Below are 57,671 nucleotides of genomic sequence, written 5' to 3'. Positions count from 1 at the left end.
CGTCGGCGCCGGATCACCGCATCCGCGTCCTCCTGGTGGAGGATGACCGTCCGATCCGCGAGCGCATGAGCGCGATCCTGCGTGCCGCCGACCGCATCGATCTGGTCGCCGCTGCCGCCACCCTGGCGCAGGCCCGCGCGCTCTGTGCCGCCCATGTGCCGGCGGTCCTGGTCACCGACCTGAAGCTGCCCGACGGCAGCGGACTGGACCTGATCCACGAAAACCGGCGGCTCTACCCCGCCATGGAAATCATGGTGGTGTCGGTCCTGGGGGATGAGCGCAGCGTGCTGACCGCCATCGAGGCGGGGGCCGCAGGCTATATCCTGAAGGATTCAACGGCGATCGATCTGGTGGGCTCCGTGCTCGACCTTGTGGCCGGACGGTCACCGATTTCGACCTCCATCGCCCGCACCATCGTCCGACGCGTCCAGAGCCGGCAGGACGCCCCGTCGACCCTGCCGGCAGCCGAACCGGTGCCGTCGCTGACCGAGCGGGAAACAGACATTCTGTGGGGGGTCGCCAAGGGCCTGACCTATGGCGACATCGCGGAGCGGTTGGGCATCTCCCGCAACACGGTGCTGACCCATATCAAGAATATCTATCGCAAGCTGGAGGTGAATTCCCGCGGCGAGGCGGTGTTCGCCGCGATCAATCACAATATCATCAACCTGAAGGGCTGAGGGGCCGCCATGCCGTCGACGAGTGCCGATACGGGCATGAGCCTTGGCGCGTCCGCCCCTCTGTCCCGGCGGGGCTGGGCGTGGCGGTCTGCCCTGTGTCTGACGCTGCTGATCGCAGTTGTCACCTCACTCGCCTACATCGCCAATCCGACCCTGTCGGACGATGCGGCGGCCCTGTTTATCGATGAGGCGTGGCGGGCCGTGCCCAGCGATCAGGCCGGCGGCCCGGCAGCATGGACGCCCGTGGCTTTGCCCTATCGCTGCCCGACCACTGAGGCCGCCGAAGGCTGCGCGGCCACCTTTCGCATCGAGTATGCGTATGATCCGGTCGCCCGGCCCGCAGACGCGCAGGGCGTGTCGTTCTATGCGCCGTCTTTTCAGGGGGTGCTCACTATTTCCCTGAACGGCGTCTTCCTCGCCACCAGTGCATGGGAACGGGCGGAGGCCGATATTGCCGGCAATGTCCCGTTCCTGGTGCCGGCACCGCTTCTGCGCCCTGGCATCAACGAGTTCGAGATCGTCCTGTCCAAGCGTGGCGTCGTCAGTGCCTTCCTGGATCGTGTCGCCATTGGGCCCGACGCCCTGCTGCGCCCCAACCATGACCAGCGGCGGTTCCTGTTCTCGACCATGCAACGGATTATCGACGGCTGGCACATCACCATGGGCCTTTCGCTGTTCGTCATCTGGCTCGCCCGCCGTCGTGATCAGGTCTTCCTGGTGACCAGCAGCGTCATCCTGTCCCACGCTGCCGTGTCGATACCGGCGATCCTGGGTGAAGGGATGCTGAGCGACAGCTCTCTCCAGCTCATCAACCATGCCCGGTTTCTGGCCACCTGCCTCACGCTGCCCATGGCGCTGCTGTTCGCCCGCCTTCCGCTGCCGGTCCCCCTGGGCGCCTTCCTGGTGCCGCCGCTCCTCATTGTCGTCAGTTTTCTCACTCTTCCGGTCGATCTGCACCGGTGGCTGCTCACAAGCATCTACTTTCCATTCATGTCCGCCAGCGCGCTATGGGTGCTGGTGCTGGTGGTGCGCGCGGCTTTCCGTGAGCGGGATGTCGCGGCCACTGCGCTTGCCAGCGCCTTCCTGCTCAATCTGGTCATTGCAGTACATGACATCCTGCTCACCCGCGACTCTCTGGAGCCTAACCGGGTCCTGCTCGGTCGCTTCGCCTGGCCCGTCATCATGGCGGTCGTCTCGGCGGTGCTGGTGTGGCGCTTTGCCCGGACCATGAATGTGCTGGACCAGTTCAGCCAGCGCTTGCGGCGCGAGGTGGCGGCAGCCGAAGACGCCCTGCGCCGCAGCTTCGCCCGTGAGCAGAAGCAGGCCAAGGCAGCCGTGCTGGAGGCCGAACGCGTGCGCCTGATGAGTGACCTGCATGACGGCATCGCCGGCCAGCTCGTCTCGATCCTGGCCCTGTGCGAGCTGCAGGGGGAGGCATCGGGCGAGGTCGCGGTCTCGGTTGGTGGGGCGCTGGCCGATCTCCGGCTGGTGGTGGCATCGCTGGAAAGTTCGGGTGATGATCTCGGTGTGATGCTGGCCCTGTTCCGCGAACGGATAGAGCCCCAGCTCATGGCCCAGGGCGTGACGCTGGTGTGGCGCGCATCCACCCTGCCGGAGGTGAAGGGCCTGCACCCTGGCGCCACCCTCAACATCTTCCGCATCCTGCAGGAAGCGTCGGTCAACGCCGCCCGTCATAGCGGCTCGCCCACCCTGACCATCGAAGCTGGTCCCTCTCCGCAGCCGGGCCATGGCGTGCGCTTGTGCCTGATCGACCAGGGACGCGGCGGGGTGGTCAGCCGTCCGGGCAGCTATGGTTTGGGCAACATGCGCCGGCGGGCGGATGCCCTGGGCGGGATGCTCGACATCCAATCCGGCTCCGGCGGGACCACCGTCACCCTGGATTTGCCAGCCGAGATACGCGGACCGGCCTGAAGGCGCGCTCGACAAGACGGGCTCCGCCCTTGCATCTCGCAATCACCTCGGAGCGCTTGGTGGCCGTAGGTTCCAGCCCGTCGGAACAGGAATGACCATTTTTCCGATTTGAACAAGATTCAATCCTCTGTGATGGAGAGCACGGCGGACAGGCCGGGATGCCCTTAATTCCTTGCCCCAACTTGCAGCGATCAATGCGCGCGCCATATTGCGGCGCACCAAACAGGGGGTTTGGTGCGCCTGTTTGTCTATGGGGGGTTAGGGAATGAATCGTCGGTCCGTCATCATCGCGGCCGTGATCTTGGCTGTATCCGTGCTTTGGGTGCTGTCGGGTGTGGTATTTGGGGACCGCAAGGCCCCCGAACAGACAGCACAGGCACCGGGCAGCAAGCCCCCCACCCCCCAGGCCACGCCCAAGGCCAGCGTGCAGGTGCGCCGCCAGTCGGCGGAAATGATGCAGGCCGCCCTGTCCATTCCGGGCCGCACGGAGGCCTTCCGTAAAGTCTCCCTGCGGGCCGAGGTGGCGGGACCGGTGGAAACCATCCTGGCCGAACGCGGCGCCACCCTGCGCGCCGGTCAGCCCGTGCTGCGCATCGCCGCCAAGGCACGGCGCGAACGGCTGGACGAGGCGACGGCCCGGCTGGCGCAGCGCCGGATCGAGTTTGAGGCGGCCAGCAGCCTGCAGGCCAAGGGCTTCCAGTCGCAGATCCGGCTGGCCGAAACCAAGTCCCTGTTCGAGGCGGCGGAGGCTGAACAGCGTCAGGCCGCCTTGGATGTGGCGCATCTGGAGGTGAAGTCCCCCATCGACGGCGTTCTGGAAACGCGCGAGGCGGAGGTGGGCAGCTTCATGGAGGTGAACGGCGTGGTCGGCACCATCGTGGATCTGGACCCGATCCGCGTGGTCGCCAATGCCACCGAACGCGACGTGACCCAGCTGCGCCCCGGCATGAAGGGTAGTGCCCGGCTGCTGGACGGCACGGCGCTGGACGGCACCATCACCTATGTCGCGGCCAGTGCGGAACCCAACACCCGCACCTTCCGCGTCGAGCTGGAGGTGCCCAATCCGGGCAACCGCATCCGCGACGGCCTGACCGCCTCCCTGTCCCTGCCGGTGGCAGAGACCAAGGCGCATCGCGTCTCGCCCGGCATCCTGACCCTGGCCGATAATGGCACTGTGGGCGTGAAGCTGGTGGAGGCCGATGGTACCGCCCGGTTCGCGCCGGTGCAGCTGCTGGGCACTGCGCCCGACGGCGGCATCTGGCTGGGCGGCCTGCCCGACATCATCACGTTGGTCACCGTGGGCCAGGACTTCATCACCCATGGCCAGAAGGTCATTACGGTCATGGAGAAGGCGCCATGAACGGCATCATCAACTGGGCCCTGGCCCATGCCCGTACCGTGATGCTGACCCTGTGCTTCCTGCTGGTGGCCGGTACCATCAGCTTTGTCAGCATACCGAAGGAAAGCTCCCCCGATATCAACATCCCGCTGATCTATGTCTCCATGTCCTATACCGGCATCAGCCCGGAGGACAGCGAACGGCTGCTGCTGCGCCCGGTCGAGCTGGAGGTGCGGACCATCGAGGGGATCAAGGAGATGCGATCCACCGCCTATCAGGGTGGCGGCAACATCGTGCTTGAATTCTCCGCCGGGTTCGATGCCGACCAGGCCCTGGCAGACGTGCGGGAAAAGGTCGATATTGCGCGCGCCGAACTGCCCGACGGGGTGGAGGAGCCGCGCATATCGGAGGTCAATTTCTCCCTGTTCCCCGTCGTGTCCGTCGTCCTGTCGGGCGATGTGCCCGAACGCACCTTGATGCATCTGGCCCGTGAGCTGCGCGACCGGGTGGAAGGCATCGACAGCGTCCTGTCGGCCACCATCCGCGGCAACCGCGAGGAGCTGGTGGAGATCATCGTCGATCCGGTGAAGGTGGAAAGCTACGGCCTGGACGCCACCCAGATCGCCCAGCTTTTCTCCCGCTCCAACCGGCTGGTGGCGGCGGGCAGCCTGGATACCGGCCAGGGCCGGTTCGCGGTGAAGGTGCCGGGCCTGTTCGAGACGGTGGAAGACATCTGGAACATGCCCATCAAGGTGCAGGGCGATGCCGTGGTCCGGTTCCGCGACATCGCGGAAATCCGCCGCACCTTCAAGGATGCCGAAAGCTATGCCCGCCTGGATGGCGACCGCGCGGTCGCGCTGGACGTGTCCAAGCGCACGGGCGAGAACGTGATCGACACGATTGAGCGGGTGCGCGCCGTTGTGGCCGCCGAACAGGCCTATTGGCCCGCCAATGTCGTGGTCAGTTATACGGGCGACCAGTCGGGCGACATCAAGATGATGTTGAACGATCTGGGCAATAATCTGGCCATCACGGTGCTGCTGGTCATGGTGATTGTCGTCGCCTCGCTGGGGGTTCGTACCTCCGTTCTGGTCGGCATTGCCGTGCCGGGATCGTTCCTGACGGCCATCCTGGTCCTGCATGGCATGGGCTATTCCATCAATATCGTCGTGCTGTTCGGGTTGATCCTGGCGGCGGGCAATGTCGTCGATGGCTCAATCGTCGTCACCGAATATGCCGACCGCAAGATGGCGGACGGCATGTCGCCCAAACGCGCCTATGGGCTGGCGGCCCGCCGCATGGCCTGGCCCATCATCGCCAGTACCGCCACACAGCTGGCGGTCTTCGCGCCCCTGCTGCTGTGGCCCGGCGTGGTGGGCGAGTTTATGAAGTTCCTGCCGATCAGCCAGTTCGCCACCCTGATGGCGGCGCTGGCCATGGCGCTGATCTTCATTCCCGTGCTGGGCGCACGGTTCGGGCGGGCGCATGGGCCGGTGCTGCCCTACGCCCCCGCCAACCAACTGGCCGATGAGGATGAAAGCGATCCCGTCGACCCGCCGGCCAGGCTGGAGGGGCCGTATGTTGCCCTGCTGCGCTGGGCACTGGCCCGGCCCGGCATGGTCATCCTGGCCACCATCGGCCTGCTGATCGGGGTGCAGGCCTGGTACGCCACCCATGGCAATGGCGTGGAGTTCTTCACCGATGTGGAGCCGGACAATGCCGCCGTGCTGGTACATGCGCGTGGCAACATGTCCATCGATGAACGCGATGTGCTGGTCCGACAGGTCGAAGCGCGCATCCTGCAACTGAACGAATTTGACAGCGTCTATGCCCGCACCAGCGGCGATGGCAATGGCGGCGGGGGCGGCGATGATGCCGCGCTCGACGTGATCGGCCAGATCCAGCTGGATTTCAAGGACTGGCAGCAGCGGCGCAAGGCCGATGTCATCCTGGAGGATATCCGCCGGCGCACCGCCGACCTGCCCGGCATTCAGATTGAGCTGCGGGAGCAGGAAAGCGGCCCCCCCACGGGCAAGGCCCTGCAGGTCGAACTCTCCTCCCGCTTCCCCGACCTGCTGCCGGCGGCGGCAGCGCATGTGCGGCGCGGGCTGGAAAGCCTGGGCGGCGTCATCGATATCGAGGATAGCCGCCCCCTGCCCGGCATCGAATGGCAGGTGGATGTGGACCGGGCGCAGGCGGCCAAGTTCGGGCTGGATACCTCGGCCGTGGGTGATGCCGTCCGCATGGTGACCAACGGCCTGATCCTGTCCACCTATCGCCCCGATGATACGGATGACGAGATTGACGTGGTTGTCCGCTATCCGGAGCAATACCGCTCCATCGACCGGATCGATGCGGTCCGCGTCGTCACCTCCGCCGGATCGGTGCCGATCAGCAACTTTGTCACCGTCACCCCGGCGCAGAAGGTCAGTCAGGTGGACCGCGTGGATGGTGAACGGGTGATGCGGGTGAAGGCCGCCGTCACCTCCGGCACCCTGCCCGATACCAAGCTGACGGAGCTGAAAGCCTGGCTGGTCAAGAACCCGGTCGATCCGCGCGTGGACGTGAATTTCAAGGGCCAGGATGAAGAACAGCAGGAAAGCCAGACCTTCCTGACCAACGCCTTCCTGGCCGGCATGGTCATCATGGCCATCATCCTGGTGACGCAGTTCAACAGCCTGTACAGCGCCTTCCTGATCCTGTCCTCGGTCATCATGTCGACCATCGGGGTGACGCTTGGCCTGATCATTACCGGTCAGCCGTTCAGCATCGTGATGACGGGCCTGGGCATCATCTCCCTAGCCGGGATCGTCGTGCAGAATAATATCGTGCTGATCGACACTTATGATCAGTACCGCAAGACAGAGGCCAGCGCCTATGACGCCATCCTGCGCACCGGTGCCGAACGCTTGCGGCCCGTGCTGCTGACGGCGCTGAACACCGTGCTGGGCCTGCTGCCCCTATGCCTGGGCGTCAATATCGACGTGCTGGAACGGGCGGTGACGGTGGATGCGCCGGCGACGCAATGGTGGACGTCGATTGCCAACGCCATCGTCTTCGGCCTGACCTTCGCCACCCTGCTGACCCTGGTGGTCACGCCGTGCGCCCTGATGCTGCGCGCCCGTCTGCAGGAGTGGTGGGTGGGGCGCAAGGGGGGCCGAGTGGCACCGGTGCCGGACCACGCGGCGGAATAATACCAAGGGTCATGGAAGATGACCCTTTAGAGCGAACGTCTTCTGACCGGAAACATGTTTACTTCCTCATCCCGGCGGAAGCCGGGACCCAGCGTAAAGCGGCGTCTGCCGCGACATGGGTTATATCGGCGCTAACCGCGCCTCACGCTGGGTCCCGGCTTCCGCCGGGATGACGATATGGAGTGATTCCAGTCGACGTAAACCCGATCCAAGGCCCGCGGGCACATGCCCGCGTACGCCCAAGCTGCCGGATGGCAGCGCCCGGCGCCTGAGGGAAAATGCATCATCAGGCCGGCGGCGTAGGCCCGCCGCCGCGCACCCGCAGCCGTTCCTCCTCCACGATCAGGACCGCCAGCGCCGGCACCCATTTGCGCAGATTATCCTTGGCGGAGGCGGCGGGCGGCAGGGTCATGCCCAGTTCTTCGGCCCGCTTGGCCCATTGCAGCCGTTTGGCGACATCGGCCCCGTCCAGGAAGCGCAGGGCCGCCTCCGTCCGGGCCGCCAACATGCCATCCTCGGCGGCGGCGGCCCGTTCGCCGCGCCGCTGCGCCTTGGGCTTGGCCAGCTCGCGGGCGGCCTGTTCGGCGGCTTGCTTGTCCTTGCGGTGGATGCGGAAGACGCAGCCGACCACGCGCCCGCCCCCCCTGCCCCCGCCCTGGCGGATCTCATGCAGGGTGGCAGAGAAATCGCCCAGCCGTCCGATCTCCTCCAGCGCCGGGTCGAGCGCGTATTTGCGCAGGTCTTTCCAATCCTTCAGCTTGTCGACACAGCCCAGGACGGCGCGCAGCTCCTCCACCTTGGCCTGCCAGTACGGCTCCTCGGCATTGCGGTCGGCATAGCGTTTCAGCACCTCATACATGGTGAGCGCATATTTGCTCTCAAACTCATAGATGATGCGCAGCGACAAATAGGAATATAAGGCTGGTTCGCGCAGCCGTTCCGACACCCAGGAATGGAACGTATAGGTCAGCGTCCCCCCCTCGATCCGGCAGGGACCCATCAGCTGCGCCGACTCCCACCCCGGCGTGCCGTCGGAACGCAGGTAGTTGAACTGGCACAGCACCTTCTGCAATGTCTCGATACTGGATTTCAGGCGGGTATTGTTCACATCCGCCGTGCCGTCCCGCACCTCCGCCGCGAAACGGCGGATGGAGGCCAGCTCGATCGAATGGCTTTCCACCTTGCCCAGGTTCTCGTAAGCATGGGCCAGCAGATGGTTGAACAGCCGCCGGTCGGCCAGCGACAGGTCGGCATCGGCCTTGATCTCCACGGCCCCCGTGGCTTTCACGAGGGTCAGCGGCGTCTTGCGGGCCTGCGGGGCGGGGCTGGTGGGCTTGGCAACCATGGGCACAGTGTAGGTCGGAGGTAGGGTCCCGGCAACTCCGAATGCCGCCCCCTCCCCCTGGCCATTCCTCCCCTTCACCCCTGGCAATCCCTCCCGTTCGACCCTGGCAAAACCTCCCCCTGACCCTGGCAAAACCTCCCCGGAATGGGTCGTAAGCCCTTGATCCGATGGGGCGATTTCGCCTCTAGGAATCAGAAAAGGAAGTAAAGGAACTTCAGGAAAGGCCGGATTTTGAGGTTGTTCGGAGATATTGCCAGGGCCAGAAATCTGCGTACGCAGCCCACGCCAGCGTCTGAATTCGGAGATTATGCCAGGGTTTACAGGGGCTTGGCCCGCCTGACGGGGGCGAACGGGCGGACGGCAGGCCCCGGTCAGGGCGAATCGCAGCAGGACCGCCAGCCGCCAATCGGAGATTTTGCCAGGGTTCTCAGGCACAAACGGCGCCACCAGAACCTCTGAAAGGGGCATGGACAACAGGTCCATTCGGAGGTTCAGCCAGTCCGCCGGCAACCCCTTGGAATCCAAGGCCTTCAACAGCACCGATTCGGAGATTTGGCCAGGGTGCCAGCGGCGAACGGAGTTTTTGCCAGGGCCAGAATTCGGAGATTTCGCCAGGACAACCCGCCCCCGTGCAACCGGGTGAACCACAAAATCATCTGTGTTGCATGAGGACAGGGTCACGGCTTTTGATCCTTTTTTGAAGGATCATTATCCTATAGCGGAGAATGGGGTCTGTGAAGGGAAAAGGTGGGCGTGTCTCTAGGAGATGTCCTGCCCGGCCCGTCGCCGGGCGATGATCTGTTGGGCGGCGTGCGGGGCATTCCGTATCAGCCTCACCTCTGGATGCGCCAAGGCTAGTGCTGATAGTTCGTTAAGAACGGCGGTGTCGTTTCCAAACCCCTTGTGGAATGTCATGACCAGACCATTGACCCTTTGCAGGGCGATATCAGCGTTGCCCTGGTGTGCCGTAGAGAGTTCGTACAACTGATCTAGCAAGGTATTGACCCTGGCCCCGTTCGTCCCGGCATTGTCACAAGCGTTGAACAGTCCCTTAGCAAGGAGCAAGGCGACATCAGCGGTGTCGTTGTGCGCAGTGGCGATGTCACGCAACTGCTTCAATAGTTTGTCCGCCCGTGCTGTGTCCATCCTGGTCTTGTTGAGTGCGTTGAATAGTCCTCTCGCCAACGCCAGAGCGATGTCCGTATTGCCGTTGTACGTGGCGGCGATATGTTGCAACTGCTTCAACAGTTTATCTGCCCGTACGGCGCCCGCTCTAACACCTGGCAGCGCGTTGGCAAGTCCCATGGCCAGGGCCAGAGCGATGTCCTTATTGCCGTTGTGCGCAGTGGCGATGTCCTGCAACTGCTTCAACAGTTTTTCCCTCCGTCCTGCGTCCTGGTTGGCAATTGCCAACGCATTGGCAATTGCTTTGGCAAGTTTCAGGGCGATATCAGGGTTTGCATGATAAACGCTGGCTATTTCGTACAACTGTCTTAACAAGGTATTAGTTCTTCTAATGTCCGGCCCGCCATTATTGAAGGCGTTGTAAAGTCCCGTGGCCAGTTGCAAGGCGATGTCAGCATTACCGTCATACGCCCTGGCAATGTCGCGCAGTTCGCTTAACAAGGTATTGACCCTTGCGACGTCGGCCCCGGCCTTGTTGACGGCGTTGAATAGTCCCACGGCCAAGGTCAAGGCGATGTCAGCATTGCCATCGTACATGGTATTAATATCGCGCAACTCTGCTAGAAAGGTGTCAGCCATTGCGACGTCTGTTCCGGCATTGACTGAGGCGTTGACGAGTCCGTTAGCCAATTCTAGGGCTACATCGGAAATGCCGTCATACGCAGTGGCGAGATCGCGCAACCGCGTCAATAGTCTATCGGCCGTTGCCGCGTCTAGCCCGGGGCGCGCCAACGCGTTGACCAGTCCCTTGGCAAGTTCAAGGGCGACGAGCGTGAGGGTCGGATTGTCGTCGGCCAGTCGACTTAGACGGTCCAGCCGCTCATCCGTCTTTGGATGGTTGCCGAAGTCCGCCGCTAGGCCACTTTTGAAACAAGCCCTAGCAAGCAGAACCTTGTCTTGCCGACTGCTGCCCTCTCCAATGGCGTCCAGCAGCCGGTCAACTTGGTCATCAGCCCCGCGCTGTGTCATGGCGCAGGCGAGGTCAGGGAGCAGGAAAGCCCACCCCCAACCTTTTTTGCTAGGTGGTCTGTATAAGGCGAGTTCGGTCACCAGCCCCACCCATTCCGCAGCACCCGCGAAATTGCGGGCGAGGTTGATCAGCGGTTCGCGCGGGTCGCCATGTTTCCAGGCCAGGGTGATCAGGCGTTTGACCTCTGCTGCCACCTCATCCGGTTGGCGGGGGTCGCCGGGGGCGGCCTGTTTCAGATGACGTAGCAGATAGAGGCCGCCGACATAATCGGGTTCCAGCTTGGTCAGGTGGGTGTCGGGCAACGGCTTTCCCGCCATCAATGACCAATGCTGGCGCAGGGTCGGGCGGTGAGGCTTTCCGGTCGCCGGCAGCAAATCCGCCAGCAAGGGGTCGGTCAGCACATCCACCAACGGCACCGACCCGCCCAAAGTGGCCAGGGCCAGCAGGGTGCGGTCCAGCGGCGTGATCTTGTCCCGCTCCATCCAATGTTTTTCCTGCCGGTTCAGGAAATGGCTGGTGACGCCGGCCAATGTCAGCGGCGTGTCGGTGCAGTGACGCAGGGCCAGACCCATCAGGGCGGCGAACAGGGGGCGGCCCAGTTCCGCATCGGCCCTTACCGCCGCCGTCACCTTCCCCACCTCCACGTCTGTCAGGACCGCCTCGCGGTAGATTGCGGTGATGGTGAACAGGTCGGCATCGGACAGGGGGCGCAGGTCCAGGGCCGCGCGCGCCGCGTCCGACCATTCCATGTCGGCGGCCCGCCGGCCCTTTTCCGTGCTGTCCTTGATCCGGTTGGGCAGGGCAAATTCGCCCTGGTTGGGTTGGGTATCCAGCAGCAGCAGGCGCACGGGTGCGCGCAGGGCCTGGGCGTCCGTCCGGCAGGCCAGATTGTCGATCAGATCACGGACCAGTTCCGGTGACACGCCGGCATAGTCGATGACCAGAACCGTGGGTTCGGGTGCGCGCCAATTCTCATAGCGTTTGCTGGCAAGCCAGCCGGCCGAGGGCGGCAGGAATGTGGCGACCACCCCGCCCGTCAGACGGCGCAGCGACAGCGCCTCCAGCACCAGACGGCTTTTCCCCACACCGGCGCCGCCGGTGATGCTGGTCCAAAGCACGGGGGCCGGATCGTCGATGAACTGGTTCAGCGCCGCAAGCGCGTCATCGCGCCCCACGAAGGGGGCCTTGCGGTCGTAATAAAGCAGGCTGAGTTCCTGGCCCGTCTGCTGCGTTGGTTTCGGCCAGGTCAGCGGCGGGGCGCGGTCATTGTCAAATTCCACCTGTATGGCGGATTGCAGCGCCGACAATTGCGTCGTTATCGCCGTGCGGAAATCCGCCAGGTCTACTTGGCACTGGTTCTGGTCGAGCTGCGCCGTCAACGCGGCCTGCAAGTCCCGCAGTTGCTCACCCTGCGCCTGCACCGCTGCCAGCACATCCTGGCCTGTTTGCACCAGGGCGCTTTGCCGGGTAAGGGTGACGGCACGGAAGAAGCGCTCGTCGGTCTTCAACGCCTCTGCCACATAGGCGGACAGCAGGTCCGGCAGGCGGGCGGAAAGCCGGTTGGCCAGTCGCCGCCATGCCGCCATATATCCGGCGTCGGTGGTATGGCGCATGTCGGGTGCTATGGCGTCGGCCAGCAGCAGGTTCAGCGCCTGTGCCGGGTCCGGATCGGACAGGCGGGCCAGGGCCGTGGTGATGGCGTCTTTCACCTCCGCCACCGGCACGCGGCGGGTGTGGCTGTCGGCCTGCTGCTGCCATTGTTCCAGACAGGCGCGCAGGTCATTGCCGGCCTTGCCACCTTGGGTGAATTCCTGCCCCAATTCCTTCAGCAGGGTCTTCAGGGCGCAGGACAGGGCCAGATCGGCCACGCGCACCATGTCGTCATGTTTGGGCAGTGACAGGGGGCCGGCGAGAAGCGATGCAAGCTTGTCGGGGCCGTATCGGTCGATCCAATTGGCCAAAAGGTTGCCGCCAAGACCGCCGCCCGCCGTCATCAGCGCCGTGGTGGCGGCACCAGCGGCACCGGCAGGGGCCAGAACGGGAAACAGGAATGCGCCCACGCAGGCACCCGCCAGCATGGAGCAGGTCACAACCGCCGCTCCGCGCACCGTTATCGCCCCCGCCAAGGCCCCCTCCCCACCGTTACCAGCCGATGGTATCAGCGGGAAAGACGGGGCGGCAAAGCAATTGTCGATTGCATAAATATGTATGGGGTGGAGACCCCCCTCCCCTACCCTTTCAGCAGCCGGTCGATCTCCCGCCGCAGGGCCTGAAGGGTGCGGCGGTGGGTGTCGTCGAGTGCGGTCGGAGTTTTGGCCAGGGCCTTGACGCCGCGTTCCACTTGGGTCAGGGCGGTGCGCACGGGGTCGGGCCGGTCCTTGGGCGCTGGTGTCCGTGCCCCCTGCCCTTCCGCCTTTGGCGCGCGGGCCTCGCGCAGGGCCTTGACCGACGCCCCCTGGCGCAGCAGGTCCAGAAGCCGGGCGCGCTCGGCCCCGTCGCTGGCCAGCGCCAGTTCCACCATGGCATTGCGCGACAGGTGCAACGTTGCACATTCGGCCAGAATGTCGTCGGGCAGGGACAGCAGTTTCAGCACGCGGTTGACCTGTGTCCGGCTCCAGCCCAGGGCGCCGGCGGCGGCCTCCTGCGTATAGGCGTGGCGTTCCATCAGGGCCTGGATGCCGTGCGCCTCCTCCAGCGGTGACAGGTCCACGCGCTGGAGATTTTCCACCAGGGCGATTTCCTCGGCATTGCCCGTCGTGACAATGGCGTGCAGGGTGGGGCGGGACAGAAGCCCCAGCGCGCGCCACCGGCGTTCGCCGGCCACAATCTCATATTCCCCGCGCGTATCGGCCAGGGGGCGGACCAGGATGGGCTGCAATAGGCCCTGGCGTTCGATGCTGTCGGCCAGCTGGCGCAGCGCATCCTCGTCAAAATGGCGGCGCGGCTGATCGCTGCGCGGGTGGACGCGGGCGTGCTCCACCTCGATCAGGCGCGGAAAATCGCGGGAGATCAGGGAGCCGTCGCCGCGCGCGGCGACATCATCCATGGCCCGGCCAAAGGCCGTCTTACCCTTCTGCAACTTCACCGGCAATCTCCCTGGCCAGATGGAAATAGGCCTGAACCGGATGATCCGGGGGCAGGGCCTCCACCGCGATGACATTGTTATAGGCGGCCTGATTGATGCCCGTGCTCATCCGGATCGGGTCGAACACGCGGCCAAGGTCGCTGTCGCCCGTGAACCGGGCGCGCAGATCGGCCAGAACCTCGCGGTCCACGGTCTGGCGTTCGGCATACATGGTGGGCAGCACGCCCAGCACCGTCAGGTCATGGTTGGTGAAGCGGCGCACGCGGCCAATGGTCTTCAACAGCAGCGGAATGCCCAGCAGATCGACGGGCCTTGTTGCCACGGGGATCAACACATGATCGGCGGCGTTCAGCGCGTTGATGGTCATGGAACCCAGGTTGGGCGGCGTGTCGATCAGGATGAAATCATAATCGCCCAGCAGCTCGGCCAGCGCCGCCTTCAACCGCGTCTCACGGCCCACCAGACCGGCGGCACTGTCAAACTCCGCCAGCGCCAGACCCGACGGCAACACATCAAAGGTCCGCAGCTTGATGATGGTGTCGGCCACGGGCCGGTCATCGACCAGCACCGCATGCAGGGTGGCGCCCTTATCCTCCAGCTCGATAATATCGCAACCGACCATGGCGGTGGCACTGGCCTGCGGGTCGGCATCGACCAGCAGCACGCGGAAGCCCAGCCGCGCGAAACTGGCGGCCAGATTGACGGAGGTTGCCGACTTGCCCACCCCGCCCTTCTGGTTGGAACAGGCGATGATGCGTGCGCGCCCCGGCTGTCCACCGCCGCCGATCAGACGCAGAACGGCATCGGGCACCGGCTCCTTGCCGCTTTCCCACCGGCTGATCCGCGCCTTGTCATAGGACCGCCCCAGCGCCTCGTTCAGGTGCCGGGCGCAGCCCTCCTGCGTCAACCCCTTGCGCTTGCGAAACGCCTTCAACACCTCTCCCGCCATCACCAGACCCTTCACCGGATGTGCCGGGCGCAGAGTGGGCGAGGGCAGGGGGGATTGTCAATCAGGTTGACGGTGGGGTGTCAACTGGTTGGGGGGGAGACTTATTCTGAGGCGAGTGTGCAACGTTGCACATGGGGGTGGGGCTTAGTCAGCGAAGCCATGTTCCAATATCTGCGCCCAGGTGCGGGGTTGGATGTGGTTGGCCAGTGTGGCCAGGATTTCGCCGACATCGGTGGAGAAGCGCCGCATATTGCGCAGGGCCTCGCGGTCAGTGGGGCCCAGAATGTCTTCCCCCTGTTCCTGCACGATGGCGTTCAGCTTGTTATACTGGTCGCGCCAATGCACGGCATAGGCTGCTCGGTCGGCAGGGGTCCAGATTTTGGCGTCCGGCATGGTCCATAGACAGATGCGGGGCAGGAACTTTCCAGGGTCCTTTCTGCTTCTGTCCCATATCTCCGCCAGCTCATACATGCAGTTGGGGGAGCGTAGGTACTTGTCGCTTAACACCACAAACACCCGCTCCCCATCGCGCAGCCTGTTCATGAAATTGGGGATGCTGCCACCCATGCCGATCACATTCTTGTCCCGCAGAATCTCAATCTTGTGGATCTTGGCCGCATCGCACAGGCAATCGACAAAAAACTCGTGCTGATCCCAGGCATAGGATACGAACCAATTCCGGCCTTGCGGTGTCATCGCCACCAGGGCCAGGGGTGCGTTGTCCGTTTCCCCATCTTTGGCACGGGGTGACCATTTGATACCATTGTCCAGTTCGGCCCCTTTCAGACCGATCCGGTCAATCGTTGCGTAGGTCAGCGACAGCAGACGCGACAGAAGGCCCCTCGCGTCACCACCCTGGGTGCGGATGCTGATCTTGCCGCGCCAATCCCGCTCGTCCGGTTGTTCCACCTGTTCAAGGCGGAAACGGCTTTGGGACGCCGCGTCCAGCCCCAGGATGCCCCCGTTCCAGTACAGCGCATGGTGGCCACCCTTCATGCCGCCAATGGCGGATAGGATGGTACGGATCAGGCCACCATGCAGAATGGGGAAGGACAGGGTGGCCTCATCACCCTTTTCCTTATCCTGCCAATGGCGGGCAATATCGTCCGCGACATTGGAATGGTCGGGCAGGAGGTCGGGGGCGATATATTCCGCCACCTCCATCCCCATTTCCCGTACTGTCCGGGTTCTAAAGCAGATGCCGCAAGACACCATCATGGACAGGAACAGTTCCTGTTCTTCCCGGCTATAGTCCTGCCAGACCAGCCGGGCCAGCATATCCCGCGTGAACCGCCCACGTCCTTGGCGCAGCGTTTTCAACGCCCCGTTCTGCCGGTCAAACAGGGCGTAGATAGCGTCCAATGCCCATTGCGGGTTTAACACGATCTGATTGTCGAACAAGCCGTCGCGGTGGAACACGGTTCCATCGCCGTTCAGCCAGGATAAAAGCGTGGTGGGGTCGGAGTCCAGGCCCGTTGTTTTGCACAGATACCTGAACGCCTCCATCGACATCAGATGCTCGGTCTCCGGCCTGGAACGCAGGTCCGCGCGCACCTGTTCCCATCCCTCGCCGATCAGCGCGGTATGTCCATTCTGTGGGTCACGCATCCAGGCGGCGGCGGCCCGCAGCCGATCCATAAAGCCAGGCCAGCCATGGTCGGTTTTGGTTGAAAGGGATTGGGGACGCCAAGGGAAGGGCAGACCCCTTATATCCTCCTCGCTTACATGCGGCGGGTCAGTTTCTGCGGTGACGCTGTCGCATTTGCTTTGCACGGCGATGATGGGGCTGTTTGCCGGCCCCTGAAGCCGTACCAATGACAGCCAATAGGACAGGGGATAATCACGGAACCATTGGTCGTCGCTGCCATGACGGGGGCGTTTCTCGGTTTCCTTGTCCCAGACCAGAAGCTGAATCGCCGGGCTGTTCAGGAAAAGGGAATGGGTGCCATGATAGATATCCTGTCCCCCGAAATCCCAGACCGACAGGGTGACGGGGACGCTGTCAATGGCGGGCAATTTGGCGCTGTTGATCCGAATGCCATGGGTGCTGTCCCAATCGGGATTGAAAGTGAATTTCGCGTCGCAGAGACGGTTGGTGATCTGGGTCTTGCCAACACCACCATTGCCCAGGATCAGCAGCTTGATATGAGCATCGGTTGCCGCCTTGCCTTTCTCCAAGTCGGCGAAGTAGGCGCGCAGGCGGTCAAGGCAGTTGTCATCCTTCCTTTCCGACAGCACACCGGTCGCCGGAATGCCTCGGATGAGTGCCCCGCCGAGGCTGAGGAACCTCATGTTGGACAAAGCTGCCAGAAGTGCTGGCACGGAAGAAGTGACAGGGCACTCGTAGCAACTGAGGTTTCGCAGGTTTGTGAGGTTCTGGATGGGGGACAGGTCGCTGACCTGCGTGTTGTTGCAATCGAGATTTTCCAGGTTTGTGAGTTTCTGGATGGGGGATAGGTCGCTGACCTGTGTGTAACTGCAATCGAGGTATTCCAGGTTTGTGAGTTTCTGGATGGGGGATAGGTCGCCGACCGGCGTGTTCCAGCAACGGAGGTCTTGCAGGTTTATGAGTTTCTGGATGGGGGATAGGTCGCCGACCGGCGTGTTGCTGCAATAGAGGCTTTTTATATGGGTTAGCGCAGAGATTTCCGCAGGCAGGCGGGCCAAATCCAGATCATCCAGATCCAACCTCCCCGTCTTCACCCTGGCTTCCTTCTCAATCCGCGCCAGTGCCTCTTGATAATCGTCCATGCCGCCCCAATCCCCGCCTGAAGGTCCGCTGTCTGTTGCACGTGACAGGTTAGCTTAAGGGGACATGGACAATCAATTCAGGTAGTGGGAAAGGGGGCGGAGTGGGCGGTGTTGGGCCATTGGTTTGGTGTGGTGATGTCGGTTTCGGCGCCCCCCTCCGTCATCCCGGCGACAAGCCGGAACCCAGGGGCCACCAGGAACATCATCTCGGCGCTTTTGGCCCCTGGACCCCCGCTTTCGCGGGGGAGGCAACAATGTGCGAGTGGCTAACTTAGCGCCTATGGGCTTGCGCCGGGATGACGGTGGGGAGGGGCGGCTCCCGGTCAAAAGAAGGCCGCTCTAACTGCTGATTTCCCCCGCCCTTCATGCCATAGTATCCGCCGCATCCCCTGCCCCGTGCCCGCATCCCCTTTCGGAGTTGACAGCTTTCGGAGTGGGAAAGGTGTACCCTCTGAAAAGGGGATGCTGAAACAGGGTATGATTTTCTGTTTCATTTGGTTGCACGGGCGGCGGCGTTGGTGGCGGCCCCCTCACCCCACCCGCACCCGCCGCATCACCACGGCCCGGTCGGCGGCGCTGACGCCGTAATGGCTCAGCCATTCCGGCAGGCGGGTGGCGGCGGTTTGGATGCGGTCGAAGCTTTCGGCGGCGTCGGTGGCGCTTAGGCCGAAGCGGTCGAAGGTGGTGCGGGCCTGGGCGGGGTCGGCTTCTGCGGTGCAGCCGCGGGCGGGGCGCAGGACCAGGGCGCGGGCGGCCTGGGGGACGATGTCGAAAACGGGGGAGAGGCGCCAGCCGTTTCCGTCATCGATGAAGGCGTGGTTGTGCAGATGGTCGTCGGTATTGTTGAGGAAACAGTTCAGCAGCATGCGTTCATAAAGCGCGCGGGCGCAATCCTTGATGCCCGACCGGCGGGCGATGATGGCGAGGTCGGCATAGGACGCGCCGTCGGGCCGGTAGGTGCCGGGGGGATAGCCCAGGATGGTGGCGGCGCTGGAATAGGGCAGGCGGCGGGGGCCGTTGCGGTCAAAACGCCGGACCAGCAGGACGGAGCGGCCCGCCACTTCCGTCAACCGATGGTCGGGCGTGTCGATCCCGGCGTCGCGCGCCACCGACAGACAGGCAGCCTCCACCCGTTGATGGTCAAAGGCGTCGTCGCGGGCCCGCATCTTGGCGATCCAGGCCTCACCCTCCACCCGGATGCGGGCCTTGGGCCGGGCCCCGCCAATGTCGGCGGCACTGTCCAGCAGGCGGGCCAGATGCGAGGCGGTGGCCATCCCGGCCTCCACCGCGTCCGCCGCATCGGCCAGGGACGCCAGATCATCCTGTTCGCTGGGCAGGTCCAGCAGGGCAGGCGAGGGGGTCCAGAGGGCGGGGCCGCTGGCGTCGGGTCCGAATTGCAGATGCCCGACCCGGTCGCCACCCGCCGCCGCGATATATTCGGGTGCGGCCAGGGGCACGTCGGGATAGGCCATGGCCAGGATGGCCTTGCCCCAGCCATCGGGGCTGGCATCATAGAAGGGCAGGGGCAGTTCGTGCGGCGGCACCGATTGACAGGCCCGTGTGCGCAGCGGCAGGCCGGAGGCGGCCAGGGGCGCTGCGTCGGGCCGGGCCAGCCAGTCGCGGTCATAGCGGAAGGTGCCCAGCCGGCCGCGCGCCCCTTCAAACCGGATCAATCCGGCCAGGATGGGGCCATCGGCTGTATCGGCAAAGACATGCATGCCGGCCAGGCGGCCCGAGGCATCAACCGGCCAGGCGGCCGCCGCGCTGTCGCCCATGGATTTCCTCCATCTCTTCGCCCAGGGGATCGGCGGCCAGCAGGTCGGGCAGTCGTTCCAGATAGCCGAGTGCGGCCATCACCTTGACCAGCAGGCCGATATTCACCGTCTCCCGCCCCTGTTCCAGGGCGATGTAGGTCTTGCGGGTCACGCCGGCGCGGTCGGCCAACTCCGCCTGGGACAGGTTGCGCCGCAGCCGCGCCAGCCGCACGCGGCGGCCCAGAAGGTCCAACGCGTCGGCCTCCGGCGCGCTGAGCAGGACGGGGCGTTTCATCAATGTACCCTTTAAGGATCAAAAAACCTGATTTTGTGTCTTAAAGGGGATGATAGGGGGATCGGGGCCGTGGGTCAACGGCCCCTGCCGTCAGGCCCCGCAATGCTGCCGGATGAACGCCCGATGCGTCGGCATGTAATCGGCGGAATTGCTGATCGCGTCCTTGATATGGGCCAGCCGCGCCTTGGTTTCCTCCAGGCTCATGATATTGGCGACGGGGTCGTAACCGCGCGGCACTATCAATTGGCCCAGCATGACGGCAAACCAACTGGTGTCGTTGAACAGTTCCTCATTCTCGCGGAAGGTCCGGCCATGGGCCAGGAAGACATCCATCTTTTCCTGCAACCGGTCGGGCACCGGCATGGTGCGGCAATAGTTCCAGAAGGGGCTGTCGTCGCGTTCGGTGGCCTTGTAATGCAGGATCAGGAAGTCGCGGATTTCGGCATATTCGGTGGTCAGGATGCGGTTATAGCGGTCGCGTGTGACGGGATCGAAATCCAGATCCGGGAACATGGCCATCAGGCGCGACAGGCCCGACTGGATCAGCCAGATCGAGGTTGATTCCAGCGGTTCCAGGAAGCCGGACGACAGGCCGATGGCCACCACATTCTTGTCCCACATCTTCCGCCGGTGCCCCGTCTGGAACGGCACGAAGCGCGGGTCGGCCAGCGGCTTGCCATCCAGGTTGGAGAGCAGGACCGACACCGCCTCATCATCGCTCATATAGTCTGAACAGAAGACATGACCGTTGCCGATCCGGTGCTGCAACGGGATGCGCCATTGCCAGCCGGCCTTGCGGGCCGTGGAGCGGGTATAGGGCGTCATGGCCTCTGTCCCCTCGCACGGGACGGCGACGGCGCGGTTACAGGGCAGATGGTGGGACCAGTCGACATAGCCGGCCTTTAAGGTGCCCTCGATCAAGAGGCCCCGGAAGCCGGAACAGTCGATGAAAAGGTCGCCCTCCACCTTCGTGCCGTCGGCCAGCTCGACCGACTGCACGAAGCCGGTTTCGGGATGCTGATGCACGCGGACGATCTTCCCCTCCCGCCGGACCACGCCGCGCGCCTCGGCAAAGCCGCGCAGGTAGCGGGCGTAGAGCCCGGCATCGAAATGGAAGGCATAGGCGATTTCCGAGAGGGGAGAGCGACCGGCATTGATGGCGCGCATGAACTTGCCGCGCGTGCTGGCCACGGCCTGCAAGGACCAATCCTCGATCCGGTCGACCAGCCCCGCCTGTTTCAGGCGCAGCCAGTAGGCATGGAAGGACACGCCCTCCATATGCAGGCCGATATGGCCGAACGGGTGGAAATAGGTGTGGCCCTGGCGGCCCCAATCCACGAACTGGATGCCCAGCTTGAAGCTGCCCTTGGTGGCGCGCAGGAACTCATCCTCATCGATGCCCAGCATGCGGTTGAAGGTCGCCATCTGCGGGATCGTCGCCTCGCCCACGCCGACGATCCCGATCTCATCGCTTTCGACCAGCGTGATCTCGGCATAATCCGTGCCCAGGATGCGGGCGAAGGTCGCGGCACTCATCCAGCCGGCGGTGCCCCCGCCGACGATGGTGATGCGCCGGATACGGCGGTCGCTGCTCATGGTTTCCTCGCAGGACAGGTACGGGCCAGGAAGTCGCCATGGGCGGGCATGGCATCGGCGGCGCGGGCAAAGACGGCGCGCAGCCGGTCCAGATTGTGGCGGACAAGGCCGGGGTCAATGGTATCGACCAGCGGGTCCCAGCGTTCGGGGATCACCCCCTGGCCCAGAAGGACGGCGATCCAGCTATTCTCGCTGAACAGCTCATCCTCGAACCGGAACAGGCGGCCACAGGCGCGGAACAGGTCGATCTTCTGGCGCAGGCTGTCGGGGATATCCATGGATGCTGCGCGTTGCCAGAAAGGTTCGGGCCGGTCATTGGCGACATAGTGCAGGATGATGAAATCGCGCACCTGTTCGAACTGCATCGCGGACAGCCGGTTATAGGCTTCCTCGTTGGCGGGGTTGAAGGACCGGTCGGGGAACAGGGCCAGCAGCTTGGAGATGCCGGCCTGGATCAGGTGGATGGAGGTACTTTCCAGCGGTTCCAGGAAGCCCGACGCCAGACCCAGCGCCACGCAATTGCGGTTCCACATTCGCCTACGCCGGCCCGTGGTGAAGCGCAGCGGGCGGGGATCGGCCAAAGCCGGGCCTTCCAGATTGGACAGCAGCGTGTCGGCGGCCTGTTCGTCGCTGATGAACTGGCTGCAATAGACATAGCCATTGCCGGTGCGGTGCTGCAACGGGATGCGCCATTGCCAGCCGCCCTCGCGTGCGATGGCGCGGGTATAGGGTTTGGGCGGCCCCACATTGGCCGACGGCACCGCCAGTGCCCGGTCACAGGGCAGCCAATGCGTCCAATCCTCATACCCGCTATTCAGGGCCCCTTCGATCAGCAGGCCCCGGAAGCCGGAGCAATCGATAAACAGGTCGCCCTCCAGCCGCCGGCCATCGGCCAGCACCACCGCCTCGATGAACCCATCCGTGGGACGCAGCGGCACCGATGCCACCTTGCCCTCCACCCGCCGCACGCCCCGCGCCTCGGCATAACGGCGCAGATAGGCGGCGTAGAGGCCGGCATCGAAATGATAGGCGTAGGTGATCTGCGACAGGGCCGACGAAGGGTCCGGCACGGGCCGGGCGAATTTCTCCTTGTTCGCCATGGTGGCGCAGAGATTGTAATCGTCGATGCCGCTGGCCAGGCCCTGGGATTGCAGCTTCAGCCAGAATTGGTGGAACTTCACCGCCTCCATATCGAAGCCGAAGGCCCCGAACGGGTGCAGATAGCGGGGGCGCGCCGTCGTCCAGCCGTCGAACGCGATGCCCAGTTTCATGCTACCCTGGGTCTGGGACACGAAGTCGTTTTCGTCCAGGCCCAGCAGGGCATTGAATTGCCGGATGGGCGGGATCGTCGCCTCCCCCACGCCGACGGTGCCGATCTCGTCAGACTCCACCAGGGTGATGCGGGTGGCGCCATTGGCCGACAGGCGCGACAGGGCGGCGGCGGCCATCCAGCCGGCAGTACCACCGCCGACAATGACGATCTGGCGGATCGGATCGGGGCTGCGTGTCATGCGGCGTCTCCCAGCACCTGTGCCAGGGCGTGGGCATGGGGTGGCATTTCCCTTGCGGCATGCAGCAGCACACCGCGCAGCTTTTCCAGATGCCCGATAATATCCGCATCCGACAGGGCATTGGCCTGCACATCGCCGCGCCGTGCCCGGATGCCGGCATTGTCCATCAGGTTGATCCAGTCGGGCCGGTCAAACATCTCGCCATCATAAAGCGGGATGCGTCCCCGGCTTTCATACATTGACAGCTTATGGGACAGCGGGTCCGGCAGGTCCATGGCGCGGGCCGCGTCCCAGAAAGGGGCGTCCGTCCTGCCATTGGCCTTGAACCGCAGGATCAGGAAATCGCGCGCCCGCTCCGCCTCCTCCGCCGCTTGCCGGTTGAAGGAGGGGGCCTCCGGTCCGCTGCCGGGGGATACCGGATAATGCGACAGCAGGCGGTTGATGGCGGAGGTCAGCAGCGACAGCGCCACGCCGCCGACCGGGTCCAGCAGACAGGCGGATGCACCAAGGAGGATAATATTCCCATCCCAGGCGCGGTCCCGCCGCCCGCTGATGAAGCGGCCCGGCCCGCTGCCCAGCCGCGTCACAAAGGCACCCCGGCGCAGGGGGATGCGGCGGGTCCAGCCGGCGGCATCGGCGCTGTGCAGGGCATAGGGCGGAGGTGGGCCGTCGGTTGCCACCTGCTCCACCGCGAACCGGTCACAGGGCAGCCAATGCCGCCAATCGTGCCAGCCATTGCCGGGGTCGGCCAGCAGGGCACGCGGTCCCGTGGCGTCAATGAACAGATCGCCCGTCACCTCGGTATCGTCGGCCAGGACCAGGGCCACCACCTTTCCCCCGTCATCCCGCCGCACATGCGACAGCGGGGCAGGGGACAGGCGCGCGCCGGCGGCCAGCGCCTGGGCCTTGGCCAGTTCCGTCAGACCGCGCAGATCGGCAAAGCCGCCGGGGGCCAGGGTGGACAGGACCGAACGCGGATCGGGGGAGGGCAGGGCGAACCGTTCGGCCTGTGCCGCCAGGGTGGCCAGCGAATAATCCGTCATCCGCACCTGGGCACCCGTCACGCGCGCCCGCCAGATCAGGTGATGGAAGGCGACACCCTTCAGGTCCGCCCCCGTCTGCCCAAAGGGCAGGAAGCTGACGGCGCCCGGCCCGTCCCAGCCCTGGAAGGCGGTGCCCAGGCTGAACCCGCCGCCACCGGCGCGCAGGATGTCTGCCGGATTGACGCCCAGCAGGGCCGCCAGCCCCTCCACCCCGCCGGGCAGAAGGGGGGTGGCAGGGCCGAACGGGTCCAGGCTGTCATCGGCGCCGGGCACGGGGACAAGCGTCACCGACCCGCCGCGCCCCGAATGATTGCGGGCGATGGCAGCCGCCGCCAGCCAGCCGGCAATGCCGGCCCCGGCGATGGTGATATCGTGCAGCGGCCTCATGCCGGCACCTGCGCCTTGTAGCGGGACAGGATCTCGCCATGACCGGGCATGCTGGACGCCGCACGGCGGCAATTTTCCGCCTCCATCGCGATCAACCGGTCAATCTCCGCATCGGGTACCAGGGCGGCGCGCGGGTCCACATGGGTTGGCAGGATATTCTGGCCCAGATAGACGGCGATCCAGCTGGGTTCCAGGAACATGCCGTCGCGGTACAGGGTCACGATGCCGCGTTCCTTGAACAGATCCATCTTGGTGGCCAGGCTGTCGGGAATGGCCATGGTGCGGCAATGGTTCCAGAACGGGGTATCGTCGCGCTGGGTCGCCACATAATGCAGGATGATGAAATCCCGCACCCGTTCATATTCCAGATCCATCAGCCGGTTGAACTCCACCGCGTCCAGCGGGTCCATGTCCCGGCTGGTGGGGAACAGGTCCAGCAGCCGGCCGATGCCCAGCTGGATCAGGTGGATCGACGTACTTTCCAGCGGTTCCAGGAACCCCGCCGACAGGCCGATGGCCACGACATTGCCCACCCATTGCCGTTTGCGCTTGCCTGTGGTGAAGCGCAGGCGGCGGGGGGCGGCCTGCGGCGGATGGTCCAATTGGGCCAGCAGCGCCTGTTCGGCGGCGTCATCATCGATGAAGCCGCTGCAATAGACATGGCCGTTGCCGGCCCGGTGCTGCAACGGGATGCGCCACATCCAGCCGGCATCGCGTGCGGTCGCGCGGGTATAGGGGGCAGGGGGGCCGTCATTGGCGCAAGGGACCGCCACCGCCCGGTCGCAGGGCAGGAAATGCGTCCAATCCTCGTACCCCGTCTTCAAGGCCCCTTCGATGATCAGGCCGCGAAAGCCCGAGCAGTCGATGAACAGGTCGGCCTCGATTCGTTCCCCGTTTTCCATGGTCACGGCCTGAACATGACCGTCGGTACCCACGGAAACCTCGCGCACCTTGCCCTCCGTCCGCACCACGCCCCGCGCCTGCGCGTATGACCGCAGATAGGCGGCGTAAAGCCCGGCATCGAACTGATAGGCATAGGAGAAGGTGGAGAAGAAGCTGGACGGGTCGGGCGACGGGTGACCGAAACGGCCCAGGCGGGCCGCCTGGATGGGCAGCGACATGGCATCCAGCCCGCCCGCCGGCACGCGACCGGCGCGGCGCGCGCGGGTCCAGTGATGATGGAAGGGCACGCCGCCAATGTCGCGGCCAAAGGCGGCGAAGGGGTGAATATAGGCATCGCCCTTGCGGCCCCAATCCCGGAACTCGATCCCAAGCTTGAATGTGGCCTCGGTGCGCGACATGAAGTCGGCCTCGTCAAAGCCCAGACTGGCGTTGAAATGCCGGATATGGGGCACCGTCGCCTCGCCCACACCCACGGTCCCGATCTCCGCGGATTCGACAAGCCGGATGGAAACACCGGTCCCCGCCAGCTTCGCTGACAGCGCTGCCGCTGTCATCCAGCCCGCCGTGCCGCCCCCCACGATGAGGGCGGATACCGGAGATTGCATATTAATAATATTTGTTTTCATTATTCCCCCCGTTACTCGGAATGTTAACGCTCACGTCTGTGGACCGTCAATGTGTGTGCACCGCGACGGGCATTTTGCTGCAACGCAATAACAGTAAATGCTTTTTTGTTAGCCTTAACATAACAACACTTGACGTTAGGGCAGGTCCTGACTACCAATTATTCTTGTTCAAAGCGCAAATCTAAAAATGCTAGCGCTAACATGGGAGGAATGGGGATGGGTGTAATGGTACGCCCCCGTAAGGGGTTGCGGCAGCGTCACGTCTTTGGCCGGACGCTGCAAGGCGGGGTTTCCATCGCAGCACTGTGCGCCATTGCGACGGTCCTGCCGGCACAAGCTCAACAAAATCAGAATGATACGCCCGTGGGTGGGCAGGCCCCGGCACCGGTGGCTTCTTCTGTTACCGGAAATGACAGCGCTGTTCTGGTTGCCCAGGCGGCCACGCCGGCTGCCGACGGCGCGCTGGAAGAGATCATTGTCACGGGTTTCCGCAAGTCCTTGCAGAGCGCGCAGGAGATCAAGAAGAACGCCGACAGCATCGTCGACAGCGTGACCGCCGAAGATATCGGCGCGTTGCCCGACCGTTCGGTGACGGAGGCGTTGCAGCGTATCCCCGGCGTATCCATCAACCGTTTCGCCGCCGGTATCGACCCTGACCATTTCTCGGTCGAAGGGTCGGGCGTGGTGGTGCGCGGCCTGACCTATGTCCGGTCCGAGTTCAACGGGCGTGAGGCGTTCAGCGCCAATAACGGCCGTGCGCTTGGCTTTGCCGACGTGCCGTCCGAACTGATGGGCGGCGTGGACGTGTTCAAGTCGCCGACCGCCGACCGCATCGAAGGTGGTATCGCCGGCGTCGTCAACCTGCGCACCCGCAAGCCGTTCGACAGTGCCGAGCGCATGCTGGCCGCGTCCGCCGAAATGTCCTATGGCGATTTCGTGAAGAAGACGGCGCCCACCGGCTCCATCCTCTATTCCGACCGCTGGGATACCAAGATCGGTGAAATCGGCATTCTGGGCAGTGCCGTCGGCTCGCAGCTGAAGACCCGCGCTGACCGTTTCCAGCTGTCCAGCTTCCGCGTCCGCAATCTCTATTCCAATGGCGATGTGGTTCAGAACCCGGATGGACAGCCGGCGGCCACCATCACCGATCAGGTCCTGTTCCCGCGCGGCGCGGTGGTCGGCACGCAGGAATTCGACCGCCGCCGTTACGGCTATGCCGGTGCCGCGCAGTGGCGCAGCCCCGACAATTCGATGGAGGCGGTGTTCACCTTCCTGCGGTCCGACAGCCGTCAGGCCTGGACCGAACATGCCGTCGAAATCGCCACCGACAACGTTGCCAACAATGGCGACAGCCGCCGCGTGCCCGGCACCACGCTGGAATTCGACAGCTCCGGCATGTTTGAAAGCGGCGTGATCACCGGCCCCAATGGCTGGCGCGCCGATCAGAATACCGGTTCGGCCCGCGTGCCGATCAGCGGCCTGCAGAGCAACAATATCCGCCGTGACCATGATGAAAAGCTGGTCACCGACGATTACGGCTTCAATTTCCGTTGGGACGCGACGGAAAATCTGGGCGTCAATTTCGACTATCAGCATGTGAAGTCGAAGACCTGGATCATGGATAATGGTCTGTGGACGTCGAGCTATCAGGATGTCGCTATCGACATGAATGGTGGCAAGGGCTATCCCACGGTCGAATTCCGGGCGCCGCAGGTCTGCTCCGGTCCCGCCCAGAATTATACGACGGGCTGCTCCGGTGCCATCGGCACCGCCAATAATCCCAGCTATTTCGGGCCGGGCCATACCACCTTCGCCGACCCGTACAACGCCTTCTACCGCTCGGCGATGGACCATATCGAAGACAGCGACGGCAATTCAGACGCCGCCCGTATCGACTTCGATTACAAGATGGAAGATAGCAGCTTCTTCAAGTCGGTGCAGGCTGGGTACCGCTATGCCGACCGTCGGCAGACGGCGCGCTTCTCCACTTATAACTGGGGCCGTTTGTCCGAACAGTGGGGCAATGACGGCCCGGTCTGGCTGACCGATCCGGTGGACAACACTGTCGGCGGCACCGGCGGTACGGCCCCGACCCAGTTCACCAACTTCACCTATCCGAAATTCTTCCGCGGCAAGTTCCCCGATCCGCTGCTGGGTCAGGGCCGCGTGTTCTATTCGGGCAACACGGTGAAGGATTATCAGGCCTATATCGCCTATGCCGGTGCCATCAACCGCGAATGGGAACCCACCGTGACGGGTGCCGACGGCGTGGTGCGCAATGGCGGCTGGAACGCGCTTGGCAACCGGGCGGGCGTTGTCGCCGGCACGCCCTTCCTGCCGGGTGAGATTAACCCGATCCGGGAAGAGAATAATGCCGGCTACCTGCTGACGAAGTTCGACACGGACTTCAAGAATGGCTGGAACCTGAGCGGTAATGTCGGTGTCCGTTACACGACGACCGACCGTACTGCGGATGGCTTCCTTGCCTTCCCCACGCCCAGCTCTGCCTTCCCCACGGATGCGGCCTGTACCCAGGCTATCACGGAGGCCGCCACCAGCGGTCAGGCCATCCCGGCCTTCTGTACCTTCACGCCGGCGGTGCGGGCACAGGCGCGTGCCTATACCAACAACGCCCTGACGCCCAGCAGCGTGAAGATCAACTATGATTACTGGCTGCCCAACCTGAACATGAAGCTGACCGTCGATGACGGGGTGCAGTTCCGCGCGTCCTACTTCAAGGGCGTGGCGCCGCCATCCACCGGCCTGACGCGTAACTTCTTCAACGTCAATCTGAACACGCTGCAGAATGTCGATGCCAATGGCAACGCCATTGTCGGCAGCTACCGTCTGCAGGGTGAATTCAACGCCGGCAACCCGTATCTGCGTCCCACCACCGCCGACAATTACGACCTGACGGCGGAATGGTACTTCTCCAATGTCGGTCAGCTTACGGGTTCGCTGTTCTACAAGCGCCTGAAGGGCGTGTTGACCAACAGCACGGTCCGTTACCCGCTGACCAACAATGGCGTCACCTTCGACAGCATCGTGACCACGCCGGTCAATGCGGAGGAAGACGGCAAGATCAAGGGCTTCGAAATCGCCTATCAGCAGACCTACGATTTCCTGCCCAGCTTCTTCTCCGGTCTGGGTTTGCAGGCCAACTATACCTATGTCGACAGCAAGGGCGTGCCGCAAAGCACCCTGTCGGAAACCGATCCGGATGTGGGGGCGGGCCGTGTGACGACGGTGGACATGACCAAGCTGCCGTTGCAGGGCCTGTCCAAGCATCAGTTCAACATCACGCCCTTCTGGGATTACGGCCCGATTTCTGCCCGCGTTTCTTATTCCTGGCGGTCGGATTTCGTGCTGACGATCCGCGACGTGATCTTCCCGTATGATCCGATCATCAATGAATCGGGCGGGCAGTGGGATGCGTCGTTCTTCTACAGCTTCAACGACAACTTCAAGTTCGGCGTTCAGGGCGCCAACCTGCTGAACCAGGTCACCAAGACCTCGGCGGTGGTGACGGGCCCGGATGGCGAGAATGTGAAGGTGCCGCGCGGCTGGTACATGAACGACCGCCGCATCACGGCTGTGGCCCGCTTCACCTACTGATCCTCTTTTCGATCTCCTCAAGGCCTTGGGCGCTGTCGTTCTGCGACAGCGCCCATTTTTTTGGGCCATGACACCCCGGTGATCAGACCATCCGGCGGCACCATGTGGCGGCTTCTGACAGAAGCGGCTGTACCGCCGGTGTCACGCCGGTCATGTGGATAAAGGCGTGGATCAGTGACGGGCAAGGCCGGTGGGTGACCGCCACGCCATCGGCTGACAGCCGGGCGGCAAGGGCCTGGCCTTCATCCCCCAGCGGGTCGAAGCCGGCGGTCAGCAGCATGACCGGCGGGCAATGGCCCATCGGCCCCCGATCCAGGAAATTGTAACGGGCATCGCCGCGCCGCGCAGGGTCGGGCAGGGCCATGTCGGTGAAGGCCTGCATCGACCGTTCGGTCAGCAGATAATCACGACCCAGCCGCGCGCGGCCCGGAAAATCCCGCACGAAGGTGACGACCGGATAGAACATCAGGACACCGGCGACACGCGGACCGTCGGCGGGCGCATCCAATGCGGTGGCCAGCGCCAGGCTGGCACCGGCGGAATCCCCGGCAATGATCAGCCGGGCAGGGTCAAGACCCCAGGAACGGCCCTCGCGCCCGACCTGTGCCAGGATGGACAGGGCGTCGTCATAGGCCGCCGGCAAGGGATGTTCGGGCGCCAGACGGTATGTGGCGGCCAGCACCGGCAGGCCCGACAGGGCGGCCAGACGGCGGCACGCCATCTCGTGACTGTCCAGCCCGCCCGCCACGAACCCGCCGCCATGGAAATAGAGGATGGCCGGTGCCGGCCCCTCTCCCCCGCCGACCGGACGATAAAGCCGCCCTTCCAGCGGGCAAGCCGCCCCGGTCAGCGACAATGTCTGCACCGTCAAAGGATCGGCAGGGGGCGGGGCTTCCATCATGCGGCAATTTTCCGTCATGACGGCCCGGATCACACCAACCGGCAGATCCCCCATATCCGGCTGTCCCAGGCCATTGATATGCGCCAATATGCCGGCGATTGCCGGGTCAAGCTCGGTCATGGTTTCCCCCTGTTAGACTGGTGTAATTGATCTCGGCTGGCACCTATCCGCCTCCCCGGCCTTCGCCGGGGAGGCGATTTATTAACTTCAGGGGTATAGCGAGAAACGCGCGCTGAATATCAACAGCCCCCTAAAGTGCCGGCATCGGGGTGCCGGGCATCAGGATGATCGGCTTGATCACCTGTCCGCGTTCCGACGCTTCCACCGCCTTGTTGATCTCTGCCAGCGGGTAGAAATGCAGCAGCCGGTCAAAGGGCAGGTGGCCGTCGCGGTAAAGGTCCACCAGCCAGGGGATGAAGGTCTCGGGATCGGCATCCCCCTCCACCACCCCGCGCAGGCGGCGTCCGCCGCTCAACAGATGGCCGCCATCGACGGCGATGTCCTGCCCATGGGCGATGGCACCGACCACGGCGCATTCACCCATGGGGGCCAGCATCAGGATGCCGCTGCGGATGACATCGGCCCGCGCGGTCGTGTCGATGCTGTAATCGACGCCCACCCCCTGGGTCAGGGTCAGGATGGCGGCCACGGTATCGGTGCCGGCGGGATCAATGACATCGGTGGCGCCCAGCGACAGGGCCATGTCGCGGCGGGCCGGTTGCGGATCAATGGCGATGATGCGCCCGGCCCCCACCATTTTGGCCGCCATGATGGCCGACAGGCCCACGGTGCCGGCGCCTAAGACCACGACGCTTTGCCCGGCCCGTATCTTCAGGGCGTTGGTGACGGTGCCCACCCCCGTCATCACACCACAGGCCAGCGGCCCCAGCAGGGCGGTGGGCACATCGTCCGCTACCTTCACGACATTGCGTTCATGGGCCAGGGCATGGGTGGCAAAGCTGGACTGGCCGAAAATATTGCCATGTATGGGGTCGCCATCCTTGGACAGGCCGCTGCTGCCATCCAGGCGGGAGCCGAAGAAATTGCGCGGGAAAAATTCCCGGCAATAGGAGGGGACGGCACCCGCACAGGCCGGGCAAGTGCCGCAGGTATTGAAACTGATGACCACCGCATCGCCGGGCCGCACCTTGCGCACCCCGGCCCCCACCGCCTCCACGATGCCGGCCCCTTCATGGCCCAGCACCACCGGCTGTGGCACCGGCAGCAGCCGGTCGCGCATCACCATGTCAGTATGGCAGATGCCGGTGGCCAGGATGCGCACCCGCACCTCCCCCGGCAAAGGTTCTTCGATATCAAGCTGTTCCAGGATGAACGGGCCGCCCGTCTGGCGGGTCACCGCTGCCGTGATCTTCATGATGGGGACCTTTCAGAACGGATAGGCGGGCGGGCTTGTCTTCACCGTGGACCATCGCCAGGTGGAGAACTCATCCCAATTGGCGGGGCCGCTGATGCGTCCGCCATTGCCGGACTGACCAAAGCCGCCGAACGGGGCCGAGGGATCGGCCAGCACCGTCTGGTCATTCACATGCAGATGCCCGACCCGCAACTGTGCCGCCACGGCCCTGGCCCGCGACAGGTCGGCGCCAATGACGGCCCCGGCCAGCCCATAGGCCGTGGCATTGGCCAGCCGCACCGCCTCTGCATCGTCGCGAAACGTTGTGATGACCGCGACGGGGCCGAACAGTTCCTCATTGAAGGCGGGCATGCCGGGGCGAACATCGGCCAGGACAGTGGGCGCATAGAAACGGTCGTCGATGCGCCCGCCGGCCAGCAGTTTCGCGCCCGCCTTCACACTGTCCTGCACGATAGTGTCCAGGCGCTGCACCTGCTGCGGCGTGATCAGGGGGCCAAGCGCCGCGTCGGGGTTCAGGTGCGGATCGCCCACGGGCAGTCGTTTTGCCTTCTCCACCATCCGTTCCGTCACCGCGTCAGCGATCCCCTGCTGCAACAGGATGCGGCCCGTGGCCATGCAGATCTGGCCCTGATGCAGCCAGGCACCCCAGGCGGCATTGGCGGCGGCCAGGTCGGGATCGGCATCGTCCAGCACGATCAGCGGGTTCTTGCCGCCCAGTTCCAGTTGCACCTTCTTCAGGTTCTCCCCGCACAGCGCACCGACGCGCCGCCCGGCGCGGGTGGAGCCGGTGAAGGACACCATGGCGATGGCCGGGTTGGTGCACAGTTCCTCGCCTGCCTCCGCATGGCCGGGCAGGACATGCAGCAGGCCGGGCGGCAGACCAGCGGCTTCGAACAGTTTGGCGATGATCAGGCCGCCCGACACCGGTGTGCGCGGATCGGGTTTCAGCAGGACCGCGTTGCCGGCGGCCAGCGCCGGGACCACGGCCCGCAGCGACAGGACCAGCGGGAAATTAAAGGGGGAGATGACGCCAACCACCCCCAGCGGCACCCGTTCGGCCAGACTGTCGGTGCCGGGATCGGCGGGCAGGACATGGCCGCGCGGTTCCATGGCCTGGGCCGCCGCATGCTCGATGAAGCCGACGGCATGGTCGGGCTCCAACCGCGCCTTGGCCTGGATCGACCCGCCTTCCCGCACCAGCCAGCCCGCCACCTCACCCTGATGCTTTCGCAGCAGGTCGGCGGCCCGGCGCAGGATGGTGGCCCGCGCACCGGGATGCAGTGCGGCCCAGGCCGGTTGCGCCTGCACCGCCCGTTCCGCCGCCGCCGCCACCTCTGCGGCACCGGCCAGGCCGACGCTGACCAGAACCTTGCCCGTCGCCGGTTCCACGACGGGCAGGGGGCCGGCGCCGGGGCGCCAGCCGCTGCTGTACAGCAGCCCCTGCCAGTCCTGACCCATCAGGGATGTGTTTTCCGTCGCCATGACGTTTCTCCCCCTTATCGATTGGAGCTGTTTTCCCTTGACTGGAAAACAGCTCCGGCGGCGACCGCCGCCGCGCGGCACGTGCCGCGTGAAGCCAAGCCGCGGATGCGGCGCCGGCGTCTGAGGAACTGAAAGGCTCTACCCACGCACGCGCAGGGTCAGGAACCATTCGCGTGGCCGCGAATAGGTGCCCGTGGTGTTGCCGATGCTGGTATTGGTCAGGCCGGTGACCAGATAGCGCTTGTCGGTGGCGTTGCGCACGCCGGTCAGGATCTGCCAGTTGCTGTCGTCGGGGCGGTATTCCGCCGCCAGATTGATGACACCATAGCCGCCCTGGACCAGTTCGGGCGTATTGGTGGCATCCTTGGCTTGGGCGCTTTTGTAGATATAGTCGGCGCGCAAGGTGCCGGTGCCGGCCTCGCCCAGCCCGACCTCATACGCACCGCCGACATTGAAGGTCCAGTCGGGCGTATTCACGAACTTGTCACCCAGGGTGATGGTCGATCCCGCTTCCAGCTTGCGGTATTCGGCATCCAGGTAACCCATCGACGCGTTCATGGTGAAGGCGCTGGTCACGGCCGCTTCGGCCTCCAGCTCGAACCCCTTGATGCGGCCCGTGCCGGCATTTTCGAAGGTGGGCGAGATGCCGCGCTGCACCACCACCTGGATGTTCTTGTAGTCGGTCCAGAACATGGCCCCGTTCAGGCGCAGGCGCCGGTCGAACAGTTCGGACTTGATCCCCGCCTCATAGGTGTCCGCCGTTTCCGGCTCAAAATCCGGCGCAATGCCGGTCGGCTCCGGCGCCGTCAGGCGGGTGGTCCAGCCGCCGGACTTGAAGCCCTGCGCATAGGAGGCATAGGCCAGGACATCATCGGTCAGCTTATATTCCGCCCCCAGCCGCACCGAGCTGTCGGTGAATTTCTTGTGGTTGACGCCCAGCGGATAGACGCGGGTCAGGTCGGTCTGGTCGGGATAGAAGGCAGCGGGGAAACCCATTTTCAGGGCGAAACTGTTCAAATCCTGCTGCCGTCCCTCGAACCGCTTCTTCTCCTCCGTATAGCGCGCGCCGAAGGTCAGGCCGATGCGGTCGGTCAGCTGGAAATTATTGTGGGTGAACAGGGCCCAGGCGACATTGCGGAAATCATTGGGGCCATAGACCTGCACCAGCCCCTCGACGAAGGGGACGGTATCCAGAAGGCTGCCGGTTTCCTTGAAATAATAGGCGCCGACCACCGATTTCAGCCGGTCATCAAAGCCGGAATAGGTGAATTGCAGCTCCTGCGACACCTGTTCCTGCTGCATGTTGAAGGAGGTGTCGGAGATGACAAAGGGCGCGCCGCCATTTTCCACGCCGAAGGCGCTGTCCAGATTGCGATAGGCAGTGATCGACTTGAAGCCCAGCGCCTCGTTCAAGGACCAGTCCAGCGTCGCCGACAGGCCGTAGGTATTGACGATGGAATAGTTGCTGCCCCGGGCATAGGAGGTGTCGATATCGCCGGTGACAAAGCGGTTATCATAGGGCAGGCGGTTGTTCGACGGGTCGGCATCGACATTCACCCCGGCCAGGCCCGTGCCCACGGTGCCGCGCGGCCCGCAGGCCGCGCCCAGACCGATGCCGGCCAGAACGGCGGGCGGCAGGCTGATACAGGCATTATAGACGGACGCGATGGACTGGCTGGCGGGATCGGTGATGGTGCCCAGAAGCGTGCTGGGCGCCGCCTGTTCATTGGCCCAGGAGGCATCGCCGGCCAGCACCAGCTTCACATCCTGGTTCGGCGTGAAGGCCAGCTTGCCGCGCAGGGTGCGGACATTCTCGTTGCCCTGCCGGTCGCCGCCGGGCGGGCGCGACGTTCTGAAACGGCCCGTGTCGGTGACAAACCGTTCCGCACCGGGAAACGGGATGCGCTTCTGGTAGCCGTCGCGTTCCTTGGAGGAGAAGGAAACCGAGGCCGCCAGCTTCTCCTCGATCAGCGGGACATTGACGGTGCCGCGCGCATCCAGCCGGTGGAAGCTGCCGGTGGTCATCTCCGCCTTGTATTTGAATTCATCGGTCGGGTCGGCGGTGACCACGGACAGGGCGCCACCGATGGTGTTGCGCCCGAACAGCGTGCCCTGCGGACCTTTCAGCACTTCCACCCGCTCGATATCCAGCAGATCGACGGCGGCACCCACGGTGCGGGCGAAATAGACGCCGTCAACATACAGGCCGACGCCCGGTTCCATGTTGAAGGCAAAGTCGTTTTGCCCGATGCCGCGCACGAAGGCCGACACGATGGTGGAGGAGCCGGCAAAGGGCGAGGCCTGATCGATCTGGATATTGGGCGCGAAGTCGGTGACCTGGGTGACATTGGTCAGGCCCTTGGCCTCCAGCGCATCGGCGCTGAGCGCCGTGATGGCGATGGGCACTTCCTGAAGATTTTCGGCCCGCTTCTGGGCGGTGACGATAATCTCTTCCAGCGTGGCGATGCCGGTATTATCCTGCGCCTGGGCGGTACCGGCCAGCCCCAGGAACGACACGGTAAACGGCAAAGCGGAAACGCATGCCTTCAACAGCGCGGATGCCGCGCGCCTGCTGCCCTTCATGATGTACCTCCCAGTACGAGGCGCCTTTGTTATTGGCGCTAATTGTACTGCGATATAATCATTTGCTGGGCAGGGCTGCTTGACCGGGACGGCAGGGAAACTTGGTCAGAACGGCAATCACGCCATCACGAACGGGTCTTGGCGATAATCGCGCGGGGTGCGACCGAAGCGGGCCTTGAAGGTGCGGGAAAAATGGCTGGCATCATTGAAGCCGCAGGCAAAGGCCAGTTCCGTCACGCTGCGCCCGGCATGGCTTGGATCATGCAGCTGCCGGGCACATTCCTCCAGCCGGCGGCGCAGGATATAGGCGGTCAGGCCCTCGCCATCGCCGGCCAGCAGCAGGCGCAGATAGCGGGGTGACAGGCCCAGGGCGGCGGCGACAGCGGCGGGGCTGAGTTCCGGATCGAACAGGTGCGCTTCGACATGGCGGCGGATGCGGGCGCGGTGGCCGTCGGCCAGTGCCCCATCCTCTGCCCCGGCGCCGAACTGCATATGGCAGGCGGTGGCGAATAGGTCCAGGATGGTGGCACCCAGCCTGTCCCCCACCGGATGCGACAGACCGTCACCGCCATCGGCCTGTTCCCAGACCTCCGTCACCAGCGTACGAACCATCCGCATCGGCCCCGCCGCCCCCTGCAACCGCCGTCCCAGCAGGCCCTGCGGTGCCACGACCCGGCGGCGCAGCTCAGAGGCCGGAATACCCAGGATCAGGGTGCGTGACGGGCCGGACAGGCCCAGATCATAGGGCGCCGCCGTATCGCACAGCACCATGTCGCCCGGTTCCAGCCAGCCTTCGCGCCCGTCCTGCACCGCATGCATGCGGCCATCCAACTGTGTGTGCAAGAAATAGAGATGCTCACCAGCGGCGGCAACGCCATGACGGCGGATGATGCGGGCAGGGGCCGAAACGGCATGCGCGATGGACAGGCTGCCCAGCCCGGTACTGCGGATATGGTTATCGAATTCCCCGGGCACGTCCGGTTCCACATCCAGATCCGTGAAGACGGAGGACAGCACCTGTTTCAGGTAATCGATCTTGGCGCGTGGCGATGGCAGGCCACAGGTGGAGAAACGTTGCATAAGCTTCCCTTGACCTTTGCGCCGAGCCTATCACAGAAAAATCCAATCACCATCAGCTTATGGATGGCCGCTGCATCGTGTCCGGCAACAATCCCTAACCATCTGATTATAAAAGAGAGGCGCACTTCAAAATAGAACCCACCCTTACAGCATCAAAAAATCGATAACTTTCCTTATGGAAATTAATACTGACTTAAAATCGCGTGTGTTCCACGGGGGTGCCGTGGACGATGTAAGCCCGGTGGATCTCAGGCACCGCCGATATAATAGGCTGTGAGCAGCCGGTCGAGGCTGATTGCGGCACCGAAGACGGTCGCGGCCAGCAGGACCAAGGCGGCGGGTCCGAAAAACAGACGCTCTTCCCTTGGACCCACCGGAAGGGCCAGGATCAGGAACGGCACCAGGGGCAGGAAGTAACGGCCTTGCATCCCCTCGATCAGGGGGGCACCGACCAGGGTCCATGACAGATATTGTCCGATCAGCATCAGCCAGATGCTGACCAGGATGGCCACGGCCAGCAGGATGGCATCGGCCAGGGCGGGCCAGGACGATCCTGGCCGGAACGAACCCAGCAGGGTGACCGCCAGCGTGAACCCGCAGACCAGCCCCCAGAAGCCGTAGAAGCCCTTGGCGAACAGCAGGTCATTGGTGCCCAGGACACCGACGAATTGCAGCCACCACAGTTCGGCCTCATGCCCGATGGTGGCCAATGGCAGCGTGATGAAACGCGACGGACTGTTCAGCAGCACGTGCAGTTGCCGCCCCGGTGACGTCGTCGTCAGGGTCTCCGCCACCATGGCCAGCGGCCCCGTTTCGTACGGGGACTTGATGAAGGGAACAGAGACGAAGGCGGCATTGACCAATGCCCATCCCAGGGCAACAAGCGAGACCAGCAGGAAGGCAACCACCGATGACCGGTCGACCCCGAACCACCGGCCTCCGGCCACAGCCGCCTGGCGGAACCGCGGCAAGGGCAGCAGCAGCAGGAGGGCAAGCGGCAGATAGACCGGCTTGGCCATCAGCAGGATACAGAGAAGCCCGGCCGCCGCCCAGCTGCCGCGCCGGTCGCCATCCGGCATCACCCGCGTCAGCAAGGCCGCCACCATGGCGCTGGTGGCGATCATCAACCCGTCCTGATTGACCGACGCCGCCAGGGACAGCGACATGGGAAGGCCAAGGACGAACAGCAAGATCAGATGGCCGCGCCGCGCCAGGCAGAGCGCTGCCGCACCGATGGCGATATAAAGGATGGCGTTCAGCCCGCGTGCCGCCAGAATGGCGTTATAGGGTGTGCCGCCGCCGGCCTTGACCAGGGTGATGGCGATCGCGGCGGGCACATAGAAGCCCGGACCGTAGACCGCCGTGTTGGACACTGGCACGTAAGTGACCTCACCCCAGGCCACACCCTTCACCCGGTCGAGTATGGCTTGATCGACCTTCTCCCCCATTCCCGGCGGCAGGGCCTTGCCGGCCCATAGAAGGGCCGGATCGGCAATGACGCCGGCACTGGGCCCCTGCTGACCATCGGGCATCGTGATGGTGCCCCCGCGCCTTCCCATGATCTCGCCATGGCGCAGGCTGTCCGCCCGCACCATATGCGCCTCCTCATCAGGCACTTCCCCTGGTGGGACCAGCAGAATGGCGGTCAGCAGGAACGGCAGGATCAGACAGGCGAAACCCAGTGCCACCATCACGGGCCGCAGAAAGACCAAACGCATCTTCATCCAGGAGGGAAAGGCCGGAACGATCATGAGGCTGCCAAGGAAATCCTTGCCTGATCAGGGAATGGTGAAGCGCCAGCGACTGATGAACAGGTTCTGCGACAGATCGCAGTTCCCCGTCGCGGTTGAGATGACATTGCCGAAGAATATGTCATAAGCATAGCCGCTTCCCGCCGTTGCCGCGCTCACCCCCGGACTGGTGGTGGAGCAGTAGGTGTTTGGAACGCCGGCCTGGTTGAGCACCAACCCGGAGGCAGCACCCCATGACGTGTTGGTGCTGGCGACAGACTTATAGATGTCATAGCTGAACGGTATCTGGTTGGGCGGCATGAACACATTATAGAAAAGATGCCAGGCGCCGTCGATCTGCCGCACTTCCGGGTTGCCCAGCAGGGCACCATCAGCCCGTTCATGCACGGTGACGGGGGCGGCCATCGCCTGACGGTTACCATTGACATTCACCATATGGACCTTGTTCCACTGCGACTGGACCCGCTTGCCGAAATAGACCCGCCAATGCCGACCGTCGCCGCTGACGTCCAGGACGGCGCTGGGTTCCCCCGCCCCCTCGCCGGAGACCAGCAATTGCGGATATCCCCAGGTCAAACCGTCATTGGACACTGATGACCAGACCTGATTGTCGATCTGCCCACAGGGATCGACGCAGACCGTATAGAACATCGTATATTGCTTCTGACCGGTGAAGCTGTTGACCTCCACCGTGACGCTGGGATCACCGATATGCCCGGCTGCCACCGGCATGTCGGCCGGGCCCAGAACCTGCACCGCGCCGTTCCAACTCACCCCATCCGCCGAGACCCGATAGAAGATGCGGTCATTGGGAAAGTCGCTGGGGCTCTGCCAGCCGCTGTACCACATCTTCCAAAGACCATCCTCACGGATGATGGTGGGAGAATAGACATTATGGCCGTGAAACGAAACGCTGGCATTTTGAAGCGTATCGGCCAGGGCAGGATAGCCGGCCAGAAAAGCGTAGAGGACGGATATCAAAGCGTAGGCATATTTTATCATTTTCTTCTCCGCGCTTCAGTATTTTGCGCAAGGAAACCCCCGTATTTTTATGGCTTCCGGGGCGGCCCACCAATTATAGCTATATACACGCCGGAAAGCGCAAAGGTCAATTTATAAATTGAAACCTATATAGTTTATACTAAAATACTAGTTGTATATATCTTTTGATATGAATTCGAATTGCAGGCGTTGGTTATTATATCGCGAATTTGGGGTGTTAGCCCGAAAGAGCGTTTTGTATCGTTCGTGAGAGAAAATCGGGGTTTCCCCGTTCAGCGACCGCCGACGATGCGACGGAAAACCCCTGTTGGGGGATATCCGCACAATTTCCGCCCCGATCATTGGTCCGTGCGCGGATAGGGCAGCGATGCCTTGATGGCGACAAGATCGGCCAGCATCTGGTCCCGCTTCTGCGGGCGGCCCTGCGCTGCCTCGGCGTGGGCTTCCATCTGCCGGTGAAGGGGCCAGGTGTCCAGATAGGCCCGTTGCCGGGCCTGGGCGATCGCTTCACGCGATTTTGTGATCACCAGCTTCATTGGGATATCGCCTTGATCGTGACATTATAGGGCAGATAAGGGAAGTGATTGAAGGCAACCTCATAGTCACCGACATAATCGAACGCCAGCTCCAGCGTGCTGTTCGTGAGTTCATATTCCACCCCATCGATGGAAACCGAACAGGGAACCGGCAATCCCGTGATGGTGGCGGAATCTTCACTGCCTGCAACGACCTGCACCTTGTCGAATACCGGCAATGACGGTCGATCAGTAATCACCGGCGTAGCACCGGTCATATCGACGAATTGTCGGTCCGGGTCTGCGCAGCGCTGATCGATGCGGGACAGGCCCTCGATCACCTGCAAGGGCAGATCGAAGCTTTGACAGAACCCGGCCTGGACGATCCTGCCCGTTTGCGGGTCGTAATGCGCGAAATGGGCCCGGACAGGGACGGGCATGTCCGACGGGCCCAGGGATGTCTCGTTGATGGGGGCATCCTGTACGCCGTCCATATCAGGCCTCCGTTCTCAGAACCGTCAGGGTCAGACGGCAGGAATTTGCATTACCACCGGCACCGCCGGAACGACCGATGACCAGCGAATAGTTGCTGCTGCTGCCCGGCGGGGCCGTGTCCACATAGGTCAGGCCAAGGGCGGTGCCCACCCCCCAGTTGGTTTCGTTGGCGGGCAGTTGCGCATTGATAACACCGCCCCAGGTCGCGATCACACTGCTGTCCCGGTACAGGTAGACCGCAATATTGCAATTGGGGTTGGCGGTGGACAGAGAGGCGGAAAGCGATCCGCTGATATCGATCTTCACCATCTTGCCACCATGGGATACCAGGGTGTTGTGGACGACGGTCGTAAAGGTCGATGAGAGCGTGCTGGACGAGGCGCTGGTCTGGGTGGTGGTGGTCACCGAGCCGGGGACGATTTGGCCTGTGGCGACCGTATTGACCCCCAGGCCTGTGGCCGACAGAATTGTGTCCCCACTGCTGCTGCGGATGACCAGGCCATAATCGGGCGGGTTCGGGCCCAGGCGGCCCAGTTCGATGCGACGCTGCCCGCCTTCGTCATCAACAATGATCCGCGGCAGGCCGCCGGGAATTCCCCCATTGGAATGCAGGAACAACCGGGCTGACCCAGGATAGCTGGTTCCGATACTGATATCGGTGGCAAGGATACTGCCGGAAGTGATCTTGTCCGCCGTCAGGCTGGGGATACGGACCGGGTCGAGGGTGCCGGATGTGATGACGGAAGCCGACAGGTTGGGGATGCGGACCGGGTCGAGGGTGCCGGATGTGATGACGGAGGCCGACAGGTTGGGAATGCGGACCGGGTCGAGAGTGCCGGACGTGATGATGGAGGCCGACAGGTTGGGGATACGGACCGGGGCCAAAGTGCCGCTGGTGATCTGGCTTGCGGTTATCGATCCCAGGAAAGCGACGTCAGCCTCGATTCTGCCGGCCGTCACAGTACCCATGTTGGCACTGATTGCAGACAAGCTACCTACCGTGATGTGGTTGGCCTTGACCGTGCCTGTCTTGATGTAATCGCCATCGATGATGGTACGGCCCATCGTGGCGGAGTAATTAGTCCCACCATAATAGGTTGCGATGAGAAGGGTGTTCGCGGCAACCGCCGTGGAGGGCGACTTGGTCGTGGTCAAGCCGGCTTCGGATGCGGTCGTCTTGGTCCAGTAGATGTAGGTGGCGTCACCGCCGGAAGATGAGTAATTGTGGGAACCGGGCAGAATTTCGCAGGTGCGGGTGACGCCATTATCATCCACCCAGACAAGCCGCCCGTAAGTCCAGGAGATCGTGTTCCCGTTTGTTGTAAAGTCCAGGCGGTCAACCTGCACACCGCGATTACCGACGGTCAGCTTGTTCGCCGCGATGCTGTTCGTGAATATCTGACCGCCATCAATCTTGGTGTTGTCACCGCCCGCCGCCCAGCTGGACAGTGTCGTCGTGCCCGAGATGGTGATCTTCCCCGGCTGAATGTTGGTCGAGCCTTCATTGACGCGCAGTGCGGGATTGGCCGCCCGGCTGGTCGTCTCGCTGATGGCGGTTCCGTCGACCGTGATGTTGCCGGCAAGAACCGTCCCCGCCTTGATCTTCCCTGCGTCAAGACTGTCAGTCTGAATGCGGTCACCGTTGATGGTGCCGGCGGTCATGTGGCTGGTTACAATGGCCCCGGTCTGGATGTAATCGCCACTGATGACGGTTGCCGACGCCTTCGGATACCACATGTTCAAGGCGGCATCCCAGTAACCCAGCACGAACCGGTTTGGGGCACCAAAGGCAGTTGAGGCGGAAAGGCCCGTGGACAGGGTGCTGTCATTGACGGTCCAGGCCACGTAGCCCGTCGCCGTCGTGGAGGAAGCAGGGATCTGGGGACTTGTCGCGCCATCCCCGTAATTGACATAGCCCGCCGACCAGGAAAGCTTGCCGGACACGCCCCCGGATTTCGGCGTCATCGCCATGGTGGTGGTGTAGTTCTGGGACCGGACCTCCAGGGCGTTGGCCTTGACGGTGCCGGTTTCGATCACCCCGCCATTGATGGTCGTCGATCCCGGCGTGAAGATACTGTTCAGCCCGGCGGCGCCGGTGGGGCCGGGGCCGATGCGGACAAGGTCCGCCGTCAGTTCGCTGGTCGTGGTCAGCACCGTCCGGATGCTGCCGGATGTAATATGATTGGCCTTGATGGAATTCGTCTGAATCCCGTCGCCGGTGATCACGGTGGTGCCATAGGTGGCGACAAGGCGGTCACTGCCGGCATATGTCGCCAGGATCACATTGCCCGCCGCCGATGCGGTGGCATAGCTGGTGTTGACGGAAACGCCGATCGATGCGCCATCCGCCATCTCGTCCAGGCCGGACAGATAGAGATAGGCCACACCCGAGGACCAGGCATGGCTGCCGCCGGTGATGGTCAGGGTGCGCACGGCACCGCTGGAATTCTTGTAGGCGACCTGCGAGGTGCCGGAAACGACCGGCTTCCACTGAACGCTGTTGGCGGTGGGGGCATTGGGCTCGAAGGTGAGGTTGGTGATGGTGATGGCGCGATTGGCCACCTCCAGCAACCCCGTGCTTATGCTGCCGGCTGACAGGATATTGGCGGAAACGCTGCCTGTCACGAAGTCGAATGTGCCGACGGCGTTCGTGGTACCCGAAGCCCGGGTCGAGAAGCCGGACAGGTTTCCCGACACATCCCTGGCCCGGAGCCAGAAATAATAGGTGGTGCCAAGGGCGGGGGTGGCGAAGACCCAGTTGTCGCTGGTCAGTGTAACGGTCGGGGCCGCGCCACTGTCAGGTACCGTGCCACTGGTCGAGACATGGATCTCCGTTTCAAACCAGTCGGAAACGGCGGGGTTCACCCATTTCAGGGTAATGGTCTTGGTACCGGCGGTTACCGGCGTTCCGGTCCAGGTCGGTGCCGGCGGAGCAACCAGATCACCGGTTGCGGTGAACTCGACCGGTGCTGTGAATGCGCTGGCATTGGAGACGAAGTCGAAAGCCCGCACGCGGGCGCGATACTTGAAACCGCTCTCGCCCAGTGCCTCGGCTTTGCTGATCCCGGTCAGAAAGGAGCGGTAGGGATCCCAGGTCAGCGTGCTCTTGTTCTGCCGCGCCAACTGGTACTCATAATGGGAGAAATCAGCCTCGCCATTATCGTTCCAGTCGATAAGAAGTTTGACCTGATAGGTGCCATCGGGCAGCTGCGTGCCCTGCTGGGTGATGGCCAGGCCCGTGGGAATGGCCGGCGGACCCGGTTCGGTATCTCCCTTGCTGATCGCCCCGGTCGTGGTGGAGGCAACGGCGCTCCAGGGACCGTGATTGCCGGACGTATCGACGGCCCGCAGCCAGTAATAATAGGTGGAGCCCGTATCCAGGCCCGCATCGACGAACGCCTCGCCTTTCACCGAACCGATGAAGGCGGCGCCGTCAAGGTCACCGCTGCTGCCGGACCATACCTCGATAAAGGCCAGATCGGCGTCAGTGGGGTTGGTCCATGACAGGAAGACGCTGCGGAACGAGCTTTCCGCCGTGAAGCCGGAGACGGCGCCCGGCGGCACATCATCCTTGGGCGTGGTGTGATGGATGTCGGCGCAGTACAGGGACTTGTTGGCGCTGCGGTCAACGCTGCGGACGCGGACCGTGTATGCCGTATTCTGCTTGGCATTCCACCAGTAGCGAGGCGTGCTGCCGACAGGCAAGCCACAGGTGAACGGGACCGGCGGCCCGTCGCCTTCCATGATCTCGATCTCATAGAGAAGGAAATCCTCCTCTTCGTTCCGGTTCCAATCGGCAAAGAGCACCACACCCTGCTCACCGGAAGGAGAGGTGGTGAGGCTGCTTGTCAGCGTCAGGCCGGTCGGCACGGCAGGAGGTGTGGTGTCGACGGTGATGTCGCGGAGATCGACGGTCACCTCGTCCGAGATTTCGAGGCTGCCGAGATCGATGCTTTCCCGTGGCTGGAAGGCATCGATCGCCACGGCCCGCACATACCATGTGCCAATGGTGAGATTGCGCTGGATATAGGTGGGCGACGGGCCGCGATAGACAGGGTCGGTTTCGGCGGGATCAAAGCCCGGCTGATCGGAGATCCAGACAGCATAGCCGTCGAGATCAAGATCGACGACAGGCGTGACGGCGATGGAGAGCATGCCGAGGCCAGCCTGCGCGGCGACGATCACCTTTGGCGGGGCCGGATTGGTGACGGTGACCGTGGCGGTTCCGAAGGCCTGCCCGACCTTGGGCACGATCGAGACCTGGAAACGCAACTGGCGGCAAGGGGCGCTAAGACCAAGGGCACGGCTGTCGGCGACATTGTCGTCATAGCGATAGGTATAATCGGTGACCATTGTCACCGGTTCCTCGCGCAGCAGCCTGCCGCTGGCATCGTCCAGGATATGGATGGCATATCCGCGCAGATAGGCGTCCGGGGAGGATGCCTGGCCGCTAACGGGATCAATGGTCGCGGCGGGGAAGGCGCCGCGCCAGCTGATCCGGACGTCGCGCCCCTCCCATGTGGTATCCGAACCCTGGCCCGCCAGTTCCAGGCCGGCGACGCGCGCCTCCTCCAGGCTGCTGGGCGGGGTGATGGTAATCGGGGCGGTCCAGGGGGACTGCCGGCGATCCTCGGCACGGCGCGCCATCCGCACCTGATATGTCTGCCCGGCGACAAGAGGACCGATGGCATGACGCAGGACACCCAGGTCCATGGTGACGCCGAACCAGTCGGCATCACCCCGGCGGCGCCATTGAATCAGCGCGGATTGACCCGGCCCCAGGGGGTTCCAGGTCACCAGAATGGTGGTGAGCAGCGTACCGTCCGGCTGGGTCGCGGCCTGGCTCTCGGCCTTGAAGCCGGACGGTAACGGTACGGTCACCGGGCTGGTATCGATGGCATATTGCAGGACGGCGACGGTGAGGCTGTCCGTCTCATCAAGCCATTGGGTCAGACGGGCGCTGGCCGTGCCCGTGGCCGGAAGGACCGGCAGCGTGCCTTCCGGTATCCGCATCTCCAGGGCCAGGACCGGCAGCGCATCGGCCAGATCCACCAGGGCGTCGAAGGCGGGGGTGGGCAGGCCGCCGGCGGCCAGCAGGCGGGAGGCCAATCGGCGCAGTTCCCCCAGCAGACCCTCCAGCACGACGGCATCACCCCCCAGAACGGGACGGCGCACAGGTGTCAGGCCTGCCAGCCCCTGGGCCGCCATAAGGCTGTCAAACCAGGGATAGAGCGTTTCCTGCCGCGGTATGGATTGCCGGAAGTCGGGGTCCTGTGCGGCGATCAGCCAGTCCACCCAGCCGCGCGCCAGCAGGGCGGCGATGGCAGCGTCATCCGGTTGGCGAACCGACGCCAGCAGCCGGTTCACCATGGCCTTCAGCAGGACGGCCCGATCGGTTCCCGACAGGTCGGCCCCCGTCCCGGACAGCGTGATCTGATCCGCCGCGGACTGATGGGCCAGGGTCACGGCGGGGGCCTCTCCCGCCAGCAGCTGCAGGCCGCACAGGGTGGCGGTAACCAACTGCTGCCCCGTATCGGCAAGGGCGGCGGCCTTCCAGGTCAGCAGTTCCTCCGGCCCCGCAAAGCCAGCGCGGGTGGCGGACAGGGTATGGGCGACCGCTGATCGGGGACCGTCCAGGGTGACGAGGCCGATGGTGGCGGAGGGCAGGTCCGGCACCCCCGTCTGGGCGGCAAGTCCGACCAGGCCGGCCAGATTTGACCCGATACGCGTGGTCAGGGTGAGCGCGGCCAGCAGGGCCGGCCAGGCGCGGGAATCGGGTGCCATCGGGTCGGCCACACGCCAGCATTCCGACAGGCGGATGTCTGCACCGTCAAGGCGGGCGGCCCCCAGCGCATCCTGCCACGCCTGGGTGCCGGACACGGGCGCGCCGGCACCCAGCTGACCACCCGCGAAACGGGATGCAGCCTCGACCAGCAGCGTGGCGAGTGCCGGGGGCGGCAGCATTGCCGCCACCGGCACCTCCAGCGCACGCATGAGGGTGGTGACGGTGGTCAGCATCACCATCGTGCCGGTATAGCCCTTGTCCATGGCCTTTTCATAGCTGTAGCCGCCAACACCCAGACCGAACAGCGCATCCAGCGGCGCACGCACTTTCTCCGCCGTACGGCGGACAAGGCTGCGCACGGCGTCCGCCGGCCCGGCATCCGTGATGCCCAGCACGGACAAAGGCGCATTCGGCATGCCATCGGACAGAACGGGCGACAGGTCCGGCGTCGCCGTCACACCCAGTTCGGGATCGATCCAGGCGCCGCGCTGACGCCAGGCATCGGCAATCTGCTCGGCCGGGGCCACGGCGGGGGGCAGCGGCACCAGCGGATGGTCGTCACCGAAGCCGTAAATCTGCGACAGCAAGGCGCCGGCGGCGATATTGCCGGGGCTGCCGCTCAACAGTCCCGTTGCAGGATCGACGGCGATATCCGCCGCATAGGCGCCACCATCCCACGGCTGAACCTCCAGGATGGTGGATACCCCCTCCCCCCATACCCGCCCCTGCCCGGCATGAAGGGTAAAGCCCGGTACCCCGCCGACGGCCATACTGCCCGCGAAATCAAAACGCAGGCCACGGGCCGGTGGCGCTTGATCGCCGGCCACGGCGCCGGGAATGTCGATGCGGGCGGCCCCATCATCGTGCTGTTTCAGGCGCAGGACCGTGCCTGCCTCCCCCGTCTGGGCCAGATGCCCACCCAGCAGCCGCAGCAGGTCGCGGCGCGGATGGTCCGCAGGCAACCGCGTCTGGCCCGGCGCATCGCCGCCAAGGCTCAATAGCGGTGCCACCAGCGGCTCGGGCCGGGCATCCCCGGCAAGCCGCCGCAAGCCACGGTCAGGTCGGGTATTGCGTCCGGGCCCCGCATCCAGCGGGCCCGGAACATGGAAACCGAAACTGGCCCCGTCAACCAGCAGGCGCCGCCCCAGCGCCGGCTCCATCTCGTGCCGGCTGTCAGCACCGATCGAGCGTACTTCCAGCACACGGTCATCCGCATCGCCGCCAGCCGGTGGCCAGGCGGCGCGCAGGCCATGGGACGGGGCATCGAACGCATAGGCACGGTGAACCTGTGCGTCCAGGATATGGCGCAGGGCCAAGGCGAAATAGCCACCGGTCCCGTGACCCGTCAACACCACCTGCCGGCCGGCATGGGTGGCGGCCACCGATTGCACGAAACCCGACAGCCGGGTAAAGCATCCCTGGATCAGGGCATGGGCGGCGGCCCGGCCCGACAGGCTCGCGATGCCCAGATCGGCGGCGGCGATGTCCGGCCGGGCCTTGCCCGTACCGGTCAGCGCCGTCATCAGCGGGTCGCGGCAGGACAGCGCGACAAGCACCGGACCGGTCGCCCCCGCAAAGGCCGCCGCATGAACCGGGGCAAAGGTGTCGGGCGCGATAGCGGCAACCACGGTCACGCCGTTCAGGGCCTGAATGAAATACTCACCCTCCGGCCCTGCAAAGGCCTGATCCGCCGCAGGGTCCTGCACCATCGCCGCGAACAGAGCCGGGAGGGTGATGTTCGCCTGACCGCCAACAGCTGCGGGCAACTGTGCCAGCAATGCGGCCAGCGGCAGCTCTCCGGCTGGGAAACCTTGCAACCTGTTTGCAGACATTCAGGGGCGACCTTGCAATGGAGGGGAACGGGCATCCGTTGTGGCAGATCAGCCGCCGACAACGACCTGCTGACGGTTACCAGCGGCGTCGTAGGTGTAGGTAATCACCCGGCCATTGGGGTAGCGCACCTCGATCAGGCGGCCCAGAGCGTCATACTTGTAGGAAACCTGAGGCGCTGATTGGCCCAAGGCCGGCGCAGCCGTCAGGCAGAACAGCGCAGCCAGTCCAATAATCAGGGAACGTGCCAAGATAACCTCCATGATCCTTGAGGGGTGGGGTTTCTGAAATTTTTAATGCAAATGCAACATGCACTCGCCTTCAAAGAAAACTGGGAGATGTCGGCTAAACAAATCCCAGTACGACATACGCACAGAACCGACTTTCACCATAATAGGGGAGAATGGTTCTGGATTTTATGCGTTCTAATTTCATAGACTTATTTGCTTTTTATAAAGCCTAAACGTGCCTCCGGTAATTGTTCCGCCATCTGATGATAGGAACCGGATATTTTCCAATGCCTGCTGGCGCGTGCTGCTTAAAAGACCCCAGCAGTTCCATTTCATGGGCGCGCCGGCAAACGCACCTTCTTCATTTACGACTTCAGACAATATGGATCGGTTACTATCTATGTCAGGAATCCATTCCGTAGACCTTACCAATTTCACTGTACCTGACGACATAAGGGTTCCATCAGTATTCAAGGAAATATAATCCTGTTCAGCAAAGTACATGCTATTCGGGCCTGCATCAGTAATGACCAGAGATTCCATTCTATAGGCGTAAAATGCTGAATTCTCCCATTGATCGCCAATACTCAATTGAACCGCTAAATTCCCACTGCTGCACTGCGCGTTCGTAAACTCGACATGGTAGATCCCAGGGTTTTCCGTCATCTGAGTGAAGCTGACATAGCTGACGGCGGAAGACACGGTCACCACTTCGACAAGTTGCAGCGCCCCCCCACCGCCAGAGGCAGGAGCGGCGGTGACATCACTCAGATCACTGGTTCGCGCCCAGTTTGTGCCATTCCAGAATGCGGGGACGCTGCCGCCATCAGCGTCGGTGACATATACAAGCTCACCCGCGGCAGTCGGAGTGATATCCGGGAGCGCAGAAACGGTGTAGGGGCGCGGTGTCAGATGGCCGTTCGGATTGAACAGATTGACCGCATCAGCACCATTAGAAATGGAACCGTTGGGTTTAATCCGAAAACGCTCTTTTACAGAACCGTCCGCATCAGACACGCGGAATTCCATGCGTGTGGGACGGTTGGAAGACGACCAGGTCGTGTCCGCCCGCACGTTGATGTTGGCACCAGTGGACCAGTTCTCAGCCCAACCGGTCCAAACAATTGACCCCAAACTCGCGTCAGCAGGCGGGAATGTCGGCGAAGACAGGGAATTGCCCGCGTAGCCCATAAACAACCCGCCACTCGACGAGCCTGCAGCATAGGTTGCGAATCTTGCACCATTATTTCCGCTTGCAATCACCGCCGCCGTGTCGGGGTGCAGCGGCAAGCCGGCGCTGCCAGAACCTGGAACTGTTTCTGCACCTTTACTTACATGCAAAATAGATTGCGGCGTTGCAGTGCCAATACCGAGCTTCCCGCCTGAACTCAGGCGCATGCCTTCATTTGTCGTGGTGCCGCTGACAGTCGAAAACGCCAAATCGGCGGTGCGGACAGTGGGCGACCAGTTCGCGGCGGCGATAGCCTGGATCGATGCACCACGAAGCTCGTAACCGACATTTTCGGCGTAACCGGAAAACTCGATCTGACCCAGAGTGTCGGAAGCTTGCGGGTACAGACCTGCGTCGTGCGTCCCTCGCCCGCTTGCCAAGGTCATCTGCGCGCAGGTACCTGCGGCGCCATAATGTGACACCTTGAAGAAGGTGGACACAGCGGTATCGTAGCTGGATACAGAGAAGCTTCTGGCTTTGAAATATGTTGAGCTATGATCAAGCCGCGCAAGAGGGCCGATTCCATTCGGCAAATGCGCACCAAATTGAAATGCAGCGGGGTCCCCGTTCCAGTCCTTGCCAGCGTTCAAGTATACATTGCCGGCATAGGACTGTAAAAAGAAGTGATTCTCCTGCTTTCCATCCAACCCTATAAAGAAAATTGAAGACGCATACTTGGTAGTATTAGCATTATATGAGACATTTGTCTGGATTTTCAGGAAATCCGCAAAACCAACACCTGTGCCCGCAGGAACCGCCCCGGTCATATGCAGAAAGCCAACCGTGTCATCACCAAGAACCGGAGAGGGCGAACTTGCAGGCCCACGATGTCGAGACATGACAACACGAGGTGCCTGCGGCAGCACAGTGCTGTTGGCTGCGCCAAGTACTACCATGGGCGCCAGACTGCCATCGTCCGTGCCATAGCAAGCAAGACCAGTGTGGCCAGTAAAAGAATTCCTGGCGTTTGCCCCCCCAATCCTCAGAACGCTATATGATGGGTCATACATAAGGCGTGAACCGGCCCCCGCACTGGGGGTCAAACCGGAGTTTAAACCCTCCAGTGCCAGGGATGGTTTAACAATGGTAAAACTATCGAAGACAATAACTGTCGTACTCGCCCCATTCACCGAGTTACGGTAATACGTGGTGCCAGAACCCCCTGCGATCAAAAAATGTGAATAAGTACCGTTAGAAACACGATACCCGATTATCACATCTCCCGGCTCCAGGGACTGAGCCTCAGAGAACTCCATGACTCCAGTACTGGCAGTTAACGTAAACGTACCGACACCCGGAACTGTAGTCTGTGGGCCTGTACGATATCGATTTGCTTTCAGTGTGCCGGTGTTATCACGCGCAGCCACTGTCGACGCAGTGGCATCCGTTGCCGCGTGCAGCCCGTCCAGCAAGTCAGCATTCAGGTTATTGACCAGCGTTGTGGAGGTCACCGTGAGAGGGGCGGTCCCCGTTGCCGCAGTGGCGGCGAGGCTGCCGGCACTGAACTGTGCGGCACCGGCACTCCAGTTTCCCGAAGCGGCATTGTAGAGCAGCAGCGTCGATGACGTGGAAAAATCCCGGCCAGCCGCCGTATTCTTCACGATCATCAAATTGTTGTTGTTCGTGCGCAGTGCGAAAAGACCGTTGGCGTCTGTATAGTCGCTATCGTCCAGAATGAAATAGGGATCGGTCCCGCGTATTTTGACATTGCCGGTAAAGGTGCCCCCGGTGGCGGGCATGGCGTCGGTGATGCCATATCCGGACAGCGTCGTCGGCTTGGCGGAGATCGAACTCCAGACAGGCGCGACCGTGACATTGCCGGCGGCGGTAAGACGACCTCTGGCATCCACGGTGAAGGTCGGGGCCTGGGTGGCGCTGCCATAGCTGCCGGGGGCAACGGCGGTTTCGGCGGCAGCGATGCTGACGGCCCGCGTGCCGGCATTGAAGCCAAGCTGCACACCGGCGCCCGCCACGAAATTCAGCGTCGCTCCCGGACCACCGGCGGTGAACTGTGCGCTGCCGCCATCGCCAATGACGCCGAAATTATTGCCGGCGACAATCTCCGCCGCTTCGGTTGCAGAATCGGCTGCCTTCTTGGCCCAGTGCAGGGCGGAGTAATTGCCGGGATATTGCGGTATGGCGGTGTTTTCCGGACTGACGGCCCAGGCCTGGGCCAGATTGCGGGCGGCCAGGGCGTCCGCCGCGTCCGATTGCGCCGCCGCTGCCGCCGTGACGGCATCATCCTTCGCACCGCCGGCGGTAACAGCGGCGGTGGCGGCGTCGGCTGCATCCTGGGCTGCGGCGGTGGCTGCCGCCGTCGCCGCATCACGGGCCTCATCCGTGTCGCCTGCTGCCTGGGTTGCAGTGGTGGCCGCATCCTGGGCTTGACCGGCACTGCCCCCTGCGGCGGTGGCCGAAGCGGCGGCAGCGCTGGCCGCCGCTGTTGCCGTACCGCTGCTGGCAACAGCCGTATCCTTCGCCGTACCGGCCGCGGTGGCGGCAGTGGCGGCATCGGTCGCGTCCTGTGCCGCCGCCGTCGCCGCTGTCTGGGCGCCATCCCGCGCCGTCGCAGCGGCGGATGCCGCCGTCTGTGCAAGGTCACGGGCTTCGACCGCATCGCCCATGGAATCCTGGGCGCTGGCCGCCGCCGCAGCGGCCTGACCGGCGCTGCTCCCCGCCGCAGCGGCAGACGCACCCGCCGCCGTCGACGACCCTGCCGCATCGGCAGCATGCTTGCGGGCCGAATACTGATCCCCGGTCACGGGGCCATCCATCTTGACGGCCCAGTTCTGCGCCTGTGCCGCCGCACCCTCTGCAGCCGTCCTGGCAGCCACGGCATTCCCCGCAGCGCTCGTCGCCGTCGCAGCCCCGGTACCGGCTGTTGCGGCGCTGGCCGCGGCGGCGGCGGCATTGCCACTGGCGCTGGCGGCATCAGCCGCAACCGCCGCCGCCGCCGCAGAGGCCGCCGCCGCATCGGTCGCCACGGTCTGGGCGGCGGTTTCCGCCGCCTCCCGCGCGTCATTGGCCTCTGCGCTGGCGGTTGTGGCTGCCGCTGCCGCTGCTTCCGCCGCTACACGCGCGGTGATGGCCTGTTGCGCCGCCTCACTGCCGGCAATGGCCACACCGGTCTGTACCGAAAGACGGCTGACGGCACGATTGAAGATGATGTGCAGGGCCGTATCGCCCGGCGCCATAAGGGGCGCGCCCGTTGTCGGATCGAAATCGCGGTGGATGGCATAGACGGCGCCGGTGGCGTCGGGCCCCGACCAGCCCTGCTCCAGCAGAAGCTCCGTATCGGAAAGGACCGAAGCCACAAAGGCCGACGGACCATTGGACCCGATCAGCAGCATGTCGCCAGTCTTCACATTGGCCAGCCAGCGCGTGCCGGCACCGGAGACAACCGTCTCACCGAAAAGGAGATTTACAGCACCCTCGCGATACTGGGCCATGTCTGTTTCTCACTCTAAAACTGGTTGCACAGATACTGCGTACTGGCGGCTGCCCGCCCTCGCGGGCGTGTCAGCCATGGCGCATCGGTAAGGACAGCGCCAAAAGAGAAACCTTGCGCCCCGTCAATGGGGCATCAGGACCATCCGGGGTTGTTTGCGCCCCGGACGCCTGACCGGCATTCAGATGTAGACGTTCAAGGTCCTGGGGTTGCCAGCGACATCAATGCGGCAGGTGATGATGCCGTCACAGAGGTGGCAAACCTCAATCACCCCTTATACGTCGTAAGAGTAGAGGGCACTGATCAGGATCAGCGGGGATGATTGCGGCCCGACTGGCAATGGCGGGTGCGCGATACGGCAAAAAAGACAATGCAAAGGTGTTGCAAGTCATTTACCTCCACCATCTCTAGAATCCATAACCGCCCCATCCCTTCACACAACAAAACATACCCCAGAATTCTTTAGAAATTCCTATAAACTTCTAAATATATCGGGGAATTACTACAGAATAACCTCGAGAACGCCGAACTCTTCGAGCTACGACGATTGGAAATCGATAGTGAATACAAAATCACCGCTTGCCAAGCGGAAAAAGAATCCAGTATGCAAATATCATATAACTTTATGAGAGCTGAAGGGCGTGATTTCCATGGATTTTCAAACCACGGCGCGCACCGTCATCAGCCTCGCCATCCTTTGTGGCGCCCCGGCCCCGGCCTTGGCGCAAAGCAGCGCGGAGGAGCCGGCGGCGGTTCGGATTGGGACGGCGCCGTTGGTTTCTCCGGAGCAGGCTCTGGCCTATTTCGCACCGTTGGGGACGGTTTCTACGGCGGATACGTTTGCCCTTCCCGATGCTGATTTCCGGGGTGCCGTCGCGGCCTATGGTTCCGATCCGGTCAAGCTTTCCGCCTTTGTGCGCGACAATGTCGACATGGTCTGGGCCTATGGCCTGGGGCGTGGCGCGCATGGCGCGCTGATCGACCGGGCGGGCACGGTGTTTGACCAGGCGCAGCTGCTGGTGGAGCTGCTGAAGGCCGCCGGCAACACCACCGGGCGCTATCAGCTGGGCCGGCTGACCCTGACCGGCGCGCAGTTTCAGGCCTGGACGGGCATCAGCAGCGCCAAGGCCGCCTGCCAGCTTCTGTCCAGCGGCGGCATCCCCGCCCGTATCAATGGCGAGACCAAGGCCGACTGCGCCTATGCGGGCACGGTCAGCCAGGTGGTGATGAGCCATGTCTGGGTGCAGGCAACCGTCAACGGACAGCCCGTCCTCCTGGACCCCAGCGTCAAGACCTATGCCCGGTCCGGCAGCGATTCGGTGGCCGGCAAGGCCGGCTACACCGCCGGCTCCGCCCTGACGGCGGCCACCGGCGGGATGGAGAGCGGCACGGCGTCGGGTGTGCCCTATGTGCGCGACCTGCAGGGCACGGCGCTGAACGGCACCCTGGACACGCGCACCGCGACATTGCTGTCCCATATCGACAGCGCCCTGCTGAAGGATGATGCACCGGCGGGCCGTCTGTCCGATCTGATCAACGAGCCGGAGATCCAGGCCGGCACCGATGCCGGCGGCCCGGCCCGGGGCAATGTCGACGCCACCTGGGACAACATCCCCGACGCCTACCGGACGAAGTTGCGCGTGGAGGTGCGTTTCACCAAGGTCAACCGCCTATCCGGTCTGATCGAGGATATCCAGCTTCTGGCCAGCGACCTGTTCGCCGACCGGATTGCGGCGCACAAGCTGGTGCTGGACAATAATTTCAACCGGATCGAGGCCGCCGCGCCCAGCACCCATACCAGCGGCAATCCCGATAGCGGCCTGAACAAGCTGGTTGCCACCCTGCGCCTGCGGGGCGAGGATATCGGCGATATCGATCTGGTTCGGGGCGAAGTGGCGCAGGAGGTTCGCGATGGGCGCGCCACCCGCATCCTGCTGACGGCCAACCATCCCTATGCCGCCCTGGCCGGCGCCTATATGGATGCGCAGGTGACCAAGGCCGTGGACCTGACGCTGCCCGTCGCCATCGTCAATGGCTGGGGCTGGACGGGACCGCAGACCACGACCCGCTGGGGATCGCGCCTGGACCGGCTGTCACCGGCGACCAACAGCACGTCGCGCGGCTGTGACGATTTCGACAGTCAGCAGGAACCGACCTGCAGCCCCTACATGTCCACCATCGGCGACGCCCGGCGCGAGCAGATGGCCGGGGCGTGGCTGGCCCAGTCGGGAACGGCGGCGCGCCTGCATGCGACGCTGGCCGACGCGCATTTTGTGCAGCACCATTCCCTGGGCGTGGTGGCGGCGGACATCAAGCTGGGCGCCATCGACCGGATCAAGGCGTCGCAGGGCGACAGCGCCGGCACCAGCCAGTGGTTCTACACCATCGCCGACAGTTTCGACCGCATCGACATTGACAGCGCCATCAGCCTGACCAGCCGCACAGCCGATACGGTCGCGCGGCGCGCGGGCCTTCTGGCCATCGCGCATACGGGCGAGGCACTGGAGGGTCAGGTCCCGGTGGAGGCCGCCGATACGCCAGATGCCGTTTCCACCACCACCCGCATGGCCTGGGCCAATAAGCCTTCCACGGGCTATACCGGGTCCGACCCCGCCCTGAATACCGATCCGGCCATCAAGGTCAATGCCACGACCTGGACCAGCGCCGGCCCCCGCCGCTTTTACCAGTACAGTGCCGCCAACGCCGCTGCCGCGGGCAGTTTGACGGTGACGGAGGGGCAAAGCGAGTTGCCCGCCGGCCAGGTCGGCAATCTTGGCTCCGGCGGCTCCATCTATCCGGTGGGGCAGCTCTGGGGCGACGACGTCTTCAAGCTCAGGCTGGTCAATGCCGTGGCCGCCTATGCCAATGCCGGCTACACCATCGTCACCTCGGCGGAAAGTTTCCTGGGGCCGGGCGCGCGTATGGGCAATATCACGCGCCACGCCACACCGGATGTCGGGGGCGGCAACTATGTCACCTATTCGCGCGGCGTCAGCCGGGCGCGCGGCGGCGCCCTGGTCGCCACCAAGTATGACAGCGCCGGCGATCCGGTGGCCATCGCGCATGTCGCGGTGAATTTCAACCCCATGGGGGCCCTGGCCAAGGGTGGCGGTGCGGGCATCCAGTCCTTCCAGAAGGCGCAATACGACCCCTCCACAGCCGCCGACATCCTGAAGGCCAAATTTGCCGACCGGTCATCGGACCGCGGCGTCGATCTGAAATCCGGCAAGCTGACCTATCAGAGCCCCGTGGGCCTGACGGTCGGCAGCGGCAAATTCCCCTATCAGCTGTCGGCCAGCCTGATCTGGCGCGGCGGACAGCGTGAACAGCTGGGGTCGACCCCGCAATCCCCCTATCAGCCGCAGACACCCTGGACCACCAACTGGACCAGCTCGGCCAGCATCTCCTCCTCGGTCGCCGAAACCATGGGCACGGGCGACCTGCGCGCCACGGCGGGGACCGTCACGGCCTTCCTGGCCCTGCAGGACATCTACCGCGCCGATCCATCGCCCCAGCGTGAGGCCGCCGCCGCCCTGGCCGCATCCTGGTGGCTGGAGACGCTGGCCGGCAATGTCGCCACCGTGACGGTGGGCAGCAGCACCCAGCAATTCGTGCGTCTGGCCAATGGCAGCTGGGTCAGCCCCGGCGGCGGGCCGACGACCCTGAGCGTGACCGCGGGCAGCAGCACCAACCCCGGTTGGCGCAAACCCTATATCGAAAGTTCCTGCATCCTGTCGGGCGCCGGCGGTTCCGGGGCCACCCTGCCGCAGAACCGGGGCTGGGATTACCGGGGCCTGCGCCTGACGGTGACCAGCCCCAATGGCGACAAGCAGCATTTCGACCATGCCTATGTCACCGACACGTCCGAATATTACGGCTGCTTCGTGCAGCAGGGTTTCCGGCTGGCGCGCTGGGAGCTGAAACAGGGCGTCGCGCTCGACCTGACCTATGATGCCACGCCGGGGCAGCAGCAGCACCTGCTGTCGGTGTCGAACAATCTGGGCCGGCGCATCGATTTCGTGCGCTCCGGCCTGGACGGGTTCAACAATGGCCTGCCCGTCGGCAATACGGATCGCCGCGCCGTCAGCATCACGACCGGTTTGGGCTGGAACCACACCGGCGTGGACGGCAAGACCTATGAATTCCGTGCCGGTGTGGTGAATGACCAGTACCGGTTGACGGAGGCCTACCGCCCCCTTGACCTCAACACGCCCTTCCTGCGCTGGGGGTACGACGCGCTGGGTCGTGTGGCGACGGTGGAGGATGCGCAGGCGGTGGCCGAGCCGGCCACGCGCGGCCCCTGGACCTTTGCCTATGCCGCCGGCCTGGGCGGGGTGCGGACCGATCCGCTGGGCGGGCGCTACACGGCGCGCTACGACACCGATGGCCGCCTGCGGCAGGTGGTGGACGAGCTGGGGCGCATCACGGCGCTGACGCCTGACGGGCGGGGCCGGGTGGTGGAATATCTCTACCCGATGGGGGAGAAGCAGCGCCTGACCTATGACAAGCGCAATAACCCGACCAGCATGACCCGCGTGGCCCGCCCCGGCTCTCCCCTGGCCGTGACCACGGTCCGGGCCGAATGGGATGGCACCTGGAACAAGCCCAAGCGGGTGACCGATGCGCGCGGCGCCGTCACTGACCTGACCTACAGCCCCGCGACGGGCCTGCTGAGCAAGCTGGAACAGCCCGCCATCACGCCCTGGGGTGAGGCCACCGCGCGCCGGCCCACCACGACTTTCACCTATGACGCCTATGGCCGCCTGAAGACCGCGACCGACCCATCGGGCATGGCGAGCCGCT

At 63.9% G+C, this 57,671-nt stretch carries 29 protein-coding genes (1 of these 29 running past the window's edge); 6 read left to right on the top strand and 23 right to left on the bottom strand.

Annotated elements, in window-relative coordinates; all coding sequences use genetic code 11:
- The 4 genes from ACODSP_RS23115 to ACODSP_RS23100 all read left to right on the top strand — a co-directional run.
- A protein-coding gene (locus ACODSP_RS23115; RefSeq protein ID WP_488967896.1) for a response regulator crosses the window boundary here: on the top strand, positions 1 to 680 show its 3' portion. 22 nt of this gene lie to the left of the window's left edge; the window shows 680 of its 702 coding nt (coding positions 23–702); the start codon falls outside the window, past its left edge; its stop codon occupies positions 678 to 680.
- A 9-nt stretch (positions 681 to 689) separates the two neighbouring features.
- Positions 690 to 2,612 (top strand): sensor histidine kinase, encoded by a 1,923-nt coding sequence (locus ACODSP_RS23110; protein WP_488967895.1) that lies wholly within the window; start codon positions 690 to 692, stop codon positions 2,610 to 2,612.
- A 265-nt stretch (positions 2,613 to 2,877) separates the two neighbouring features.
- Complete coding sequence (locus ACODSP_RS23105; protein WP_488967894.1) at positions 2,878 to 3,972, top strand: efflux RND transporter periplasmic adaptor subunit; 1,095 nt, start codon at positions 2,878 to 2,880, stop codon at positions 3,970 to 3,972.
- A complete protein-coding gene (locus tag ACODSP_RS23100; RefSeq protein ID WP_488967893.1) occupies positions 3,969 to 7,145 on the top strand; it encodes an efflux RND transporter permease subunit in 3,177 nt (1,058 codons plus the stop codon). The genes ACODSP_RS23105 and ACODSP_RS23100 overlap by 4 nt, the downstream gene beginning before the upstream one ends.
- Positions 7,146 to 7,431: 286 nt before the next feature.
- Here ACODSP_RS23100 and ACODSP_RS23095 read toward each other — a convergent pair whose 3' ends face one another.
- The 11 genes from ACODSP_RS23095 to ACODSP_RS23045 form a co-directional block, all read right to left on the bottom strand.
- Positions 7,432 to 8,568 (bottom strand): replication initiation protein, encoded by a 1,137-nt coding sequence (locus ACODSP_RS23095; RefSeq protein WP_488967892.1) that lies wholly within the window; start codon positions 8,566 to 8,568, stop codon positions 7,432 to 7,434.
- Between the two features lie 681 nt (positions 8,569 to 9,249).
- Entirely contained in the window at positions 9,250 to 12,771 is a 3,522-nt protein-coding gene (locus ACODSP_RS23090; protein ID WP_488967891.1) for a hypothetical protein, read from the bottom strand.
- Between the two features lie 104 nt (positions 12,772 to 12,875).
- Positions 12,876 to 13,730 (bottom strand): ParB/RepB/Spo0J family partition protein, encoded by an 855-nt coding sequence (locus tag ACODSP_RS23085; RefSeq protein WP_488967890.1) that lies wholly within the window; start codon positions 13,728 to 13,730, stop codon positions 12,876 to 12,878.
- The gene (locus tag ACODSP_RS23080) at positions 13,711 to 14,679 is read right to left on the bottom strand and encodes an AAA family ATPase (protein WP_488967889.1); all 969 of its coding nucleotides are present in this window, start codon (positions 14,677 to 14,679) and stop codon (positions 13,711 to 13,713) included. Before ACODSP_RS23080 ends, ACODSP_RS23085 begins: the two co-directional genes overlap by 20 nt.
- A 144-nt stretch (positions 14,680 to 14,823) precedes the next feature.
- On the bottom strand, positions 14,824 to 17,430 hold the full coding sequence (locus ACODSP_RS23075) for a COR domain-containing protein (protein WP_488967888.1): 2,607 nt from the start codon (positions 17,428 to 17,430) through the stop codon (positions 14,824 to 14,826).
- Positions 17,431 to 17,960: 530 nt separating this feature from the next.
- Entirely contained in the window at positions 17,961 to 19,205 is a 1,245-nt protein-coding gene (locus tag ACODSP_RS23070; protein ID WP_488967887.1) for a type II toxin-antitoxin system HipA family toxin, read from the bottom strand.
- Positions 19,171 to 19,479, bottom strand: a complete 309-nt coding sequence (locus ACODSP_RS23065) for a helix-turn-helix transcriptional regulator (protein WP_444735238.1) — start codon at positions 19,477 to 19,479, stop codon at positions 19,171 to 19,173. The genes ACODSP_RS23070 and ACODSP_RS23065 overlap by 35 nt, the downstream gene beginning before the upstream one ends.
- A gap of 90 nt (positions 19,480 to 19,569) precedes the next feature.
- Positions 19,570 to 21,075, bottom strand: a complete 1,506-nt coding sequence (locus ACODSP_RS23060; protein ID WP_488967886.1) for a tryptophan halogenase family protein — start codon at positions 21,073 to 21,075, stop codon at positions 19,570 to 19,572.
- Complete coding sequence (locus ACODSP_RS23055) at positions 21,072 to 22,586, bottom strand: tryptophan halogenase family protein (protein ID WP_488967885.1); 1,515 nt, start codon at positions 22,584 to 22,586, stop codon at positions 21,072 to 21,074. The genes ACODSP_RS23060 and ACODSP_RS23055 overlap by 4 nt, the downstream gene beginning before the upstream one ends.
- A complete protein-coding gene (locus ACODSP_RS23050) occupies positions 22,583 to 24,016 on the bottom strand; it encodes a tryptophan 7-halogenase (protein WP_488967884.1) in 1,434 nt (477 codons plus the stop codon). The genes ACODSP_RS23055 and ACODSP_RS23050 overlap by 4 nt, the downstream gene beginning before the upstream one ends.
- Positions 24,013 to 25,524 (bottom strand): tryptophan halogenase family protein, encoded by a 1,512-nt coding sequence (locus tag ACODSP_RS23045; RefSeq protein ID WP_488967898.1) that lies wholly within the window; start codon positions 25,522 to 25,524, stop codon positions 24,013 to 24,015. Before ACODSP_RS23045 ends, ACODSP_RS23050 begins: the two co-directional genes overlap by 4 nt.
- A gap of 246 nt (positions 25,525 to 25,770) precedes the next feature.
- Between ACODSP_RS23045 and ACODSP_RS23040 the strand changes: the two genes are divergently transcribed.
- Positions 25,771 to 29,160, top strand: coding sequence for a TonB-dependent receptor (locus ACODSP_RS23040; RefSeq protein WP_488967883.1), 3,390 nt, complete (start codon positions 25,771 to 25,773; stop codon positions 29,158 to 29,160).
- 82 nt (positions 29,161 to 29,242) lie between these two features.
- Here ACODSP_RS23040 and ACODSP_RS23035 read toward each other — a convergent pair whose 3' ends face one another.
- The 12 genes from ACODSP_RS23035 to ACODSP_RS22980 form a co-directional block, all read right to left on the bottom strand.
- A complete protein-coding gene (locus tag ACODSP_RS23035; RefSeq protein ID WP_488967882.1) occupies positions 29,243 to 30,181 on the bottom strand; it encodes an alpha/beta hydrolase in 939 nt (312 codons plus the stop codon).
- Positions 30,182 to 30,311: 130 nt separating this feature from the next.
- Entirely contained in the window at positions 30,312 to 31,436 is a 1,125-nt protein-coding gene (locus ACODSP_RS23030; RefSeq protein ID WP_488967881.1) for an NAD(P)-dependent alcohol dehydrogenase, read from the bottom strand.
- 12 nt (positions 31,437 to 31,448) lie between these two features.
- Complete coding sequence (locus tag ACODSP_RS23025; RefSeq protein WP_488967880.1) at positions 31,449 to 32,918, bottom strand: aldehyde dehydrogenase family protein; 1,470 nt, start codon at positions 32,916 to 32,918, stop codon at positions 31,449 to 31,451.
- 138 nt (positions 32,919 to 33,056) lie between these two features.
- Complete coding sequence (locus ACODSP_RS23020; protein ID WP_488967879.1) at positions 33,057 to 35,501, bottom strand: TonB-dependent receptor; 2,445 nt, start codon at positions 35,499 to 35,501, stop codon at positions 33,057 to 33,059.
- A gap of 117 nt (positions 35,502 to 35,618) precedes the next feature.
- Complete coding sequence (locus ACODSP_RS23015; protein ID WP_488967878.1) at positions 35,619 to 36,581, bottom strand: AraC-like ligand-binding domain-containing protein; 963 nt, start codon at positions 36,579 to 36,581, stop codon at positions 35,619 to 35,621.
- A gap of 248 nt (positions 36,582 to 36,829) precedes the next feature.
- Positions 36,830 to 38,299, bottom strand: a complete 1,470-nt coding sequence (locus tag ACODSP_RS23010) for a DUF2142 domain-containing protein (protein ID WP_488967877.1) — start codon at positions 38,297 to 38,299, stop codon at positions 36,830 to 36,832.
- 60 nt (positions 38,300 to 38,359) lie between these two features.
- Positions 38,360 to 39,334, bottom strand: a complete 975-nt coding sequence (locus ACODSP_RS23005) for a hypothetical protein (protein ID WP_488967876.1) — start codon at positions 39,332 to 39,334, stop codon at positions 38,360 to 38,362.
- A gap of 338 nt (positions 39,335 to 39,672) precedes the next feature.
- Positions 39,673 to 39,870, bottom strand: a complete 198-nt coding sequence (locus ACODSP_RS23000) for a hypothetical protein (RefSeq protein ID WP_488967875.1) — start codon at positions 39,868 to 39,870, stop codon at positions 39,673 to 39,675.
- Positions 39,867 to 40,343, bottom strand: coding sequence for a hypothetical protein (locus ACODSP_RS22995; RefSeq protein WP_488967874.1), 477 nt, complete (start codon positions 40,341 to 40,343; stop codon positions 39,867 to 39,869). Before ACODSP_RS22995 ends, ACODSP_RS23000 begins: the two co-directional genes overlap by 4 nt.
- Before the next feature lies 1 nt (position 40,344).
- Entirely contained in the window at positions 40,345 to 47,961 is a 7,617-nt protein-coding gene (locus tag ACODSP_RS22990) for a hypothetical protein (protein ID WP_488967873.1), read from the bottom strand.
- Between the two features lie 48 nt (positions 47,962 to 48,009).
- Positions 48,010 to 48,210 carry an RHS repeat domain-containing protein gene (locus tag ACODSP_RS22985; RefSeq protein ID WP_488967872.1) on the bottom strand — a complete coding sequence of 67 codons (201 nt, stop codon included), beginning with the start codon at positions 48,208 to 48,210 and terminating at the stop codon, positions 48,010 to 48,012.
- A gap of 180 nt (positions 48,211 to 48,390) precedes the next feature.
- A complete protein-coding gene (locus ACODSP_RS22980; protein ID WP_488967871.1) occupies positions 48,391 to 52,869 on the bottom strand; it encodes a hypothetical protein in 4,479 nt (1,492 codons plus the stop codon).
- 649 nt (positions 52,870 to 53,518) lie between these two features.
- On the opposite strand from ACODSP_RS22980, the gene ACODSP_RS22975 reads away from it, so the two are divergent.
- A partial coding sequence (locus tag ACODSP_RS22975) for an RHS repeat domain-containing protein (protein ID WP_488967870.1) occupies positions 53,519 to 57,671 on the top strand: 4,153 nt, incomplete at its 3' end.

The sequence above is a fragment of the Niveispirillum sp. FG156 genome (genome assembly GCF_057809555.1).
This window is presented reverse-complemented; position numbering and strand designations above follow the sequence as displayed.

Bases quoted from the DNA above. Each gene is read 5' to 3' on its own strand.
- ACODSP_RS23050 (WP_488967884.1), bottom strand. From the start codon at position 24,016: ATGAGGCCGCTGCACGATATCACCATCGCCGGGGCCGGCATTGCCGGC.
- ACODSP_RS22980 (WP_488967871.1), bottom strand. From the start codon at position 52,869: ATGGCCCAGTATCGCGAGGGTGCTGTAAATCTCCTTTTCGGTGAGACG.
- ACODSP_RS23000 (WP_488967875.1), bottom strand. From the start codon at position 39,870: ATGAAGCTGGTGATCACAAAATCGCGTGAAGCGATCGCCCAGGCCCGG.
- ACODSP_RS23030 (WP_488967881.1), bottom strand. From the start codon at position 31,436: ATGAAGATCACGGCAGCGGTGACCCGCCAGACGGGCGGCCCGTTCATC.
- ACODSP_RS23110 (WP_488967895.1), top strand. From the start codon at position 690: ATGCCGTCGACGAGTGCCGATACGGGCATGAGCCTTGGCGCGTCCGCC.
- ACODSP_RS23080 (WP_488967889.1), bottom strand. From the start codon at position 14,679: ATGGCGGGAGAGGTGTTGAAGGCGTTTCGCAAGCGCAAGGGGTTGACG.
- ACODSP_RS23105 (WP_488967894.1), top strand. From the start codon at position 2,878: ATGAATCGTCGGTCCGTCATCATCGCGGCCGTGATCTTGGCTGTATCC.
- ACODSP_RS23005 (WP_488967876.1), bottom strand. From the start codon at position 39,334: ATGATAAAATATGCCTACGCTTTGATATCCGTCCTCTACGCTTTTCTG.
- ACODSP_RS23020 (WP_488967879.1), bottom strand. From the start codon at position 35,501: ATGAAGGGCAGCAGGCGCGCGGCATCCGCGCTGTTGAAGGCATGCGTT.
- ACODSP_RS23055 (WP_488967885.1), bottom strand. From the start codon at position 22,586: ATGACACGCAGCCCCGATCCGATCCGCCAGATCGTCATTGTCGGCGGT.
- ACODSP_RS23010 (WP_488967877.1), bottom strand. From the start codon at position 38,299: ATGCGTTTGGTCTTTCTGCGGCCCGTGATGGTGGCACTGGGTTTCGCC.
- ACODSP_RS23060 (WP_488967886.1), bottom strand. From the start codon at position 21,075: ATGAGCAGCGACCGCCGTATCCGGCGCATCACCATCGTCGGCGGGGGC.
- ACODSP_RS23075 (WP_488967888.1), bottom strand. From the start codon at position 17,430: ATGGACGATTATCAAGAGGCACTGGCGCGGATTGAGAAGGAAGCCAGG.
- ACODSP_RS23065 (WP_444735238.1), bottom strand. From the start codon at position 19,479: ATGAAACGCCCCGTCCTGCTCAGCGCGCCGGAGGCCGACGCGTTGGAC.
- ACODSP_RS23100 (WP_488967893.1), top strand. From the start codon at position 3,969: ATGAACGGCATCATCAACTGGGCCCTGGCCCATGCCCGTACCGTGATG.
- ACODSP_RS23035 (WP_488967882.1), bottom strand. From the start codon at position 30,181: ATGACCGAGCTTGACCCGGCAATCGCCGGCATATTGGCGCATATCAAT.
- ACODSP_RS23070 (WP_488967887.1), bottom strand. From the start codon at position 19,205: ATGGGCGACAGCGCGGCGGCCGCCTGGCCGGTTGATGCCTCGGGCCGC.
- ACODSP_RS23045 (WP_488967898.1), bottom strand. From the start codon at position 25,524: ATGCAATCTCCGGTATCCGCCCTCATCGTGGGGGGCGGCACGGCGGGC.
- ACODSP_RS23040 (WP_488967883.1), top strand. From the start codon at position 25,771: ATGGTACGCCCCCGTAAGGGGTTGCGGCAGCGTCACGTCTTTGGCCGG.
- ACODSP_RS23015 (WP_488967878.1), bottom strand. From the start codon at position 36,581: ATGCAACGTTTCTCCACCTGTGGCCTGCCATCGCCACGCGCCAAGATC.
- ACODSP_RS22995 (WP_488967874.1), bottom strand. From the start codon at position 40,343: ATGGACGGCGTACAGGATGCCCCCATCAACGAGACATCCCTGGGCCCG.
- ACODSP_RS23025 (WP_488967880.1), bottom strand. From the start codon at position 32,918: ATGGCGACGGAAAACACATCCCTGATGGGTCAGGACTGGCAGGGGCTG.
- ACODSP_RS22990 (WP_488967873.1), bottom strand. From the start codon at position 47,961: ATGTCTGCAAACAGGTTGCAAGGTTTCCCAGCCGGAGAGCTGCCGCTG.